51 protein-coding genes and 1 pseudogene (2 of these 52 cut by a window edge) are annotated in these 57,671 nt (G+C 47.5%); 34 read left to right on the top strand and 18 right to left on the bottom strand.

Annotated elements, in window-relative coordinates:
* The 4 genes in view from nikB to nikE are tightly spaced (at most 20 nt apart) and all read left to right on the top strand, a layout consistent with a single transcriptional unit that may run on beyond the window.
* Positions 1 to 90, top strand: the final stretch of a protein-coding gene (gene nikB, locus J2Z70_RS03250) for a nickel ABC transporter permease (RefSeq protein ID WP_209869233.1). 858 nt of this gene lie to the left of the window's left edge; 90 of the gene's 948 nt are visible here — the last part of the coding sequence; its start codon lies beyond the left edge, outside the window; the stop codon is at positions 88 to 90.
* Positions 87 to 917, top strand: a complete 831-nt coding sequence (gene nikC / locus J2Z70_RS03245) for a nickel ABC transporter permease subunit NikC (protein ID WP_209869228.1) — start codon at positions 87 to 89, stop codon at positions 915 to 917. Before nikB ends, nikC begins: the two co-directional genes overlap by 4 nt.
* A 19-nt stretch (positions 918 to 936) precedes the next feature.
* On the top strand, positions 937 to 1,761 hold the full coding sequence (locus J2Z70_RS03240) for an ABC transporter ATP-binding protein (RefSeq protein WP_209869226.1): 825 nt from the start codon (positions 937 to 939) through the stop codon (positions 1,759 to 1,761).
* Between the two features lie 20 nt (positions 1,762 to 1,781).
* Positions 1,782 to 2,618, top strand: coding sequence for a nickel import ATP-binding protein NikE (gene nikE, locus J2Z70_RS03235; protein ID WP_209869353.1), 837 nt, complete (start codon positions 1,782 to 1,784; stop codon positions 2,616 to 2,618).
* 531 nt (positions 2,619 to 3,149) lie between these two features.
* Here the strand turns inward: nikE and J2Z70_RS03230 are convergent.
* On the bottom strand, positions 3,150 to 4,766 hold the full coding sequence (locus tag J2Z70_RS03230; protein ID WP_209869223.1) for a type 2 periplasmic-binding domain-containing protein: 1,617 nt from the start codon (positions 4,764 to 4,766) through the stop codon (positions 3,150 to 3,152).
* Between the two features lie 12 nt (positions 4,767 to 4,778).
* Positions 4,779 to 7,139: an AraC family transcriptional regulator gene (locus J2Z70_RS03225; protein WP_209869220.1), complete on the bottom strand. Its 2,361-nt coding sequence runs from the start codon at positions 7,137 to 7,139 to the stop codon at positions 4,779 to 4,781.
* Positions 7,140 to 7,347: 208 nt separating this feature from the next.
* On the opposite strand from J2Z70_RS03225, the gene J2Z70_RS03220 reads away from it, so the two are divergent.
* From J2Z70_RS03220 to J2Z70_RS03175, 10 genes are all read left to right on the top strand, one after another.
* The gene (locus J2Z70_RS03220; RefSeq protein ID WP_245367921.1) at positions 7,348 to 9,927 is read left to right on the top strand and encodes an S-layer homology domain-containing protein; all 2,580 of its coding nucleotides are present in this window, start codon (positions 7,348 to 7,350) and stop codon (positions 9,925 to 9,927) included.
* 262 nt (positions 9,928 to 10,189) lie between these two features.
* Positions 10,190 to 10,597, top strand: coding sequence for a BlaI/MecI/CopY family transcriptional regulator (locus J2Z70_RS03215; protein WP_209869216.1), 408 nt, complete (start codon positions 10,190 to 10,192; stop codon positions 10,595 to 10,597).
* Positions 10,598 to 10,599: 2 nt separating this feature from the next.
* Positions 10,600 to 12,690, top strand: a complete 2,091-nt coding sequence (locus J2Z70_RS03210) for a M56 family metallopeptidase (RefSeq protein WP_209869213.1) — start codon at positions 10,600 to 10,602, stop codon at positions 12,688 to 12,690.
* A 42-nt stretch (positions 12,691 to 12,732) separates the two neighbouring features.
* The gene (locus J2Z70_RS03205) at positions 12,733 to 13,935 is read left to right on the top strand and encodes a DUF4179 domain-containing protein (RefSeq protein WP_209869210.1); all 1,203 of its coding nucleotides are present in this window, start codon (positions 12,733 to 12,735) and stop codon (positions 13,933 to 13,935) included.
* A 66-nt stretch (positions 13,936 to 14,001) separates the two neighbouring features.
* Positions 14,002 to 14,409, top strand: coding sequence for a BlaI/MecI/CopY family transcriptional regulator (locus tag J2Z70_RS03200; protein ID WP_209869208.1), 408 nt, complete (start codon positions 14,002 to 14,004; stop codon positions 14,407 to 14,409).
* Positions 14,410 to 14,411: 2 nt separating this feature from the next.
* Positions 14,412 to 16,499, top strand: coding sequence for a M56 family metallopeptidase (locus J2Z70_RS03195; RefSeq protein WP_209869205.1), 2,088 nt, complete (start codon positions 14,412 to 14,414; stop codon positions 16,497 to 16,499).
* A 42-nt stretch (positions 16,500 to 16,541) separates the two neighbouring features.
* Complete coding sequence (locus J2Z70_RS03190; protein ID WP_209869202.1) at positions 16,542 to 17,747, top strand: DUF4179 domain-containing protein; 1,206 nt, start codon at positions 16,542 to 16,544, stop codon at positions 17,745 to 17,747.
* 159 nt (positions 17,748 to 17,906) lie between these two features.
* Positions 17,907 to 18,386 (top strand): 23S rRNA (pseudouridine(1915)-N(3))-methyltransferase RlmH, encoded by a 480-nt coding sequence (gene rlmH / locus J2Z70_RS03185; RefSeq protein ID WP_209869199.1) that lies wholly within the window; start codon positions 17,907 to 17,909, stop codon positions 18,384 to 18,386.
* A gap of 262 nt (positions 18,387 to 18,648) precedes the next feature.
* The gene (locus J2Z70_RS03180; RefSeq protein ID WP_209869197.1) at positions 18,649 to 19,701 is read left to right on the top strand and encodes a hypothetical protein; all 1,053 of its coding nucleotides are present in this window, start codon (positions 18,649 to 18,651) and stop codon (positions 19,699 to 19,701) included.
* Positions 19,702 to 19,916: 215 nt separating this feature from the next.
* On the top strand, positions 19,917 to 21,191 hold the full coding sequence (locus J2Z70_RS03175; RefSeq protein ID WP_209869194.1) for a hypothetical protein: 1,275 nt from the start codon (positions 19,917 to 19,919) through the stop codon (positions 21,189 to 21,191).
* Positions 21,192 to 21,386: 195 nt separating this feature from the next.
* On the opposite strand, the gene J2Z70_RS03170 is transcribed toward J2Z70_RS03175, so the two are convergent.
* The 4 genes from J2Z70_RS03170 to J2Z70_RS03155 form a co-directional block, all read right to left on the bottom strand.
* On the bottom strand, positions 21,387 to 23,000 hold the full coding sequence (locus tag J2Z70_RS03170; protein WP_209869191.1) for a hypothetical protein: 1,614 nt from the start codon (positions 22,998 to 23,000) through the stop codon (positions 21,387 to 21,389).
* 254 nt (positions 23,001 to 23,254) lie between these two features.
* Complete coding sequence (locus J2Z70_RS03165) at positions 23,255 to 23,740, bottom strand: hypothetical protein (RefSeq protein ID WP_209869188.1); 486 nt, start codon at positions 23,738 to 23,740, stop codon at positions 23,255 to 23,257.
* The gene (locus tag J2Z70_RS03160) at positions 23,700 to 24,731 is read right to left on the bottom strand and encodes a recombinase family protein (RefSeq protein ID WP_281068111.1); all 1,032 of its coding nucleotides are present in this window, start codon (positions 24,729 to 24,731) and stop codon (positions 23,700 to 23,702) included. Before J2Z70_RS03160 ends, J2Z70_RS03165 begins: the two co-directional genes overlap by 41 nt.
* 78 nt (positions 24,732 to 24,809) lie before the next feature.
* A complete protein-coding gene (locus J2Z70_RS03155) occupies positions 24,810 to 24,998 on the bottom strand; it encodes a hypothetical protein (RefSeq protein WP_209869183.1) in 189 nt (62 codons plus the stop codon).
* Positions 24,999 to 25,305: 307 nt separating this feature from the next.
* On the opposite strand from J2Z70_RS03155, the gene J2Z70_RS03150 reads away from it, so the two are divergent.
* Positions 25,306 to 26,616, top strand: a complete 1,311-nt coding sequence (locus J2Z70_RS03150) for an amino acid permease (protein WP_245367920.1) — start codon at positions 25,306 to 25,308, stop codon at positions 26,614 to 26,616.
* Between the two features lie 4 nt (positions 26,617 to 26,620).
* Here J2Z70_RS03150 and J2Z70_RS03145 read toward each other — a convergent pair whose 3' ends face one another.
* From J2Z70_RS03145 to J2Z70_RS03135, 3 genes are all read right to left on the bottom strand, one after another.
* Positions 26,621 to 27,394, bottom strand: a complete 774-nt coding sequence (locus J2Z70_RS03145) for a YqcI/YcgG family protein (RefSeq protein WP_209869180.1) — start codon at positions 27,392 to 27,394, stop codon at positions 26,621 to 26,623.
* A 92-nt stretch (positions 27,395 to 27,486) separates the two neighbouring features.
* On the bottom strand, positions 27,487 to 28,113 hold the full coding sequence (locus J2Z70_RS03140) for a LysE family transporter (protein ID WP_209869177.1): 627 nt from the start codon (positions 28,111 to 28,113) through the stop codon (positions 27,487 to 27,489).
* Positions 28,114 to 28,198: 85 nt separating this feature from the next.
* Positions 28,199 to 28,789, bottom strand: a complete 591-nt coding sequence (locus tag J2Z70_RS03135) for a DUF1989 domain-containing protein (protein WP_209869174.1) — start codon at positions 28,787 to 28,789, stop codon at positions 28,199 to 28,201.
* A gap of 741 nt (positions 28,790 to 29,530) precedes the next feature.
* On the opposite strand from J2Z70_RS03135, the gene J2Z70_RS03130 reads away from it, so the two are divergent.
* Complete coding sequence (locus J2Z70_RS03130; protein WP_209869172.1) at positions 29,531 to 29,866, top strand: helix-turn-helix domain-containing protein; 336 nt, start codon at positions 29,531 to 29,533, stop codon at positions 29,864 to 29,866.
* Between the two features lie 14 nt (positions 29,867 to 29,880).
* On the opposite strand, the gene J2Z70_RS03125 is transcribed toward J2Z70_RS03130, so the two are convergent.
* Complete coding sequence (locus J2Z70_RS03125; RefSeq protein ID WP_209869169.1) at positions 29,881 to 30,723, bottom strand: sialate O-acetylesterase; 843 nt, start codon at positions 30,721 to 30,723, stop codon at positions 29,881 to 29,883.
* 202 nt (positions 30,724 to 30,925) lie between these two features.
* Between J2Z70_RS03125 and J2Z70_RS03120 the strand changes: the two genes are divergently transcribed.
* Positions 30,926 to 31,909 carry an effector binding domain-containing protein gene (locus tag J2Z70_RS03120; RefSeq protein ID WP_209869167.1) on the top strand — a complete coding sequence of 328 codons (984 nt, stop codon included), beginning with the start codon at positions 30,926 to 30,928 and terminating at the stop codon, positions 31,907 to 31,909.
* 61 nt (positions 31,910 to 31,970) lie between these two features.
* Here J2Z70_RS03120 and J2Z70_RS03115 read toward each other — a convergent pair whose 3' ends face one another.
* Positions 31,971 to 32,906, bottom strand: coding sequence for an AraC family transcriptional regulator (locus tag J2Z70_RS03115; protein WP_209869164.1), 936 nt, complete (start codon positions 32,904 to 32,906; stop codon positions 31,971 to 31,973).
* Between the two features lie 158 nt (positions 32,907 to 33,064).
* Between J2Z70_RS03115 and J2Z70_RS03110 the strand changes: the two genes are divergently transcribed.
* Positions 33,065 to 34,177 carry a serine hydrolase domain-containing protein gene (locus J2Z70_RS03110; RefSeq protein ID WP_209869161.1) on the top strand — a complete coding sequence of 371 codons (1,113 nt, stop codon included), beginning with the start codon at positions 33,065 to 33,067 and terminating at the stop codon, positions 34,175 to 34,177.
* Positions 34,178 to 34,336: 159 nt separating this feature from the next.
* On the opposite strand, the gene J2Z70_RS03105 is transcribed toward J2Z70_RS03110, so the two are convergent.
* Positions 34,337 to 34,870, bottom strand: a complete 534-nt coding sequence (locus J2Z70_RS03105; RefSeq protein ID WP_209869159.1) for a dihydrofolate reductase family protein — start codon at positions 34,868 to 34,870, stop codon at positions 34,337 to 34,339.
* 73 nt (positions 34,871 to 34,943) lie between these two features.
* Between J2Z70_RS03105 and J2Z70_RS03100 the strand changes: the two genes are divergently transcribed.
* The 4 genes from J2Z70_RS03100 to J2Z70_RS03085 all read left to right on the top strand — a co-directional run bounded on the left by J2Z70_RS03100 (position 34,944) and on the right by J2Z70_RS03085 (position 38,054).
* Positions 34,944 to 35,849 (top strand): helix-turn-helix transcriptional regulator, encoded by a 906-nt coding sequence (locus J2Z70_RS03100; RefSeq protein WP_209869157.1) that lies wholly within the window; start codon positions 34,944 to 34,946, stop codon positions 35,847 to 35,849.
* Positions 35,850 to 36,005: 156 nt separating this feature from the next.
* Complete coding sequence (locus J2Z70_RS03095; protein ID WP_209869155.1) at positions 36,006 to 36,551, top strand: MarR family winged helix-turn-helix transcriptional regulator; 546 nt, start codon at positions 36,006 to 36,008, stop codon at positions 36,549 to 36,551.
* Between the two features lie 130 nt (positions 36,552 to 36,681).
* On the top strand, positions 36,682 to 37,191 hold the full coding sequence (locus tag J2Z70_RS03090) for a hypothetical protein (protein ID WP_209869153.1): 510 nt from the start codon (positions 36,682 to 36,684) through the stop codon (positions 37,189 to 37,191).
* Positions 37,188 to 38,054, top strand: a complete 867-nt coding sequence (locus tag J2Z70_RS03085) for an SDR family oxidoreductase (protein ID WP_209869151.1) — start codon at positions 37,188 to 37,190, stop codon at positions 38,052 to 38,054. Before J2Z70_RS03090 ends, J2Z70_RS03085 begins: the two co-directional genes overlap by 4 nt.
* A gap of 140 nt (positions 38,055 to 38,194) precedes the next feature.
* On the opposite strand, the gene J2Z70_RS03080 is transcribed toward J2Z70_RS03085, so the two are convergent.
* A complete protein-coding gene (locus tag J2Z70_RS03080; RefSeq protein WP_209869147.1) occupies positions 38,195 to 39,196 on the bottom strand; it encodes a serine hydrolase domain-containing protein in 1,002 nt (333 codons plus the stop codon).
* Between the two features lie 180 nt (positions 39,197 to 39,376).
* Here J2Z70_RS03080 and J2Z70_RS03075 point away from each other — a divergent pair, with 180 nt between their 5' ends.
* The 7 genes from J2Z70_RS03075 (at position 39,377) to J2Z70_RS03045 (ending at position 50,448) form a co-directional block, all read left to right on the top strand.
* A complete protein-coding gene (locus tag J2Z70_RS03075; protein WP_209869144.1) occupies positions 39,377 to 41,620 on the top strand; it encodes a U32 family peptidase in 2,244 nt (747 codons plus the stop codon).
* 21 nt (positions 41,621 to 41,641) lie between these two features.
* Complete coding sequence (locus J2Z70_RS03070) at positions 41,642 to 42,325, top strand: response regulator transcription factor (RefSeq protein ID WP_209869142.1); 684 nt, start codon at positions 41,642 to 41,644, stop codon at positions 42,323 to 42,325.
* Positions 42,326 to 43,327: a sensor histidine kinase gene (locus tag J2Z70_RS03065; RefSeq protein WP_209869139.1), complete on the top strand. Its 1,002-nt coding sequence runs from the start codon at positions 42,326 to 42,328 to the stop codon at positions 43,325 to 43,327. It begins immediately after the preceding gene.
* A gap of 107 nt (positions 43,328 to 43,434) precedes the next feature.
* On the top strand, positions 43,435 to 44,373 hold the full coding sequence (locus J2Z70_RS03060) for a VanZ family protein (RefSeq protein WP_209869348.1): 939 nt from the start codon (positions 43,435 to 43,437) through the stop codon (positions 44,371 to 44,373).
* A 24-nt stretch (positions 44,374 to 44,397) separates the two neighbouring features.
* The gene (locus J2Z70_RS03055) at positions 44,398 to 45,081 is read left to right on the top strand and encodes an ABC transporter ATP-binding protein (protein WP_036723022.1); all 684 of its coding nucleotides are present in this window, start codon (positions 44,398 to 44,400) and stop codon (positions 45,079 to 45,081) included.
* Positions 45,078 to 47,669, top strand: a complete 2,592-nt coding sequence (locus tag J2Z70_RS03050) for an ABC transporter permease (RefSeq protein ID WP_209869136.1) — start codon at positions 45,078 to 45,080, stop codon at positions 47,667 to 47,669. The genes J2Z70_RS03055 and J2Z70_RS03050 overlap by 4 nt, the downstream gene beginning before the upstream one ends.
* 535 nt (positions 47,670 to 48,204) lie before the next feature.
* A complete protein-coding gene (locus J2Z70_RS03045; protein WP_209869132.1) occupies positions 48,205 to 50,448 on the top strand; it encodes a U32 family peptidase in 2,244 nt (747 codons plus the stop codon).
* 138 nt (positions 50,449 to 50,586) lie between these two features.
* Here J2Z70_RS03045 and J2Z70_RS03040 read toward each other — a convergent pair whose 3' ends face one another.
* On the bottom strand, positions 50,587 to 51,000 hold the full coding sequence (locus J2Z70_RS03040; protein WP_036723017.1) for a MerR family transcriptional regulator: 414 nt from the start codon (positions 50,998 to 51,000) through the stop codon (positions 50,587 to 50,589).
* A gap of 188 nt (positions 51,001 to 51,188) precedes the next feature.
* Here J2Z70_RS03040 and J2Z70_RS03035 point away from each other — a divergent pair, with 188 nt between their 5' ends.
* Positions 51,189 to 52,133, top strand: coding sequence for an MBL fold metallo-hydrolase (locus J2Z70_RS03035; protein ID WP_209869129.1), 945 nt, complete (start codon positions 51,189 to 51,191; stop codon positions 52,131 to 52,133).
* Positions 52,134 to 52,369: 236 nt separating this feature from the next.
* Here the strand turns inward: J2Z70_RS03035 and J2Z70_RS03030 are convergent, their stop codons facing one another.
* On the bottom strand, positions 52,370 to 52,918 hold the full coding sequence (locus J2Z70_RS03030; RefSeq protein WP_342592978.1) for an MBL fold metallo-hydrolase: 549 nt from the start codon (positions 52,916 to 52,918) through the stop codon (positions 52,370 to 52,372).
* A 240-nt stretch (positions 52,919 to 53,158) separates the two neighbouring features.
* Here J2Z70_RS03030 and J2Z70_RS03025 point away from each other — a divergent pair, with 240 nt between their 5' ends.
* From J2Z70_RS03025 to J2Z70_RS03015, 3 genes are read left to right on the top strand one after another with little or no spacing between them, the layout of a single operon-like run.
* Complete coding sequence (locus tag J2Z70_RS03025; protein WP_209869126.1) at positions 53,159 to 53,656, top strand: DinB family protein; 498 nt, start codon at positions 53,159 to 53,161, stop codon at positions 53,654 to 53,656.
* A gap of 44 nt (positions 53,657 to 53,700) precedes the next feature.
* The gene (locus tag J2Z70_RS03020; RefSeq protein ID WP_209869123.1) at positions 53,701 to 54,696 is read left to right on the top strand and encodes a helix-turn-helix transcriptional regulator; all 996 of its coding nucleotides are present in this window, start codon (positions 53,701 to 53,703) and stop codon (positions 54,694 to 54,696) included.
* Positions 54,697 to 54,705: 9 nt separating this feature from the next.
* Positions 54,706 to 55,014: a putative quinol monooxygenase gene (locus J2Z70_RS03015; RefSeq protein WP_209869121.1), complete on the top strand. Its 309-nt coding sequence runs from the start codon at positions 54,706 to 54,708 to the stop codon at positions 55,012 to 55,014.
* A gap of 282 nt (positions 55,015 to 55,296) precedes the next feature.
* Here the strand turns inward: J2Z70_RS03015 and J2Z70_RS03010 are convergent, their stop codons facing one another.
* Positions 55,297 to 55,677, bottom strand: a complete 381-nt coding sequence (locus J2Z70_RS03010) for a RidA family protein (RefSeq protein ID WP_339257670.1) — start codon at positions 55,675 to 55,677, stop codon at positions 55,297 to 55,299.
* Between J2Z70_RS03010 and J2Z70_RS33090 the strand changes: the two are divergent.
* Positions 55,601 to 55,771: pseudogene (locus J2Z70_RS33090) on the top strand (winged helix-turn-helix transcriptional regulator); the annotation flags it as partial. The gene J2Z70_RS03010 and the pseudogene J2Z70_RS33090 sit on opposite strands and share 77 nt — an antisense overlap.
* Positions 55,772 to 55,913: 142 nt before the next feature.
* Here J2Z70_RS33090 and J2Z70_RS03000 read toward each other — a convergent pair.
* On the bottom strand, positions 55,914 to 56,693 hold the full coding sequence (locus J2Z70_RS03000; RefSeq protein ID WP_209869118.1) for an isocitrate lyase/PEP mutase family protein: 780 nt from the start codon (positions 56,691 to 56,693) through the stop codon (positions 55,914 to 55,916).
* Positions 56,677 to 57,671 carry the 3' portion of a bifunctional transcriptional activator/DNA repair enzyme AdaA gene (locus J2Z70_RS02995; RefSeq protein ID WP_209869115.1) on the bottom strand. 76 nt of this gene lie beyond the right edge of the window, so only the last 995 of its 1,071 coding nucleotides appear in the window; the start codon falls outside the window, past its right edge — the gene reads right to left on this strand; its stop codon occupies positions 56,677 to 56,679. Before J2Z70_RS02995 ends, J2Z70_RS03000 begins: the two co-directional genes overlap by 17 nt.

Raw genomic sequence — 57,671 nt, 5'->3', positions numbered from 1 at the left:
GTGATTGCCGGGAGCAATCTGATAGCCGATCTGCTGCAGCTGTTCCTGGACCCGCGAATTGCGCGTAAAGGGAGGGCCAGCCAAGGATGAATAACTTAAGCAGCCGTTTCAAAGGCAAGAGAGTGATCATGATCTGCGGCAGCCTGCTGATCCTGTTTGGTCTTGCTGGCCTGTTGGCCCCGTGGATCTCACCGCATGACCCGATACGGGTGAACCTGGCAGCGAAGCTCAGTCCGCCCTCGTGGGAATATCTGCTGGGGACAGATCAGCTGGGCCGGGACAATCTATCCAGGCTGCTGTATGGAACACGGATCTCGCTGGGCTTTGCCTCGCTTATTTTTGCCGCTTCCTTAGGGGTGGGATTGCTCGCAGGAGTGGTTTCGGGGTACAGCGGCGGGTGGCTGGATGCTGCACTGATGCGGTTGTGCGATGGCATTATGTCTTTTCCCAGTATGATTCTGGTCTTCGGTCTGATCGGGATCCTGGGGCCGGGCCTGTCTCAATTGGTTATTGCTCTGATGCTGGTGCAGTGGGTGTACTTCGCCCGGATGTTCCGGAATATGATTGTCAGCCTGAAGGAGCGGAATTTCATTACGGCAGCGCGGATCAGCGGCTCTTCCCCCTGGCAGATCATGAGCAGGCACCTTATTCCCAATATTCTGCCGTCGATTGTGGTGATTGGGACGCTTGAGATGGGCTGGGCGATTATGGATATCTCGGCGATGTCCTTCCTGGGCCTGGGCGTCCAGGCGCCTACACCGGAATGGGGGGCGATGCTGAATGAAGGGAAATCCTTCATCCGCAATCATCCCGAGCTGATGCTCTATCCGGGCCTGATGATTATTATGGTTGTAGCTTCGTTTAATCTGCTGGGCGAGGCGCTGTCTGAACGGTACGGGATCAAACGAGGCTCCTGAAAGAAGGTATGAGCGAATCATGGAACAAGCGGAATATGTGCTGCAGGTGAAGGATCTGAAGGTATCTGTGGAGACAGCGGCAGGATATCTGACCCTCATAGAGGATGTTAACCTGGAGCTGAAGCCGGGGCGTGTGCTGGGTCTTGTGGGAGGCAGCGGCAGCGGAAAAACCGTAACATCGCTGGCGCTCCTCCAGATGCTGGACCGGCAGACGAGTGTGATCGAAGGCAGTATCCGGCTGCATACCCGTGAGCTGAACGGACTTCCGGAGAAGGACATGCGCAGGCTTCGCGGCAGTAGTCTTGCCCTGATTATGCAGAATCCGATGACAGCCTTCTCTCCGGTGTACACCATCGGCGTGCAATTCGTGGAGTCGATCCGTACACATGTGAAGCTGGGAAAAAAAGAAGCCAGAGCCTGCGCGATCCGCTCCCTGGCTGATGTGAATCTGCCCGATCCCGCAGCGCTGCTGGGAAAGTATCCGTATGAGCTGAGCGGCGGGATGCTCCAGCGGGTGATGCTGGCGCTCACCCTGTGCCTGAAGCCCTCCGTGATCATTGCCGATGAGCCTACTACGGCTCTGGATGTGACCAATCAGCTCCAGGTGCTGCGGCAGCTGGACCGGATGCGGCAGGAGCATGGGACTGCTATTCTGCTGATCTCCCATGATCTCGGCGTCATTGCGGAGCTGGCTGATGAAGTTGCGGTTATGCAGCACGGGCGGATTGTTGAGACCGCCGATGTATTCGAATTATTCGATCATCCCCGGCATGAATACACCCGGGAGCTGCTGGCAGCAAGGCCTCTGCTTCAGCTTAGTCCGCAGTTAGGGGGCCAGCTATGACTGGAATAGCGGCAGAATACATGCTTGAGGTCAGGGAAGTTACCCATACCTATGCTGCATCCCGCCGGTGGAGGCGTCCTGCGAAGCAGGATAATGTGTTGTCCGGCGTGTCTCTTCATATAGAGGAGGGAACCTGCCTGGGGCTGCTGGGATCAAGCGGAGCCGGTAAAAGCACACTGGGCCGGGTTATTCTCGGGCTGGAGCCGCCCCGCGCGGGCCAAGTTCTGATTCAGGGACAGGATCTGTATAAGCTGAGCCCGCAGGCGCGCAGGACCATCCGCCGCGATCTGCAGGTGGTCTTCCAGGATTGTTATTCTGCCGTGAACCCCCGGATGACAGCAGAGCAGATTATTGGTGAGCCGCTGTCCAATTACGAGTCCTTGAGCGTTCAGGAGCAGAAGCGGGCGGTAGGTGAGCTGCTGGAGTGTGTCGGACTAAGCGCGGAAGACATGCAGAAGCAGCCCTACCAGTTCAGCGGAGGACAGCTGCAGCGGATCAATATCGCCAGGGCGATTGCGCTGAAGCCGAAGCTCATCGTATTGGACGAGGCGGTTAGTAGTCTGGATATGATTAATGGGGCGAAAATTTTGCGGCTGCTGGGGGAGCTGCGGGCTGCGTTCGGCCTGTCTTATCTGTTCATCACCCATGATATTAAGGCCGCCTGTATGATCTCAGACGCACTGGCTGTCATGGATCAGGGCAAGATCGTGGAATATAACGACAGCAAGGAGCAGTTCCTGCAGTCCTCTCATCCTGCGGTTCGGGGCTTACTCGATTCCATGCTTGCGGAGCATCCGAGGAACCGGCACAGGGAGCTGCCCGGTCTGTCGGATCTGTCAGGAGACTCTGCACAATAAGAATCCAAATCCGGTGAGCAACAGAGGAGACTACGGTCTTGCCTTTTGCTCATTTTTTTGTTCAAATATAGAATTTATATGCTGCACGCTATACATTATCATTCTAATTAGAAGGATTCGTCCAATGACTTAGTTGCTGAATGTGGCTGAAGGATCCCCGGGAGCAGGAGTGTACCTTGATTTCACCAGTAAAGGCAGTATGCATGTGAGGAACAGTATACATCGTGCTGGCTTGGGTAGTGCATAGCCTGAATGTATATCAAAAACAGTATACATTCTGCTCACATGCGGGCGCATGGCCTGAATGTATATCAAAAACAGCATACATTGTGCAGGCTCGCAGTCGCATAGCCCGAATGTATGTCAAAAACAGCATACATTGTGCTGACTCGCAGTCGCATAGCCCGAATGTATATCAAAAACAGCATACATTGTGCTGACTCGCAGTCACATAGCCCGAATGTATATCAAAAACAGCATACATTGTGCTCGCGCGAAGGTAATTCTATTCATCCCGGTAGGAAGATTTTGTTATGGATCAAGCTTTTTATAGGACTCATTTGCTTCCGCCAGTACCTCCGCTCCGCCCGCCGCCAGGAACTCCTCGACGAACTCCCCGAATTCCTCAAGCGGACGCTCCCCGGTGATGAAGGCAATATACGCCTGGTCTCTTAGGTTAATTAGCCCAGCGCTGTTCCTGATCAGAGAGGGCGTAGCCACCTCCAAGGCATTATAGATGCCATCGTGATCCAGCCCCAGGGTTGCTGCCCACTGCTCGCTCCGGCCTGCAGGAAGGATGGGCAGGGTCATGCCGATCCCCGCGCCGATCGTATTCTGGTAGCTGAACTTATGGTTATACGGCGGCAGCAGGATGATATCCTTCTTGTCCGTTCCGGCCCAGTCCCAGTGTGTCCCCTGAATACCATACTGCAGAGATGCCGCCTCATCGGGGTCAGGATTTGCGCTGACGTAGTCCAGCAGCTGGAGGATCTTCTCCAGCTTGCCCGGCTCCTGGGTAGCATCCGCGCCAATGGCGGTGAAGCTCATCAGCATATCGTAGGCCTTGGAGCCGCGTCTGCCGTCCGGACCGCTAACCGGCCGCCCGAAAGCGATCTTGGCCTGCGGATGCTTCGCGGTTAACTCCTTGACGTTAAACATTGCTTCTACCGGAACCAGCCTGGCTGCCTTCTGGTCATCCAGTTTCCAGTCTGTATAATCCCCTGCCTGTGTCCAGTGATAATAATTGCCCATGGAGGTCATGCCGATCCGTCCGTTAATGAAGGCGTGCGACAGATGCTTGTAGCCTCCGCTATTCTCCCCGGTGATGAACTCGGGATCAATGACCCCGTCCCGGTACCATTTGCGGAGATAACGCAGCGCTTCCTGCATGTCCGGCTCCAGAGCGCCAATAACCAGTCCCTGATCCTTACGGCTGAAGTAGAGCTGATCCGTGAAGACCATCTGCCCGAACGCGCCGAAGACCACATTCATGCCCTCCTGCGACAAGCCGTAGGTGTCCCGGATACCGTTGCCGTCGGGGTCTTCGTTCGTAGCCGCATAGATGAATTTCTCGAAATCGGCCAAGGTATCCGGCACCTTAAGGCCGAGCTTGTCCAGCCAATCCTGCCGGTAGACCACTGGGACCCGATAGATGTTGGTAGGATTAATGACCGGAATGCCATAATAGGCCCCGTTAATGCGGCCATATTGCTGATAGGCGGGTGCATTCTCGCGGATGGCCTTAAGAATATTGGGAGCGTAGGTGTTCAGCAGTTCCTCAGGAATAGGGGCGAGCACGCCTTGCTGCTGATACTTCAGCAGATCCTGGGTCTGCCGGACCCGGAACAGGTCGGGAATGCTGCCTTGCACCAGCCTCTGGTCGAGCAGGGATTCATATTTGTTATTCGGCAGATTCCAGAATTCCAGATCTACTTTGAACTTCTGCTCCAGCTCCCGCACCATTACGGCATCCTCCGCAACCGGCAGATTCTGATGCATGGTCCAGGAGATTTTGAGCTTCGGGGCAGAGGAAACGGATGGATCCAGCAGCTCTTGTCCAGGCGCAGACGAGAGGGAAGCTGGCTGCCCGCTGCAGCCGCAGATCAGCCCCAGGAGGGGCAAGAGCATTAATCTTTTATACATATACATAAGGCACCCTCCTTATCCCAGGCTAATCTCCGCCTGCGGCGGCAGTGTATTCACGGTTCGCAGATAATTCCCCGGCGTACAGCCGTAGATCTCCTTGAAGCGCTTGATGAAGTAGGGAGTCGTTCCATAACCGACCGTACCGGCAATCTGTTCGATCGACATGTTGTTGTTCTCAATCAGCCGCCGGGCCTCTTCCATCCGTATGCCGGTAATATAGTCGGTGTAGGTGATCCCCAGCTCTTCCTTGAACAGCTTGCTTAGATACTTGGGACTGATGAAGACCTTGGCGGATACGGCATCCAGCGATAGATCCCCGGACAGATGCGCCCCGATATAGGCCTTGGCCGCTTCAATGGTCGAGAGTGCGCGGTCACTGTTCCGCTTCTGCGTCTCCATAATGAAGATGCCGATGGAAGCGGCGAACCACTCCTGCAAATGCCGGATATCCGGCAGGGCGATATATTCGTTATACAAATCCAGAGGCCCATGGGCGGAAGGGGTGTAGCGGATGCTTTTCAGATAATCCGAGTACATAAATACGGTGTTCGCCAGCACGAAGTGGCAATAATCCGCCGGGTAGCTGCCTTCCCGCATGACGGCTATCAGCTGCTCCAGCGCGGCCAGAGTCTCATCCAGCTGCCGGTTCTGCAGCTTGTCCTTGAATCTCATCAGCACAGGCTGCGGAATCTCGTCAAGACTCTGCTCCCTCTTCAGCAGCTCCCGGTCCTTTAAGACCCTGCTCTCCGGCAGAAAATAAGCATATTTCATTAAGGTCTGCGCTTCAGCGTAGCTGGTGTGAAGAAGGCTGATGGCATCCACCCAGCAGCCCTGCGAGAGCTGAATATTCAGCTGGAAATGCTGCTCTGCCGCTGCTGTAATCCGGTCCGAGAGCTGTTCGAGCAGCGTCCCGGAGGCTTCGCGCGCGCTGATAATGACAACCGTCTGCTTGTCCGGCAGCTCCTCGGCCAGAATGCGGATTCCGTGAAGCCGGATCGCCTCAAGCGTCCCGGTCATCCCGCTCATGGCTGCCTGCAAGCCGCTTAGACTCATGCGGGCGTAGGCTCCACGGGTGTTGAGGAGCAGGCAGCAGTAATGACGGTGCTCCGGAGAGAGTCCCAGGAATTGCGGATCTATGGTTACGCTGCCTTGGGCAGGGCTGTCCTGAAGGAGATTCAGGATCATGTTCTGCCGGATATGCGGACTGCTGGCCTCAAGCGTCCCCTCCAGTGTGGTCACTTTGTCGTTCAGACGGTTGAAGGCGGAATCGATAATTCCGAATTCGTTAAGGGCTTGTCCCCGCACTCCTGGCACCTCAGGCCCCGGGCCGTAGAGGTCCTTAATAGTGCGAAGCAGCCGCTTAAGCGGACTGTAATTCAATTTGGCCAGAATGCCGGACAGACAGATTCCTACCAATAGAGCAAGCAGACACAGGGAGAGGATGACCCTCTGGACAACGAGCCATTTCTCATAGAACAGGTTCGCCGGAGCCGCACTGAAGAGCTTCCACCCGGTGGTCGGCAGGTCCTGATAGGAGATGACGTAGGTGCTGCCCCCGATCTCCTGGCTCATGTTCCCGGATGTCTCAGGAGAGGCTAGTGCATTCGAGATACTGGCCGCATAGGTGTCAGCCTGAGCTGCAGCATCCGGATTCGATCCGGCGACAATCCCGCCAGAGGGTGTAGCAATGAAGCTGCTCTGATAGCGGGCAGGCATCATATTCTGCAGAATGGCACGCAGCGCACTCTCCTTCAGATCAATGGCAATCAGCAGCTCACTAGCTGCCCCGGGGGACTGGAACGGATAGCTGTGCACATAGGTGATCAGCTGGCTGCCGCTGCCGCCGGGGATGCTGGAGACGATATCGTCCGGCACGAACCGGGCCTCCGTCCAGAGGCTGTTACGGGAATTAAGGTTCATGCCGTTCACCCAATCCATCCAGTAGGCGGCACCCGCCTGCTGGTCCGCACGGAATTTCAGCCCATACAGCGAGGACAGCAGAAGATGCTGCCTGGGAGCATATAGATGTACGGCTTGTATCAGGTCCGAATGATTGGATACCTGCATGTTCAGCGACTCCTGGAGACTGCTCACCTTGCTGAGATTCGCTGGAAGTGAAGCATCTGGCAGCATACGGAGCGCAGCCCGCTGGTTCAGAGAGACTTCCAGATAGATCTGCTGGACCCGCTGAAGCACGGAGGCTTCAAGGGTACGGGCGGTATTGTCAAGGATGAGCCGGTTGCGGCCCTGAAGCTCTTCCTTATAATGATTCGAGAAATACAGATAGAAGGCAGAGCAGAGTAAGAGGACAATGACTAACACAACAGAGATGTATGAAGCGGCAAGGGCGGCAAAGGCAGAGTTCCATTTTCGCAAGATGTATTCTCCTCCCAGGCGGATTATACACTAGCCCCTCACCAATCTGTTCGGGATTCATGTTAAATCCATGTAAAATGGCCGGAAAAAAGCTGAATTGTTCCCAAAATCATAGAATTGCGAAATTGTGTTATTGAGCGGCGGTGGAGGCAGGTGCTATATTGAGTCCGATTCAGGCAATCAAAATAACAAGATAGGGGCTGACACATTGAACTTGAAGTCGAAAAGAAAGCTGTTGTCTGTTACGGCAGGTCTGGTACTCCTCACGAATTCTATCGCGCTACATCCTGCAGAGGCGGCCACGGGTAATTCATTAACTGAGCTGCCAGCTGCTCCGGCTTGGGGACATTTCGTAGATACTTATAAGAATAACACACCTGTGAATATGGCGGTGTATTCCAATCCCTCGATCGGTGTTCTCTCCGGCTTCCTGGATCTCTGGACACCGGGTGTCACTTGGGATACCGGGACGAAGCTGAATAGCAGTGTGTTGGATTACAACATTCAATATGTGGCGGATCTGTCTAAGACCCGTACTCCGGCAGAGGAGGAGGCAGCGTATTACGATGACCGGCGGAACCAGACTTATGGAGCGGCTGACGGCCTTGGACCTTTGTCTGAGGTGTACCGTTCGATGTCAGGAACTTACACGACCATTAACAGCATCCCAGATGATGCGACTTCCGTGAAATACAATGATGGCAATGACAGTAACAAGGCGGGTGATTCCAATTCCCAGCTTGGTAAAATGGTAGACCTGGTCGGAAAAGTCCGCGGCGATTATGCTTCTACTAGCCAGGCCAAGAAATTCTACAGCTACATGCGTCCATTCCGCTGGAAGGATACCTCCGTTATCGTGCCGACGCTGGTGCCGGCGAGAAGCAGTACGCCTGCCACAGACGGCGGCTTCCCGAGCGGACATACCAACGCTTCCTATCTGGCAGCCCTGGCTCTGGCGTATTCCGTACCTGAGCGCTTCCAGGAGCTGATGACCCGGGCCTCGGAGATGGGCAACAACCGTGTCGTCGCCGGGATGCACTCACCGCTGGATGTTATGGGCGGACGAGTGACGGCCATGGCCTTCGCAGCAGGTGCGCTGACAGACCCGGACAATGCGGCATTGAAGCAGGCGGCCTATACTCAGGCTCATGAAGTGCTGCTCACACAGACGGGTACCGCAGAAGACCGGTTCACGGATTATGCGAAGAATAAGGCCCAGTATACCCAGCGGCTGACCTACGGCTTCCCGCAGATTCACTCCACGACTGAGCCTGCTGTTGCTCCTAAGGGAGCAGAGGTCTTGCTGGAGACCCGCCTGCCTTACCTGAGTGCGGACCAGCGTAGAGAAGTTCTCGTAACAACTGCACTTCCATCCGGTTATCCACTGTTGGATGATCCCGAAGGCTGGGGACGATTGAACCTGTTCGCCGCTGCCGACGGGTACGGTGCATTTGCTGAGCATGTAACGGTAGCTATGGACGCTGCGAAGGGCGGCTTCCACGCCGCAGACCGCTGGCGCAATGATATCTCCGGGACGGGCGGACTGACCAAGGAGGGGACAGGCACGCTTAAGCTGGCAGGAAGCAACACGTATTCCGGTGGTACTGAAGTGAACGCGGGTGTTCTGGAAGGAGACTCGGCAACAGCCTTCGGCAGCGGGAATGTGACGAATACCGGCGGTTCTGTAGTTGAGAACGTCTACGGTAAAATGGTAATCGGCGGCAGCTTCACCCAGGCCTCCGAAGGTACGCTTGTACTGGGCCTTACTGGAGCAAACGATATCCTTGAGGTTAAGGGTGAGGTGAAGGCTGACGGGAAGCTAAAGGTGAACTTCGCGAACAGCTACGTTCCAGGCAGCGGCCTGATTCCGCTCATTACGCATGGCGTCAGCCAGCGCAGCGGGCAGTTTGCTTCCGTGCAGGTTGAAGGATTGCCAAGCAAATATAACGCCCAGGTCGTCTACCTGAGCGATCAGATTGCGCTTAGTATTACAGATACGACAAGCGGCGGAACTGGCGGCGGCAATCCGGGCGGAACGCCGGGTACTCCGGCTGGAAATACCGGAACGGTACCAGGGACCACCGGCACAACACCAGGGAACGGCAGCACTCCTACTGAGCCAGAGAAACAGCCACAGGGCGGAGTTAATCCGTTCCAATCCGGAGTGGTGAGCCGCGAGACAGTATACAAGACCGTGACTGAAGCTATTGCGGCTTCGAAGAATGAGAGCATCAGCTTCAAGGATACCGCAGGCCACTGGGGCAGCAGCACCATCTCTACAGCCGTGAAGCTGCAGATCATCAGCGGCTATGCGGACGGCACCTTCCGTCCGGATGCACCGGTGACCAGAGCTGAATTCTCAGCGATGATCGCCCGCTCCTTCGGGATAGGCACTACATCGGCGGCCTCTAAATTTGGGGATACTGCCTCCAATTGGGCGGCTGGCTATATCGGTGCATTGGCCGATAAAGGCATCGTAACCGGCTACGCAGACGGCAGCTTCAAGCCGGGTGCAACCATCACCCGTGCCGAGATGGTCACGATCATCGGCCGTGTGCTGAATCTCGGTGCGCTTCAGACTGGCACCCCGGCGAGCTTCACCGATGTCAGCAGCAGCTACTGGGCAGCTGACGCCATCCGCCAGGCCGCTTCGGCTAATCTGGTGAAGGGCATCTCTGCTTCAGCATTCGCGCCAAAGAATCAGGCTACCCGCGCCGAAGCGGTGGCCGTGATTATCCGCGCACTGGAGAGCGACAGCTCGGTTAAGGCTTTGATTGCGGGCTTGTAGGCAGCGGGGTTGTTAACTGCAAGTGAGTGAGAGGTAGGCTGTAAGTAAGAATTCTTATGGACAGAAAGCAGGAAGTACAAGCCGCTGGCTTGTGCTTTTTGCTATGTTTACGACCACTTAGCCACTTTGGGTGCCGTTTCGCGTTCAATCGTCACAATGTGGGCATATTTGACAAATTCAATCTACAAGTGTAATGTATAGAACAGAGCTTGTATTTACACTTGTAGATTGTAAGACGCCGCGATGGAATGGAGCTGTTATGATGAGTACAACGCCGAAGATTTCGGAAGCCGAATGGGAAATTATGAAGATTATCTGGGAGCATCATCCGCTCACCTCGGAACAAATCACCCGGCTCCTGCCTGCATCTGTGGAATGGAGCGAGCAGACGGTGCGCACCTTCGTCACCCGGCTGCTTAAGAAGAAGGCGATAGCGTATGAGAAATCCGGCCGGAGCTATCTCTATTATCCGCTGGTGTCAGAGAATGAGTGTGTCCGGGCCGAGAGCCGCTCCTTCCTGAAGCGCGTATTTGGCGGGGCTACGCAGTTAATGGTGACCAGCTTCCTGGAGGATGTGGAGCTGTCCAAGCAGGAGATTGAACAACTCGAACAGCTGCTCAAGGAGAAGAAGTCGCAGGGAATCGGCGGCAACTCAGGTAAGCAGGAATGAATATGGTCTACGGATGGTTTGCTGGTATCGCAGAACAGACACTGGCGGCAAGCATGGTGATTCTGGCTGTGTTGTTCATTCAATATGTTCTGCGGCGATTCATCAACGCCCGGGTGCGTTACCTCCTGTGGCTGCTTGTTATCGCCCGGCTGTTATTGCCTGCTGTACCGGACAGCCCTGTCAGCATGCTGCATATTCTGGGCAATAGTAAACATTTGTTAACAACTATCCTGGACAAGGGGCCGGACACCGGAGCTTCTCAGGGTGAGTATCAGGAGCTTCCGCCGGGAGGGGGAAATCGGGTTACATATCCGGCTAATAACACCGCTCTGAATGTACAGGGGCAGGCAGACACAGTCCGGCAGAAGGATGGTGCTGTAGCGGATAACCGCAGCTCTGCGGGGGCCGCAGGCTACCCGCTCTGGATGAAGATAGGCACCGTGATCTGGTTACTGGGCGCTGCGTTTATGCTGTTGAATGGACTCCTGTATATCCGGCGGATGCACCGTGAACGCAGACGGCTTAGACGGGTGAGTGCTCCAGAGATTCTTCAGGTGGTTCTTGCTACCAGACGCCAGTTTGGAATCAGGAGAGCGATACCTATCTATACCGGAGGTTCGGCTAACAACCCATATCTATCAGGATTAATGCGTCCATGGATCTTCGTCCCGGAGCAAGCTCTGCGGGAACTGGATGCTTCCCGGCTGCGGCACATCCTCGCGCATGAGCTTGCCCACTACAAGCGGAGGGATATGCTGTGGAACCTGCTAGGGAGCCTAGCCGCAACGATACACTGGTTCAATCCTCTAGTATGGCTGGCGATCCGGCGCATGAAGATTGACAGGGAGGTCGCCTGTGACACCTATGTGCTGGAGGTACTGGGAGAAGAGGAGGCCACCGATTACGGGCTGACTCTGGTGGAATTCCTGAAGCGCTTCTCACGAGTCCGGGAGCGGAGGGGACATCTCTATTTCTCTAACCCGCAGCAGCGGCAACAGATTCGAAGGAGGATCAGCATGATTCAATCTTTTCGCAAAGGCTCTTACCGCATCTCTGCATCAGCTGTAATTCTGGTCGCCCTGCTTAGCATCGTGACGCTTACTGGGGCATCCGGGAAGCCCGGGGACTCTGCTGCCACGAGTACTAAGGCCAATCCCGCTGGCACACTTACCGAAAGTGTTCGTGGAGAGGAACGTGCAGAGCCAGCAATGGAGCAAGGGGAGTCCAAGGAGTCACTAATGGACATGGATGTGCAACAGACGGAGTATGTGAGCCGCCATCATCTGCTTAAACCAATGAATGTAAAGGTTGCTAAAGACGGTTACCAGGTCACGGTGAAAGGCTTCATGGCGGACAGGAATCAATTGTTTATCTTCTATACTGCAAGCGTAGACGGCGGCAGGTCACTATTATTCGATAAATCTTCCCATTTTGTAGAATGGATCATTAGGGATGCTGTGACGGGCAAGGTGATTAATGGACAGACTGACCCGCGGAGCTCCGTTAGCCGCCCGGAGAAGAATATTGAATCTACGACTGCCAGAATTCAGTTCAATCCACCTTTGATGAACCCTTCCTCCAAGATCAAGGTTCAATTCCGGCTGCGCTCAGTGGCAGCAAGCGGAGCCAAGGTGCAGGATTCTCCGATACTTCAGGCCGCCTTCGATGTGGGGGCAAGCTACTGGAAGCAAGAGGAACATACGATCCAATCGAAGGAAACGCTTGATGTAGACGGACACAAGCTCAGAGTGAAATTACAATTGACACCGCTCACAACGATAGTCACTTTTTATTCCGATGAACCGGTTTTTAAAAACAATGAATTCAAAAAAGCTTTCAATGAGAAGTATGGTTCTCCAATGCTGTGGTGGAGCAAGACAGAAACGGGAGACTATACGCAGCAAACACGCAGTACATCTATTACGTATACAGATTATGAGATGAAGATGCTTGCAGAGACCTATTTCTTGATGGATAAACCGCAATCTCTGCGGCTGGATTTCATCAAGAAGCTACCGGTACTGAGGGGAACGACAGAGCCTGAGAGTTCATATCAAATGACTTTTGATACTACTGGGCTGAATCAAAGCTGAATTCGGATAAACCGCCAACTTATATTGAAGGAGAGTGTAACAATGAGTAGAATGAAGCGGAACGAAATGGAAAACTCACATGCGGCGCACACGCTGCCTAGACAGGAGCCGAAGCAAGGGTCAGCGCCAGATAAACGGCAGTCCTCCATGACCCGGCTATCTACCGCCATCGTCGCAGTCATGACAGCCGCAGCACTGGTGCTTAGCCCTTTTGCCGTGACAGGACAAGCGTTGGCTGCTCCGGCAGCAGCCGCGAAGCCGTCGACAGCATTGGCACCTTTTGTTAAGCTGGGAAATCTGAATAATAAGCAAATCGAATATGCCATCAAGCATAATTTGGTCCAGCCCTTGAATACAGTTGTCAAAAAAGACGGCTACCAGTTGACCGTGAACGGCTTTATCGCCGACAAATATGAGCTGATTGTTCTTTTTACCGCCCAGACTGACAGCAAGCGGGCATTCACGGCACAGGCGCCGCAAATGCATGAACTGCAGTTGACGGATGCTATTACGGGGAAGGCCATCAGCGACAAGAAAGTGAATGCTGCTATGGTTCATGGCGTAAGCCCGGCTAAGCAAAACCATATCATGCACGGCACGGCGCTTATTCGTCTAACTACCCCAATAACCACGGCTCCCCAAAAAGTAGCTGCTGAGTTTCGGCTAACATCGTTAACTGGAAATGAGCTGAAACAGTTAGAAGCGGTGGAAGCGCAGATGTTGGCAGAGGCCAAAAAAGCCCATGAGGCTAACCCCAAGAACAAAACCTTCAAAACCAGTCCTGAGCTGCTGAAGAAGTACAACGCGCTGAAGGCCAAGGTGAAGAAGAGTGCGCCGCTGAAGGCAGTCTTTGAGATCGATCCTAAGGTTTGGAAGCAGGAATCCCTGACTCTTACGCCGGATGAGACCCTGGAAATAGCCGGACATCAGATTAAAGTGAGCATGGAGATGACACCATTAACTACAATTACGATTCTATCCTCAGATGAGGCTTTGTTTAAAGATAAGGCCTTTATGGAAAAATTTAATAAGGATTACTACCCATCACTATTGGTCAAGAGCGCGAACGGAGAGTACAAACCGCAAGAGGGTGGTTCTGCTTATTCGTATTCAGATAATACACTGACCATCGTATCGGAGAACTACTTCCTGCTCGACAAACCGCAGTCGCTTCGCCTGGACTTCAAGAACCTGGGGGAGAATAAGGTTACGAAGCAATTCATTGTTGATTTGTCTAACCAATAATTGCAGGTTATCCTTGAATCTACATTTGTATATTGAATGCCGTCCCCACAGAATGGAGCTGTTATGATGAGTACAACGCCGAAGATTTCGGAAGCCGAATGGGAAATTATGAAGATTATCTGGGAGCATCATCCGCTGACCTCGGAACAAATCACCCGGCTCCTGCCTGCATCTGTGGAATGGAGCGAGCAGACGGTGCGCACCTTCGTCACGCGGCTGCTTAAGAAGAACGCGATAGCGTATGAGAAATCCGGCCGGAGCTATCTCTATTATCCGCTGGTGCCAGAGAATGAGTGTGTCCGGGCCGAGAGCCGCTCTTTCCTGAAGCGCGTATTTGGCGGGGCTACCCAGTTAATGGTAACCAGCTTCCTGGAGGATGTTGAGCTGTCCAAGCAGGAGATTGAACAACTCGAACAGCTGCTCAAGGAGAAGAAGGCACAGGGAATCGGCGGCAACTCGGGTAAGCAGGAATGAATATGGTCTACGGATGGTTTGCCGGTATCGCAGAACAGACATTGGCGGCAAGCATGGTGATTCTGGCCGTGTTGGTCATTCAATATGTTCTGCGGAGATTCATCAACGCCCGGGTGCGTTACCTCCTGTGGCTGCTTGTTATCGCCCGGCTGTTATTGCCTGCTGTACCGGACAGCCCTGTCAGCATGTTGCATATTCTCGGCAATAGTAAGCATTTGTTAACAACTATCCTGGACAAGGGGCCGGACATCGGGGCTTCTCAGGGTGAGTATCAGGAGCTTCCGCCGGGAGAGGGAGCTAAGACTACGTATCCGGCAAATAGCACCGTCTTGAATGAAGTGGCACAGACAGGCCCAATCGAACAGAACGATGAATCGGCAGCCGTTAACCGCAGCTCTGCGGGGGCCGCAGGCTACCCGCTCTGGATGAAGATAGGCACTGTGATCTGGCTGCTGGGCGTCATGCTTATGTTGCTGAATGGACTCCTGTACATCCGGCGGATGCACCGCGAACGCAGACGGCTTAGACGGGTGAGTGCCCCAGAGATTCTTAAGGTGGTTCTTACCACCAGACGTCAGTTTGGAATCAGGAGAGCGATACCTGTCTATACCGGAGGTTCGGCTAACAACCCATATCTGTCAGGATTAATGCGTCCATGGATCTTTGTCCCGGAGCAAGCTCTGCGGGAGCTGGATGCTTCCCGGCTGAGGCATATCCTCGCGCATGAGCTTGCCCACTGCAAGCGGCGGGATATGCTATGGAACTTGCTAGGGAGCCTAGCCGCAACGATACATTGGTTCAATCCCCTGATGTGGCTGGCGATCCGGCGGATGAAGATCGATAGGGAGGTTGCGTGCGACGCCTATGTGCTGGAGGTATTGGGAGAAGAGGAGGCAATTGATTACGGGCTTACTCTGGTAGAGTTCCTGAAGCGCTTCTCACGAGTCCGGGAGCGGAGGGGGCATCTTTATTTCTCTAACCCGCAGCAGCGGCAACAGATTAGAAGAAGAATCAGTATGATTCAATCCTTCAAAAAAGGCTCCTACCGCGTCTCCGCAGCAGCTGTAATTCTGGTCGCTCTGCTCAGCGTCGTGACGCTTACGGGTGCCTCTAGGGAGCCTGTTAAATCTGCTGCCACGGGTACTAAGGCCAATCCCGCTGGCACGCTTGCTGAAAGTGTCCCGGGAGAGGAACGTGCAGAACCGGGAATGGAGCAAGGGGAGACACTGGTGCCGTTAACGAGCATAGATGCACAACAGACGGAGTATGCCATCAGGCATAATCTTCTGGTGCCGATGAATGTGGAGATTGAGCAAGACGGTTACCAGGTCACAGTGACAGGCTTCATGGCAGACAAGAACCAATTCCTTATCTTCTATACTGCGAGAGTGGACGGCGGTAGGTCACTATTCTCCGGTGATCCTCGTTTTGTAGAATGCATCATTACGGATGGTATTACCGGCAAGGTGATTAACGGCCGGACCCACGCGCTGGTCAGCAGCAGCAGCCCGGAGCCGCATATTAAAGATGCGGTAGCCAGACTTCCATTCGATACTAATTTGACGGACGTGCCCTCAAAGATCAAGGTTGAATTCCGGCTGCGCTCAGTGGTAGCAGGCGGAACCAAGATACAGGAGTCCCCGACACTTCAGACCACCTTCGATGTGAGCGCAGACTACTGGAAGCAAGAGAAATATACGATCCAATCAAAGGAGACACTTGATGTAGGCGGACACAAGATCAGAGTGAAATTACAATTGACACCCTTAACAACCATAGCTACTTTTTATTCAGATGAGCCTTTGTTTAAGAATAAGGAATTTATGAAATCATTCCATGAGAAGTACGGTTCTCCATTCCTGTGGTGGAGCAAGACTGGCACGGGAGACTATAGGCAGCAGCCAGGCACTTCACCAATTACGTTTACAGACTATGAAATGAAGATGGTTACAGAAAGCTATTATTTGTTGGATAAGCTGCAATCTCTGCGGCTGGATTTCATGAAGAGTCCGGCGAAACCTACTGGAATGAAGGATCTTGAGCATACATACCAGATGACCTTTGATGTCCCCGGACAGGATCAGAGCTGATCCGGATGAAACAACCAACTTGTATTGAAGGAGAGTGCAACAATGATTAGTATGAAGCGGAATGAACTGGAGATCTCACATACGGCGCAGATGCAGCCTATACAGGAGCAAAAGCAAGGGTCAGCGCCAAATAAACGGCGGTCCTCCAGGAACCGGCTATCTACCGCCATCGTCGCAGTCATGACAACCGCAGCGCTGGTGCTTAGCCCTTTTGCCGTGACAGGTCAAGCTTTGGCCGCCTCGGCAACCGCCGCGAAACCATCGGCAGCGCTTGCCCCCTTTGTAAATCCCGAGCTTCAGGGTTATCGACAGGTTGAGTATGCCATCAAACACAATCTGGTGCAGCCGCTGAACACAGTCGTCAAAAAAGACGGTTACCAGTTGACGGTAAACGGTTTTATCGCAGACAAATATGAGCTGATCATCCTTTTTACAGCCCAAGCCGACAGTAAGAGAGCATTCGTGTTCATGCCGCCAAAGGGTCATAGTCTCCAATTGTCCGATGCGGTTACTGGCAAGGTCATCAGTGGCAAGAAATTCAATGATGCTCTAGTCATAGGCGCAAGTCCGGCAAAGAAAGATCATATTCTATATGGAATTGCTAAAATCCCGTTAAGCAGTCCATTGACCACGCCTCCCAAAAAAGTAGCCGCACAATTTCAGTTAGGCACATTAACCGCCATTGAGCTGAACCAGCTAAAGGCACTGGATGCTGAAATGCTCGCTGCCACCGAAAAGGCCCATGCGGACAACCCGGACCAGACCTCATCGTTCAGCTACAGTCCTGAACTGCTGAAGAAGTATGATGCAATCAAGTCCAACGTGAAGTATAGCCCTGTGCTGAAGGTGTTCTTTGATATCAATCCCAAGGTCTGGAAGCAGGAGACCCGTACACTGACGCCGGAGGAAACGATTGATGTGGCAGGGCACAAGATTAAAGTAAAGCTGGAATTGACACCGTTCACGACGATAACCACACTATCCTCAGACGAAGCATTGTTTAAAAACAGAGAGTTTATGGAGACCTTCTATATGGAATATAATCCATCGCTATTGGTCAAGAACGGAACCGGTGATTATAAATCGCAAGAGGGAGCTTCTGTCTATACCTATGCAGACCATGAGATGAAAATCGTGTCAGAGAGCTATTTCTTCTTGAATAAACCGCAGTCGCTTCGCCTGGATTTCACCAATATGAAAGACCGTAAGATTACACAGCAGCTGATTGTTGATATGTCTAAGCAGTAAATTACAGGCTATTTGAAGTATCTTAGGGCCATCCGTGAAGGGTGGCTCTTCTTTTGTTGGGTACAGGGTGTGCGGGGAATGTCTTCTAAGCAGGGCATGTTATGGGCAGGGATGTGATAAAATACAGGGACATGACAAGATCAGACCGATGGAGGAATTATGTTAATTCAACTGATAAGCGTAGGCAAATTGAAGGAAAAGTATCTGACGCTCGGCATCGCGGAATATGCCAAACGGCTAACGCCCTACCTCAAGTTCCAGATGATTGAGGTGGCGGATGAGAAGGCCCCTGATAACCTCAGCGAAGCAGAGGTTATTCAGGTGAAGGTGCGCGAGGGTGAGCGCATCCTCGCGCAGATTAAGAGCGAGGCGCATGTCATTGCGCTCGCGATCGACGGCAAGCTCTGGAGCTCCGAGGAGCTTGCCGCCGAGATCGACCGGCTCGGCACCTACGGGACGAGCCATGTCGTCTTCGTCATCGGAGGCAGCCACGGCCTCTCCGATGACGTCATGCGCCGCGCCCAGCAGCGCATGAGCTTCGGCCGCATGACGCTGCCCCACCAACTCATGCGGCTGGTGCTGGTGGAGCAGGTGTACCGGGCGGTGAAGATAAATCGGGGGGAACCGTATCACAAGTAGGGGCAAGTTTTTTGAAGAAAAACTCGCAGGGGTCTGTATTTGCAACATGCCGATCATGGCGTAGGCTTTATCAATATTTATGAGGAAGTTTGAGTAACATGTTTCTGCGAGTTTATTTTGCCACAGATAGATGTTGAGCATGGAGCGATGTGGATTAATCCAATATTGATGGTTTTAGGAAAAATCGCTTCTAAATAAAGGAATTTAGTAACTGGTGTCTAATATTCTCAAATATAATAGTTTAATTATAATGGAGGATAGAATGGATTATCTAATTTCAAATAAAGAATGGATATTTTCTGGAGTTGGCGTTTTTATAATCGGAGCAATTTTTAATTTATATAGGAGTAAGAATATTCCGAAGAGTCAAACTAGCGGATATTCGAATGGAAGTAATAATATTCATTTAGAAGGAAATGTTGTGTTGGATAACAACAATACTACAACGATTGTTTACAAGGACGTAGAAGCTGAACCCCCAAAAAAACCTTTAAGCGAATTGATATATAAATTTTATTTTATTTTTGAAAAACATGGAGTAAGTAGAGGACAAATACCTTCCTTTATTGATAAAAAATTTAATATAAATTATGCAGATGTTGCTAGCGAGGAATCAATTATACCTAAACTTAATGATGAATTGTTAGAATGGGTTTCTTCTAAGTTTGGTATTAGAAGATGTTGGTTTGATGCAACCGACGAGGATTATTATAGTAAATATATGTACGATACGATAGATTGTTATAAGTGGGTAGGAGTATTTATTAATCTATTTAGTAAGCTTATTGATGAGTTTAACGTCTATGGTTACAAAGATTCAATTCATGTTTATTTTTTAAAAACCTTTGGTAAATTCAAGGGTGATAAATCAGGAGAAGAAGGAACGGCCGATGTTATAGTAGTGGTAAGTGTAAAAATTGGTGAAACAACTACTAATATTATTGAAAAATACATATTAGTTACTCGTAATTTAAGATGGGATTATTGGAAATCTAGGCAGGATATAAAAAGAATGATTCGAACCGTTGATAAGTTAGGTATTAGAATGTGTGGTTATGATATATCAATGGATGAGTACAAAGAAATTGTGTCTGCTCAAGTGGTGCCTAGGGCTATATTGAATAAGAAAAAAAGTGCAACTTGGCATCCTTATGACTACGATGGCACTCGTAACAAAAAAATAGATGAAGTTGAGTATGAACCTGACAAACAGTTTTATGAATCCCTAAAAGAAATAGATGACATTATCTCGAAAATGATTGACGAGAAAAGGGAACAGTACAGTAACAGAATATGGAGTGACAAAGAAGAATAATGTAGACAGCTTTAGGATAGTTGTTGATGTTTCTACACTTTATTGTTTGAATTTGTATATTTACCATCCTAAGGTTGTTCTCGATTTAAGAAGCAAGGCAAACTTATCGTCTAAAGAAAAATACCAGTACAGAGGCAGATAGCGACTTAGTGAAAGTAAGCAAAAATTCAGTCGGTTTGAGTCTATGTAACAACTTGTGTTGGGGGACGGGTGAATTGGGTGATTCCAAAAGTATAGTAGCTGATCCACAATTTCTAAAAATAGGAGGAAATGCAGAAAATATAATTATTATTCAAGGTAATATAAATGACTTGGCTAACGAGTTTTTCATCTATAGTCTTAATTTCAAAAAATCCGCACATATTATTACGGAGCACTTATTTAGTTCACGTCCAGATATAAGTAAACTTGATACTTATTTCTTCTCTTTAGCATTCTTATACAGACATAGTCTCGAATTAATTTTAAAGGCTATTGGATTTCAGTATATTAAAGAGCAAAGCGAAAGAAAGAAATTCATAAAGGAAACATTTCATAACATGGCAGAGATTCTTCGAGAGGTATCACCTTTTATACAAGACCAAATTGAAAATAATAGAGGTGGATACAACTGGCTTGTTTCATTATTTGACGATATGTCTCTAAAAGATAAGGAATCCGATTCATTTAGATATCCGTTTGGCATAACTGTTATAAAGGACCAAGATCCGTTTTTAGAGATGCCAAAAAAATACGGCATAAAATCGTTTTTTGATAAACAGACTCATATTGATTTAATTGCCTTTGTATGCAAAATGGAAGTTGCTTTTAACATTCTTAGTAACTATTATTCTAATACTTTAAAAATTATTGAGGACTACAAAAAGTATAAACCTCTTTTCTTAGAGGAAGGGGGAGGTTACTATGGGCAAAGTGTTGTGGGATACTCTTATAGCAGAAATCGATTCTATCCATATGTGAAAGCGTATACTGAGTCAGCAGATATATTACATCAATATATGAATAAAAAAACGGAAATAAAAGGAAGCCTATTTATTCCGATGTGTTATTTATATAGGAATGGAATTGAGTTGGCTATAAAAGAAATTTTATTTGAGGAATGTTCGTTGGATCATCAATCTGCTGTCAAAAAAATAAAAGAGAAAAAACATAGTATTTCAGCGCTATGGAATTCAATTAGAAGCGAAGTGATGAGACATGTAGGTGTATCTGATGAAGGTCACCTTCTTAATGTTGAGAAATACATAAAGCAGTTACACGATTTTGATGGTGCTTCCGATAAATTTAGATATCCGACAAATAAAGATTTGCAAGTGCATTATAATAAACCAAAGAAATTTGATGTTGATAATGTGGCAGGATTTTTCGGACAATTATCATATTTTTTTCATGGTGTTTGTCTAATGATGTCCGCACAAAATGAAATGCAGGCCGATATGGAAGCAGAATATAGAGCACAAATGCCTGATGAGTATGATTATTCCAATTAATAAATAAATCAAAAGGATATACAAATAAGGAACAGGCTCACTAATACGAGCCTGTTCCTTATTTGTATCCTGGATTCCCGGATAAATTATAACGAGGAGTGAAAAAGCCTTGATATTACTGGGTTTTTGAACATCAGCGAGCTCTCCGCGTTATAATTCTTACGGGAATGCGGGATATATGGAATTCTAAGCATCCTATTGTTCTTTCAGATAAAACTTTTCTAAAATATCTATAAAGGCGGTTGATTTACGTAAACTACTTAGGTTCTCATGTGTTTTTATTAATTTTAATAGTCTTTTTCTATCGTAGAAACAGTCGAGGGTTTCAGGTTTTAGTTTGCTTTTATTAATCTCTTCAAGCCAGTGCAGAGCTTCTTCTGAAAAATTTGCAGAAGTTATATAACAGGCTTTGATTTTGGTCTTGTTATATTCAAACGGCGAGCTTGGTATGGTATATGCGCGCTTCGCATGTGGAAGTGTGTTACCGAAGAACCACTTTACGGTAGCGTTTGTTTTATAATCACCTAAGTTAATAATAGTTGAATTTTTAAGTCCTTTTAATTCAATTATAATTACTTCTTCGTCTCGTTGGACTATCACATCATATTCATAAGGCTTAATCATTTTCGAGTGATTAAGTCTGCTGTTGTGAGGAAATATATTTGAAATAACGACATACATCAAAGACTCAAAAAGAGCACCCTTTATATTCTGTAAATTATCAATTTGTCCAGACTCATCCATTAATTTAAGTGTTTTTTCTATATCCTCTATAATATCTGAGGATTGATCCTCAGTATGAAATGTTCCAGCAGATGCCTTTCGAATATCAGTTAATCTCTGAATTAGTTCACTTACTTTCATTCCGAAGACACTTGGTAAGGAAAAATTCAATATTTGGAGCCTCCTAATTTCCTTTTTAACTTCTTGCGGTATTTCATTAAAAATAATAATAGGAAGAACTTTCCTAGCTTCAGAATGAGTGCTATGTCTAACAGATTGTATTCTATTGTAAAAGCCATCCAAGTCTTCTTTAGAGTAAGGACGATGTACTAGTACATCCATAACCAACAGGGTTTGTTTGTCCTTCTTTCCGGTATTTATTGAGAATCCTGTAGTGTTCGTATAGGAGTAAAAATCCCATAGAAAGTCATTGTGTTTAGCACCGATGGAAGGATTATCTGTTCTTCTATACAACAACATATCCGAGTCAATCAAGTTGTGTTCTTTTAACCAACGAATAATGTCCGGGATAAACATACTATCAAGACGCATTTTTTCATAGTGATTTTTCATCATAGTGGACAATAAAGGGCTATCTTCCATTTCTTTAGTGGTAATATAAATTATATTTTTTTCAGAATCTTTTACAGTGCAGATGTAATCATGATGTATTAATTCTTTAATTTCATCGTCTAAGCGTGTGAGTTTGTAGCGATCAATATTCTCCACTGGTGTAGCGGCAGCTTTTCGTGCTTCATAGAAAGATAATAATTTATCTTCTTTAAATAAAAGAGTCAAAACACGATACATTGAGGGTTTGTAAAGCTTAGAAATGTTGATTAAAGTCTTCAAGTCCAGAGTATCGGTTACTCCCATGTACACATACTGACCATTTTTGAATTTAAATGGGTGACTGTTTTTAATAAATTTTTTATTAACAGCTCTTTTAATAATCTGCCTAGAGTATTCTCTTGATATTTCTAACTTTTCAGATAGTACGTTGATTAGTTCACTTGCAGTAAAAAAAGTATTTTTCGTTGAAAACAGTTCCTTAATAACATTTTCCCATTTAGTAGATGTGCTCATGAATAGCCCCTCCATCACATTTCAGGTATCTGTTGAAGTCAATATAACAGCTGACAAACTTTTTGTCACGCTGCCCTTATAAAAATATTATTCTTTTTAAAATATGTGCCAAAGAAATTTTTCAATAAGTTGAGCTGTATCAATTGATTTTTAATTTTGAGCTTTGGTTTTTTTGTCACAGGACATAAAATTCTGTAGAGAGCGACTTTCTGAGAATATACAATCTCAGGAAGTCGCTATGCTAAATTCAATTATCATATAACCAAATTGAACTGAGTTAAAGACTTATGCCGATTCACAGCAAAAGCCCCTTCCGCCGTTTCGGCAGAAGGGGCCAGTTCAAAAAAATGCTGTTGCACCTGCGGGTTAAACTCCAGTTCAATGCTTCGCATGTCCTTCGGGACGCCGAAGTGAATCTGCCTGATGACGCTCTGGAAGAGGGTCTTCTGCGTTTCCGGAGGAGAGGAGTGCAGCAGCGAGTGCAATTGGTGCAGCAGTTGCTGCACCTGTTTCACCGGAATCGGGTCGGAGGCGCATTCCATGAGCCGCTGCTCTACGTCGGTTTTACGCTCGAGGAGGCGTTCGTTCTGTTCCTTGAACTCGCTTAACTGCTCAATTAACAGGCCCTCGTCCACACCGTCCCTTTCGAAAAGTTTGAAGTATTTCTTGCGCTGAGCATCAATGGCGGCGATTTCCTTGTCAATTGCTTCCTGTTCCTTTTGTAAAGGAACCACGTTCATGGTCCGATCTTTGTTCAGCTTCCGTACAACGTCCTCCACAATTTTCGGCCTCTGGACGACCTCGGCCAGGCGATCGAACACGTACTGCTAAAAGTCGTCTGCCTTGACGGAGTTGGAACTGCATACCCGACGGCCTCCGTTTCGGAAGGCGGTGCAGACGTAATAGCGTCTCACCACCTTTCTCCCATCCTTCAGAGTGTCGCATACGCGATGTGCGCCTAGCGTGGGCCCCGCACTGGGGACAGCGCATGAGGCCAACCAGTGGGTACGTACCGTCAAAGGTGCGGGGAGGGGAAAAGGAATTTTTCTGGAAAAGTGCCTGCACCACATCCCACAGTTTCATAGAAATGATTGGTTCATGGATACCATCCTCGATCATCGGGTTGGGGTTAATGCCCTTGCGCCGCTTCTCGCTCCAGTCCTCCCGCACGTTATAGCGAATTTTCCCGACGTAGACCGGATTGTTGATGATGGTCTTAATCGCTACGCTGCTAAAGAAATTCCCCGGCTTGGTCCGGTGCCCCTCACGGTTCATTTGGTTGGCAATGCTCCTCAGGCCCTGGCCCTCCGCGTATAGTTGAAAGATTTTGCGCACAACTTCGGCTTCCATGGAGTTTGGTTTGAGTACGATTTCTGCCTGTTTGCTGGAGGCAATCTCCACACCATCGTAGCCCAGCACCTGTCCGCCATTCCACTTGCCTTCCCGCGCTCGCTGCTTCATTCCCATCTTGACGTTCTCAACGATGATGCTCCGCTGGTACTCGGCAATGGAACCCATCATATGCATCGTCATTCTGCCGGAAGCGGTTGACATGTCGAATTCTTTTTCGGTCACGCTGCGGAATATTACGTCATGGCGATTAAAGATTTTGTGAGGAAAGTGATATCGGCAAGCTTGCGGGAAAGTCGGTCTAAGCGCCTTCGCAGCGTTCTGTAAGCCAGTACAGTGAGTGCTCGTCGAGCAAAGCTGCTGGGATGATGTACTAAGCAAGCCAGTCGTTGTCCAACAGAACCCCGGCTCTAAAGGCAATAGGGCCTTTGAGATTAATGCGTTCCACGTACTCTACACTCATGGATGCCTGTTCAACAGCGATAGCAGGAAAATGAGCGGGTGGGAGAGCAGATGCTCCAGCTCCTCACCCGGCTCAGCCTCAGCCTGCAGCTCCTCCAAAAGGTCAGACACAAAGCGTTTCAGCATTTGAGGAAACGATTGGTGTTTGAACTTAGCCAGGTCTTCCTGCGATTGAATGATGATCATGATCTTGCCCCTCTCTAGTGATAGATATGGATTCAAGATCATGATATGTTTTTGAAAATCTTAGCAATGCAGTTAGACAGGGGTATAGGGTCGAGAGGAGAAGCAGGACCTGGTTTCTACTATTCTATTTGCCCTGTTTGTTACGCTCACGCATTCCGAGCTGTACGTTCTGAGAGATTTGTGCCCTTTCAAGTTGGGCTGTCGCACCCATCATTTGCGAGACAAACTATCCCATCGTTATATTGCGGAATAGAATAACACTGCGGAGCACATAGTAACAGCAGAAGCAGAGGGAGGGATTATAGAATTGGGTACTCCAACAGGTAAATTAGCCTGGTGGCAGTTAACTTTATTTGGTGTTGGCTGCACGATTGGCACCGGTTTCTTTCTTGGTTCCAGCATCGCTATCCGAAAAAGCGGATTATTGGTGTTGGTTATTTTTGTGTTAGCCGCTATAGCAGCTTTATTCGTTTATGAAGCCCTGGGTCAAATGACGATGCAGAATCCTCAAAAGGGATCTTTCCGCAGTTATGCCAAAGATGCTTTTGGTAGCTGGGCCGGCTTCAGTATGGGCTGGATCTATTGGTGTTCAGAGATTCTAATAATCGGGAGTTCATTGACTGCCTTGGGACTGTTCTCGCGGTTATGGTTTCCCAGTTGGCCACTTTGGATTTTCACCGTATTCTATGCAGTGCTGGGGCTGCTGGTTATTCTTCTAGGTAGCGGAGGGATTAATAAAGCGGAAAATTTATTTGCCATGATCAAAATCGCGGCTGTGTTGACGTTCATAGGGGTCGCCGTGGTCGCACTTGTGAGGGGGAAGGGAAACTGGGTTACGATTTACAGCCCGGAAGCATGGCTGAATAAAGGATGGATAGGGGCCTGGAAAGGGCTACTCTATGCGTTCTATGCTTTTGGAGGCATTGAGGTGATGGGTTTTATGGCGGCGGATCTACGTAATCCGAAGGAAGCTCCAAAAGCAGGAAAATTTATGCTGTTAGGGGTGACCATACTATATGTATTGTCGATAGGGCTTGCGCTGCTATTCGTCAGTCCTGAGAAAGTAACTCCTGCCCAAAGCTCAATAATTGCTGCATTTGTAGCGATGGGAATACCCATCCTTGTGTATGTGCTAAATGGAGTAATGATAGTGGCCGGATTCTCAATCCTCGTTGCATCATTGTACGCGGTCTCAACTATGCTGGTAGCCTTGGCTGAGGATAAAGATGCTCCTTCCTGGCTGGCGGTGACTAAGGGGAAAAGAAAACTGCCGCTCTACGCACTTGGCATTAATACGCTGGGCCTGTGCGTGACGATTGTTCTAGGCGTGCTGCTGCCGAAGCAAATATTCGAGCATATCACCACAGCGGCAGGATTAGTTATTTTGTACACTTGGCTATTCATTTTAGCTTCGTACCTTAAGTTATTGAAGCCGAAGATGGGGGGATGGATCAGATCAAGTATCGCTATGGTGCTGATTATTGCTGCCGTGGCAGGTGTACTCTTAGAGAAAAGCGGTCGTCCCGGCTTCTGGTCTAGCCTTCTGCTCGTCGGTATTATTATGTTGATCACTTGGTTTAAGCAGCATCACGGGAAGAAGCACGGACAGCTTTTTTAGATTTTCAAGAGTGGAATTTGGTTCCTAGTCCTTTGAACTTGTTCTTCATATACGTAAAGGGACATTTAGAGGGTGCACTTTCGTTATCGCGTAGAAAATATTGCTTCCATTCCAAATTGTTCTCCTGCCCATACCATTTAAGGGAAGGATGCGCGGGAATACTATCGTAGTCGGCGAGCTTCTTTCGGATTAGCTTCTTCATATTGCGGCCAAATGCAGTAGAATCATTAATATCTTCGAATACCCATCGAGGCTGAAAGGCAATTACAAAATAAGGAGTATGGCGGCTTCTCCGCAACTGATGTGCCGGTGTTGCACAAAAGGCGAAATATGGTTGCCCATCAAAGCAAAACTCCCAGGAAGGGTTCGAGGGGTCTGTAGAAATCTGATCCGGCCAAGGTACTGTATCTACCGCGCTGACGCGGCTCAGGACGGACCAGAATAAAGCTTCATAGTCCTCAATGGAGCGGCCCTCTGCTAAATCTTCCGGAGTTTCGAAAAAGAGAACAAGTGAAGCATATTTGCCGGTATCCCGCGAGCACTCGCCATATTGGCGGAGGAAATCGGCGACTTCCAAAGTTGACGCTTCGTTTCGTGGATCAGTTGCGAATCCAAAACGTAAATGATTAGACAAAAACCCCTGCCTTCCCGGAATACAGGGATATTTCCCTTCGGGATCTGCAATCATAGCTGTAAATTGGCGAAAAGCATCCTGTTGCCAGTCCGGTATCTCGGACATATGTTCATCCAGCCATTGCTTTGTGTTCAAATAGACCATCCTAAAACACCCTCCTCGTTAAGCACAAAACATCCTATGCGCTAGAAGGGGGATGGGTGAAAGCACAGAAACACTCTTGCCAGGTGAACTTATTAGGCGAACAACTGTATAATTGCCTGATATCCGAAATACAGACCAAAGCTAAGCAAGCAAATGCCAGCCGCAAGGGAAATGAATCGAAGTATAGCAGGGCTGGTAAACTGATGGAATAAGCTGGATATCATTGCCATTACCAGATCCCAGAATAAGATGCCAACAAAAATACCAATGCTATTCCACAGCACTTGATCGAACTGTTGATTCTCCATGCTTTTGGCCAGAATTGAGCCGTAAATACCTAACCAGAACAAAATGCTGAGGGGGTTCATCAGTGCCATCAGAAATCCAGAATGAAAGGCGCTGATGCTTGTCTGTTCACCGCGCGAGGCGGTTTGGGAAGCGGTATTCGTGTTTTTTAAGGTGTCAATTCCGGTATATAGAAGAACAAAGCTGCCGAAAGTCCACAGAAAGGTTTTCATGAATGGGGTATTAAGGAAGTGAGCTAGCCCAAAGTAGATGAGCAGCATGTATACTAAATCTGCACACATGGCGCCCAATCCGATCATCCAGGATTGCAAGAATCCCATCCGTGCTCCCCGGTCGAGCTGGGCTACATTGATGGGGCCCATAGGTGCAGATAAAGAAATCCCTAGCACTATATAGGTTAAAAAGCTATTCATGGACATCGCTCCTTGAATGAGAAGTATCTTGTACAAGTCATTCTATTCAAAAAGTGGGCCAGATAGAAGACGAGCTTAATGGATTCTAAAGGATCTTCACCGCAATGGGTGTACATTTGTAACCGTTGCAAGCACTTTCGGAGCAGGGGCAAGCAGATATAGCAATAATAAGATTCATCTCAGCCCGCAACTCAATGTAATCACCTGCTTTAGATAGCGGACGCTCCACGCTGACTTTTCCAGAAGGCTCAATGACGGTATTCATAAAAAGATTAAATGGATAATGCTGATCGGGAGCGGGCAGACCAAACTCTTCCAGGGCTTCATTTAGGTTGTTGTAGCAGCTGGCGTGATCTTTTTTGTTATATAACACCTCATACATCTCGGGACGGCAGGCAGAATTAATGAAATCATGGCGGCCCACGGAGTCCTTCATAATTGTAAGTAAGGGTCTATATTGATTGGAATAGAGTATGTCTCCTGGCAGTACATTTATCTTACCGAGAGCATCTATCGTTACGCCGGGATCTATCCGCTCATTGGGGCGAGAGGCATTATAGGCAGTAAAATCAGCAACCTGCTCTCCCTCCACATCGGTCACTCGGACGATCTGCCCTTTGTTCAACTTGAAGCCCAATCTCTGCGTTGCTGGTATCAGCCATTGTTGTTCAGTCATCAGTAATCTCCTCTTGGATATTCATAGTCTATACAGGTTAGTATGGCTGTTTGTCAAAAAAGTCATGCATGGTAAGAGCCATTATAGCTATGAGAAAGGAGATCTATCTTATTAGGGCCGGGGGAACCAACGCTTTAATAGCGACTAGTGGATAAGGTCAATCAATTAGGTGCCCTTAAAATTTCGCTATATAAATGTTACGGTGAACCGTATCATAAGTAGTACTAAACGGAAAGTTAGAGTCAGATATATAACGGGTCTGACTCTTCTTGATTATGGAAAGTAATTCACACCAGCGCCAAAAAGTAATTTCCTCGCTCCCAAGCGCATCAAATTGATGCTTTTCTCTACATCCCCATCCTCCAACACAACTCCTCCAAAACCTCACCCGCACGTCTCATCACTCTCTTCATATCCTCGTCCGTTATCATCTCTAACTCCTTCCCCTCCCCATTAACGAGATAATTCAATTCACCCACAAACACCACAATCTCAAGCCCAGGGTGATAGTCGGTATGTATCAGGAGTAATAGATCATTTAATGATATCTCCTAGTTGAAATCTGTCTTATGCTCATAGATGTACAACGCACGAATCATCGATATTAGGGCTGAATGGCAAAGAAAGAACGCTGTCTTGTATTGCTTGTGATTTCTCATAATATGAGCTAATTTCATGTGATAACGGGCTAGACCTGTATAAGAAACTTGTCAACACTTTGGACATGGAGAGGTGAATACTGTGATGGATAAGGAAATATTGAAGCAGGTGGGAGCGCGGATTCGTGCTCTGCGGAAAGAGCGGGGCCTGTCGCAGGAGGCGCTCGGGGAGATAGGCAGGTTTCATTTTTCATACATAGGGCAGATTGAACGTGGGGAGAAGAACGTTTCTTTATTGAATTTACATAAGATTGCAGAATCGCTCAAGGTGAATGTCATTCAGTTGTTTGCATACCAGGGTGAAGAGTTCATGGTTACCGCAGCAGAGCGTGATATTCAGGATATGGTAGGCATGCTCCGTGAGGCCAATGAGGAGAAGGTACGTGTGGCTAAAAATGTACTGAAAGAATTATTATAAAGAATCATTATGAATCAAGGCTGCATAACCTTCACCATCTGCGCCTCGAATTCGGCGTAAGTGATTTTACCCAAAGCCAAATCCATGCTATGAAGGTAGATCTGTTCTGTTTTCGAATAGCTTCGCTCCACCTTCAGCGATTGCTCCTCCCCCGGGAGGGGCTTCAGGACATGACACTTGTTCGCAAAAGCTTCGAAATAGCGGTAGCCGAATTTGCGTTGCGAAATCGCGTCTATATGAATGCCATCAGGATTCGCGGTCAACTCTGCTGCCGTTACGAAGTAACAGTTATGCTGTTCCTTAGCGAAGCGCTGCAATTGTTCATTGACCTGCAAATACTCTGTTGCTTGCTGTCCAAAACCAGTCTTCCCAAGGAAATCACCAAGTCCGCCAATGATCAACGGCACCTCATCAAGCTTCAATTCGTTTCTTAGGGTCCCGATGATCAGGCTTAATTTCTCGTAATACGTTTCATGCAGCGATTGATAACTGTCGCTCTCACCCTGGTGCCACAGAATTCCGCAGATTTGACTGGACCGCAAGGCGAAGCGGGCCTCAGACAAAGCATGCTGAAAAAGGATGCCCTCCGGATGCCAATCATTCAAAGAACTGCCGCCTTCTGCACAAGGAATCAAACCAATTTCTTCATTAGGATTGGCGTTCGACCAGGCAGCGGCGAAAGACGCTGCTAGGCTTACACCGGAAACCGGACGGTCATAATTAATCGGCTCTGTCATCATCTGCCACTGTCCATTACGCAGCATTTTTATTTTTTCATTATATATAGGGGCCACTTCATCCAAAAATCCACGGCCTGCCATATTAGATTGACCCAGCATTAAAAATGATTTTATCATTTAATTTTCATTCCTTTACATAACTAATATAGACTAATTGAGTCATTATATAGTCTGATTAGACTAAAATCAATTAATGATCATTATGCCTGGAATTAGAGCATCAAGGTCCACAGGATTTCTACACTATTTTTTTCATAGGGATGTTGACTTTGACGCCGTGTCGTACTTTATGCTTTTGATGGAAAGGAGGGCTCACGGAATGCAAACCATTAGCGAGGTTACCAAAAACTATCCGGTTTCCACAAGAATGCTTCGATACTATGAGCAGATCGGGCTGCTTAAAAGTGTGAAGAAGGAGGGATATGCTTACCGCACGTATGAGGAGAGTTCATTGGTAAGATTAGAACAGATTTTAGTTCTAAGAAAGCTGAGAATTCCGTTGAAGGAAATTCAAAGGATTCTGCAGAGTGATGAGTCCAGGATCGCACTTGCTGTGTTCCAAGAAAAGATCTATGAACTATCCAGCGAAATGACGGCATTGTCTGTCATTCACAATGTACTGCAAAACTTGGTAGATCAACTCAAGCTCCATGCCGAAGTGAAGCTGAACCCGGGAGTCTGGATGGATAAAACTCTGCTACAGATCGTTGAAGCCCTTCCGTTATCCAAAAGTAATCTCAAGGAGGACCTATCCATGAACGATTTGATCAAAGCAGATCAACATTTATCCACGCTTAAGGATGTACGGATTGTTTACCTTCCGCCTTCACCAGTGGCTTCGATCCAAGTAATTGGAAAATCACCGGAGTATGAAACGGGGATGGAGTTGCAAAAGTTTATGATGGACACGAAGCTGGCCCAACTCAAGCCTGATCTGCGGCATTATGGATTTAATCATCCGAATGGAGTACAACCGGATGGATCGGACCATGGGTACGAGAGATGGGTAACGATACCTGATGATCTAGAGGTACGTGAACCGTTCGTGAAGAAGCATTTTACCGGTGGCTTATACGCAGCTCACATGATTCCCATGGGCAACTTCGAGGAATGGGGATGGTTGACCGAGTGGGTCGAGCACCATGAGGAGTATGAACCGAACTGGGGAGATCCCGATTGTATGTATGGTTCAAAGGAAGAGCATTTGAATTACATCAACCAGTATCATTTAAGCAATGAGGAAATCGACAAGGTGGTACAATTGGATTTACTACTTCCGATAAAGTCAAAGTTGAACCGGTAAATGATATAAGGCCATCCCGTAAAGGATGGCCTTAAAACTTTTGAAGAGAGAGGGCGTTCAGCTACCAGAAGCTTGCTTCATTTAGTTTGATCGGGATGCCGAATTCCATTTCGCACTGTCCATCCGGATGGTGAAGGGAGTTCGGGAAGTGAATCTCCAGGGCCGGACGTGAAACGTCCCATATATACGGGCTTAGGGGAAGCCACTCGATGGAGACCAGGTGCAGCAAATCTTTCGCTATATCCTGTCTGTCTGTTAAAATCCGCACCATGGCGTACTTGCCTCCGGGAATCGTCCGGATGCCCAGATCGCCAGTCGGCGTCATCTGTTGCTCCGTTGTAATGCAGGCATCATACCTGTGTCTGCCATCCGGCGTGATGAAAGGGTCGTCGAGGATGAGTCCGACCGTCAAACATCCTTTTTTCAGTGCTTCTCTCGCGTCCAACCACGAGGCTAACCGCTCAAAGAGCTCTTTAATGTCCGAATTGATTTCTCCTTCATTGATGGTTCCCCTATACCGGGCGTAGATAGCATTCATTGGAGTAAGGTTGCGAATCTCAATCGGGAGATCCGCCAGCTTGTGGGACAGTTCGGTGGACTTTTCAAAGGTTAATCGGGCCCTGAACCGTTCCGCAATCGTCTGGAGAGGAAACCTGTCCCGGCATTCGGAAGCGCTCAGCCCGGTATGCTCACGGAACACTCTGCAAAAGTGGGCCGGGGTTTGCAGACCACAATCCAAGGCGATATCAGTTATGCTCCGGTTTGGGTGGAACAACAGTAGCTTGATTGCCTTCTCGATGCGGATCCGCCGGGTAAACCCGTGCACGTTCTCGCCCATCACCACTTTGAACACCCTATGGAAGTGAAAGGGGGAGAAGGCGGCCACGTCCGACACTTCTTTAAGGGTTAAAGGCTCCGTAAGATGCTCCTCCATGTAGTTGACGACATGGTTGACCCGGTATCGGTATTCCAATTCCAACGCTTTGGCTACCACCATCCGTTTCACCGTCCCCCCTTATTTTCATTATTGATTCAATCCTATCTCTATTATAGCAAGAATTGTTAATCGGGTAGCAAGAAATTGGAAGATGATACTCACCCATTACACTACCATAAGGGAAGCAAGAATAATAACCTTAAAGGGTGTGTTAATGTATGACCGAATTATTCCGTTATGCCAAGCTGGCCATGTTGGCAGGGGCAGCTAGCCTGATCCTTACCATGTCCGCTTGCTCTTCCGAAAAGTCCTTAGCCCCTGTGATGTCCCCCGGCAACTCCAAGGTGATCAGCTTGCCCAACGGGGAGTGGCCGATCGGCACTCCAGAGCAGGTTGAGATGAATCCCAAGGAAGTCGAAGCAGTGATGCAATATGCCAAGGAATCGCCGGTTCTCTCTATGCTAGTTGTTAAGGACGGCACAATTGTCTCCGAGTATTACAAGGATGGCATGTCGGATTCCAAGCTGGCTATAAACTCGATCACCAAGAGCGTGACATCGCTCTTGATCGGGATAGCTATCGACAAAGGTTATCTGAAAGGAATAAATGAGCCGATAGAGTCATTTTTCCCCGAATATAAGGAGTTGTTCGATTCACCCGATAAGAGATCCATTACATTAGAGCACTTGCTCAGCATGACAAGTGGCTTGCATTTCCCGGAATGGACTGATTGGAATTATATGATCCAGCCTATGACGGAGACCAAGGACTGGAACCAATTTGTACTCAGCCAACCGATGGGTTCTAGGCCAGGTGAAATATGGAACTACAATACAGGCGGTTCCCAATTAATGGCGGCGATTCTCAGGAAAACGACTGGGCAATCCGAACTCGATTTTGCCAAGGAGCATCTGTTGGGTCCTCTCGGAATTGATAGCGTGAAGTGGCCCCGTTCACCGGACGATTCGAATTCAGGGGGCTTCGGCCTGAAGATGAAGCCAAGGGATCTGGCCAAGATTGGCCAATTGGTGCTTAACCGTGGCGTATGGGATGGCAAGCGCATCGTCTCGGAAGCATGGATCCGGGAATCGACCTCTCGGCATTCGGAGGGGAATGTGTCTTTCGGCGAATATGGCCACCATTGGTGGATGAATCAGTACGGCGGGCACAAGGCAGTTTTCGGTATGGGTTATGCCGGCCAATATCTGACCATCGTACCCGACCTGAATCTAGTGATCGTCGTGAACTCGGCTGCTACCGGGAATCCCCAGGATACCCTCCTTCCTATCCAGTTTATCGAGAGCTTGGTTAAAGCGGTGAAGAACAAATAGAGGACATAGTCCTAGCCTGCCGCTGTTTTATTGAACTCCAACCAACGTTGAAATTCGAATTTATACGACAAATTAAAGGGCACCCACACGAATGCTCTTTAATTTCGCTGTTAGAGTGTTACGGTGAACCATATCATAACTACCCCTCGATCATGGAGATTATGACCGAAGTGTTTGATAATGAAGCATCACGATCTGACCCATTCGCTCGGAATGGGTTAAAGTTAGATTCTCTGGCGCTGTTCCGGCAGGGAATAAGGGGATGCCTTCTCCCAGAAGGGTGGGAATAAGCGCAATTTGGAGCTCATCCAGCAATTGCAGCTTCAGGACGCTCTGGACAAGCAATCCACCGCCTACAATCCAGACCTTGCCTTCTGAGGTTTGCTGTAACCGGGGGATAAGCCGGTCAATGGATTCGCCTGTAAAAACTACATGTGGCGCAGGCGGTTGCTCGGAATGCGTAAGGACAAAAGCCGGTTTATCTGCATAGGGGAATTCATCGGCTAGCTTCAGCACCTCTTCATAAGTATTTCGCCCCATCACTACGCTTCCCACAGTTCCATAGAATTCACTATACCCGTTATCCCCTCCATTTCCTTCGATCTCATACAGCCAATCGACAGAGCCATCGGATCTTGCAATGTAACCATCCAGACTCATAGCGATGTACAGCACAACTTTATGTTTTGACATTGTTAATCGCTCCTTTCTAGATTTAATGATACACTAGAACTATGACAAAATATGACGTAGTTAGGTGGGGCCATTGATTAATCGAAGACTGGAAATTATGCGGACATTGGATTCAAGGACCAAATTTACGGCCCGCCAGCTGGCAGAACGATTCGGAGTATCGCTAAGGACGATCCAACGCGATCTGGATTATCTGCAGCAGATGGGGCTTCCTCTGTATTCGGAGGTAGGCATACACGGGGGGTACCGGGTGCTGCCGAACCGGATTTTGCCGCCCCTTCAATTAACACAGCACGAGGCGTTGGGATTGTTCCTGATGATTGAATATTTGGAGCATATTCCTGACTTTCCCTATGGAATCATCCGGGCTCAACTGGCAGATCAGTATTATTCCGGATTGCCGGATGATGTGCGGGATCTGATTAGTCGTTCGAAGCAGCATCTTGCTGTTCTTCAGCACTCTTCGATACGCCCAGCTCCGTTAACGACCCAGGTGTTAGGTGCAGCCGTGGAGAAGAGAGAGATTACATTTGCTTATCATTCCCGCAGCGGCAAGAAGAATGTGCAGGTCTATCCGCTCGGGATTTATTATGAACAAGGGTATTGGTATATGCCCGCCAGCAAGCAGGGTGAGATTCGCCTGTATCGGGTTGATCGGATGGAGCAGCTGGAGGAAGGGCCTCACCGAATAGAGGATTCACTTCCGACGCTCGCAGCATGGATGAAGGCCGGGGAGACCAGGGATAGCACCGAAGTCATATTACATTTTACGGATATGGGCGTAAGGCTAGCGGAGTCGGACCGGTTATTCGCTTCAGTTCTGGACAGGGAATGGCGCGGCTATATTCCTGTGGAAGAGTTCCCGTTCACGGCGCAGAAGCTGCTTGCATACGGACCGGAAGTAAAGGTGGTCTCTCCAAGGGAATTGCAGGAATCCGTCAGAGAGTTACTAGAGAAGACTATAAGTCAGTATTCATAAAATACTCAATATCCATTTTCCAGGGGTGTTGACAGTGATGCTGATGCGATCATTCCTGTCGAGATCAGTGGTCAAAAAGCGCATGAGCGGATTGCAGACGACATGAATTAAAGATAGCCGGTTGACACGAAAGTAATTAGGTGCCATACTATATCTATGAACAACAATAGAAAAATAAATGACATGGAGGCTATTCCCTCCCTTGTACAATCCCAGCGCCAGATTAATCGCTATAACCTAGACATGGACGCACAGGCTATACTCGTCGCATCTAGGCTAATGGCAGCGGGAGCCCAGCTTGGTCAGGCCTCGGAGATTCATTTCTCCAGATTCGGCTTATCAACAGGTCGATATCGTGTATTGGCAGATCTTGAGGATAACGAAGGAGAAGAGTTGCCTTCGCAATTAGCAGAGCATCTAGGCGTTACACGTGCTACAGTGACTGGTCTGATCGACATTCTTGAACGAGATGGCCTAGTATCTAGGCGGTTAAGCTCAAAGGATGGCCGCCAGAGATCGGTTATTTTGACGGAAGAAGGAGCGAAGAAGCTACGTGAAATGGCTCCGGAGCATTTCGCTTGGCTGGAGGCCACGGTGGGCTTACTCAGTATAGACGAGCGCAGCGTATTCCTCGACTTGCTGGGCCGGGTTACACAAGGCATCTCTGCACTTACGGAGGAACCAGGCTCGAAACCAAAGTGAAGCATCAGTAATGAGTAGAATGGGCTAGTCATGCTAGCCTATTTTTACTCCTATATAGTTAGGTTCCTAATTATATCTCGCTGAAAGCACTCAAATGGATTGATCTCGAAGAAAGAAGGGGGCAAACGAAATGAACCAGATGAAATACCCGAATCCAACAGATGATGCTTACGGTATCAAGACTGTGGGTTCCAGGAAAAAGCCCTTTGCACTATGGCGTGAAGTTGTAATGGCCTATGCTGCTCCTGCCATCATGGCAGGTATTGGGGGATTGGTTACTGCTGATAGGGGGCTTAAAATCGGAGCATTAACCACAATCGGCGGTGCATCGGCCTTGATGGCCTTGATGATTAGCCTTTTGTTGCACAGCCGAGTGGGCCATATGCGATGGGTCACAGGTGCACCTCGCTTGGTTGTGGTAGGAGGGTTCGCAATAGCCGGGTCCTTGTTTGGCCTATGCGCGGCATGGGTGACATCTGGTGTACTAGAACTTATGATGCCGGACCATCACTTGGCCTGGGTTGATCGCGCCTGGATCGATTTCCCGTTGTCTGGATTCATAGCAAGCACGATAGTGACATGGCGGTGGCGTCTTGCCGCCACAACCCATTTGACATCCAAAAGGAGAAGAAAAAAATGATAGTTATTATGGGAGCAACAGGTACGATAGGCAGTGCGCTGGTGGAACGTTTGGCTGATCTTGGCGTGCCCGTCAGGGCTCTGAGCAGAGAGCCAGAGAAGTTGCGTAAGCAGATCGGAGAAAAGGGGTCGTGGGCTATCGAGGTCGTATGGGCAGATGCTGCTGACCCCGAATCGCTGCGCCGCGCCTTTACAGGTGCCAGCCATCTCTTCCTCGCTATGTCCAACAGTCCAAGACAAATCGAATTGGAAACTTCAATCATTCAGATTGCAGGCGAATCTGGAATCGAGCACATCGTGAAAATATCCAGCCCTGCCTTTGAGCAGAGCTCCCCAGTAGCAGTGGCGGGCTGGCATCAAGAAATTGAGAAAGTGCTAAGGGAATCAGGTCTTACCTCCACCGTGTTGCGCCCATATGCATTCATGCAAAATCTAATGCGCTTTGCACCAACGATTACAACTCAAAATGTTTTCTTCGGCTCCATGGGCCATTCACCGTGTAACTTCATTGACTGCCGTGATATCGCAGATGTTGCCGCAGAAGCTCTAACTAACCCTGAGGTCACAGGCCAAATATATACGCTTACGGGTGCAGAGCTTTTCAGCTATCCTCAGATCGCGGAACGACTATCCGCCTTGCTCAATCGGCCAATAAGTTACATCAATATGGAACCCGAAGAACTACTCCGTAATCTTATTGAACACGGGCATATGCCTCCTTGGCTTGCGAACCATGTTGTGGAGATTCAATCCATGTCTATGGTGGTTCCAGAACGTCCAAATGACACGGTGAGTCGCCTGCTCGGCAGAGAGCCGCGTAAGCTGGAAGCCTTTCTGCATGAGAGTGTAGACAATTTCCGGTAGAGGTATCTTAGTTTAAGGAACATTCCGGTGAACTATCATAGCTTAATAAACTGCCCGACGGTTTAGGCCGTCACTTCATCTGTAGTTACGCAGGAGAAACCGTATCATAAGTACTGCCAAAGCAACAAAGGAATTAATAATTAGTTCAAAGTACACGATAAAACTTTGTCTCCAAAAGCTTTAATATCCTCCAAGTAGTCGTACCCTGGTGGATTTGGACCTGCTTGATTGTACATTCTAACCGCAACTAGCCGATGTTCAGGAATAACCAAACAGGCACAGCCAGTTAGTCCCAGCATTTGATAGGACCCAGGTGGAATTGTGTTTCCTATTTCAGAAATAGCTCTAGGCTTATCCTGAATCCACCAAGCGAAGCCATTCCTAGGCAATGTATCTTCAAAATTTGCCGGGCTCTGATTGGTTGTAGCTTGTTCTATAACCTCTTTTGGAACAAGCTGTTGTCCATTAACGAGTCCACGGTTCAGGTGAAGATAGCCCCAAAAAGCCAATTCACGGGCACTTACAAAAAGATTGGCTTCCCCCCCTTGGTCATCAGCATACTCTTCATTTAACCATACTAAATTGTCATCTCTATTCTTACACCAACCTGTCTCAATGAAATTGCAGGGTTTGAAAACATATTGTTGCATGACCTCTGACAGAGGCACTTCAAATAACTTCCGTATTAATCTAATAAGCATATTGATCCCTATATTGTTATAATTCCAATTCGTTCCCGGCGGGAATAGTTTTTCATGATTATTTTTGAGTCCATGAGTATGTGTTAATAAATGTCTTATTCTAACTCCTTGGACAGCAGCTGGGTTTAAATCATCTAAGCAATCTGAAATATAATCATCAAGACTTGCAAGTTTATTTTGGTATAAGGCCAAGCTAATAGCAAAGCCAATGTACGACTTTCTTACTGAAGCAACATTAAACCGGGTGGAGGGCATTACAGATTGTATCTTTGAATTAGACTCATATGAGCCAAAGTAGCTTTCATTAACAATGGTGTCATTATGGATGATAAATGTAGCGGCTGCGGAACAGGAAATTTGGTTCTTAGCTTTAATTACATGGTCAGTAAGCGCCAAATATTTATCGTTTTTAGTATATACTACTTCTTTTTGTACGATCATAATCTCGTTTCACCTCTGTTTATAATAAACCTGCCAGCCAGTATGGAATATAAAAATCTAGAGAAACAAAATGCAAGCCATTGGTTTGTGCTTTTTGCCGTAGCTTAAGTGAAGCTCTTATTTTATGATTAATGATGCTGAATTTGGGCGGTTACTTGAAGTAGGAGGTAAGGATCATTTATGACTGAATTATTAGCTCCAGCAGGGAATATGGAGGCTTTAAAAGCTGCAATATCTAATGGGTGTGATGCAATATACTTGGGCATGCAGAAATTTGGTGCACGCGCCTACTCCTCTAATTTTGATGTAGAATCGTTACAAGAGGCTGTTACGTATGCGCATCTGAGGGACGTTAAAATCTATGTTGCCATGAATACCATCGTGTTCGAAAACGAAGTGGAAGAGATGAAAGAGCAGATACACGAATTAAATGAAATCGGTGTGGATGGCATTATCGTCCAGGACCTGACTGCTTTCGATTATATCGTTAAAAATTTTCATGATATGGAAGCACATTGTTCCACTCAGATGGGAATAGACGATGTAGACGGAACTTTATTATTTAAAGAACTGGGTGCAAAAAGAGTAGTTCTGTCCCGTGAGGTTAAGATTGAAACAGTCAAAGAGATCAAAAGAGTAGCTGACATCCCTTTAGAAATTTTCGTTCACGGTGCTTTATGTGTATCTTATTCGGGAAACTGTCTAATGTCAGGATTAACCGGCTTCAGGTGCGCAAATCGCGGAAGATGTGTGGGTTCATGCCGTAAGGAGTACGAACTCATCGATCAGACAACAGATACATCTTTAGGCAAAAGCTATATTCTATCGACTAAGGACTTGAACACCATTGATTATATCGATGATCTGAAAGAAATTGATTCTTTAAAAATAGAAGGCCGTATGAAAGTGCCTACGTATGTGGCTAATGTGGTATCCAAATATCGCATGGCCTTAGATCATAAAATCACCGAAGCAGACAAAGAAAATCTGAAAAAAACATTTAATCGGACATTTACTAAAGGATATCTGTTTCACGAGGACCGGAGGAATATTACAAACATCGCAAGACCTAATCACTTTGGTTATGAGATTGGAACCATCAGCAGGGTTGAGAAGGACAGGTATGAAATCACACTTACACGTCCTTTAAATCAGAACGATACCATCCGAATCAGTCACGACAATGAAGATGTTAATCTGACGGTTGCCAAGCTGTACAATAAAGAGGGCGACTTAATCAACACAGCAGATGTTGTCTGCTATATCAAAGTCAAAGAAAAGATGTCTACGGGAGATGTAGTCTATAAAACGAAGGATTATTTCTACCATAAAGAATTAGAAGCATCACTGGAAAAAGAATTTAAACGGTTCAGCCTAGATATTACAGTATATGCATATCCAGATTCAAAGCTAGTCATAGAGGCGGAGGGCTTAGGCTTTAATTATTCCTATGAAAGCGAGGAAATACTAGGCGAAGCCATTAATAATCCAACCACCAAAGACCAGGTCATCAAGCAATTCTCCAGATTAAATGATACGATCTTCGAGCTTCATCAGGTCGATTATGAGGAAGGCAATGCGTTTATTCCAGCTAAACTGTTAAATGCCGCAAGAAGAGATATTGTCCTGGGCTTATATGACCTAAAGCTTAACAGCCAGCAGAAGAGAACCAAGACTGCGAAAGCAAAAGAAAAAATAAGCTTTGCCCCTGTTACACCATACCTTACAGCTTCTGTAACGACTAAGGAACAGTATGATGCTTGCGTGAGCTGTGGAATTAAGGAAATCTATTTTGACAATGTGGTTAGAAGAAACCAAAATGATTATAAGGAAAAAGAAGGGCAGCTGCTGATCGGAGGATATGGCGGAATTCATCACTACAGAGAAACCAATCCATTTGTTACGGACTATTCTCTAAATGTTATTAATGCTACTAGCTGCTATGAACTATATAAATTAGGTGCCAAACGGGTTACTTTATCTTATGAAATGAATAAGAGCCAAATTGAAGATGTAATAAATGCCTATGTTGAACAAAATGACGGCTATCCTGCGCTGGAAATGATTGTGTATGGCAAGGCTCCGTTGATGTTCACCAAATATTGTCCGATGAGAAAAATGAATCAATGCAGAGTATGCAGAACGAAGAGCTATGAGTTAAAAGATGAGCAAGGAACGTTCCCGATCCTTTCCCATGAGGATTGTACAGCGACTATTCTTAACGGGAAGACGCTTAATCTGTTAGATGAGCTGCCGGACATCACAGGGATCGGGGCGCTCCGGTTAAACTTCACCGTTGAATCTACAGAGCAGGTTATGCAAGTCATTCATATGGCCGCAGGCAAATTAAATGGTTCAATGAATCATGCTGTCTTTAATCAGGACACTGACACAAGAGGGCATTATAATAAAGAGATTGTGTAGTTGTGGAAGGATGGCCTTCAGATGAAAATATTATTAGTTGAAGATGATAAGACGATCGCGTCGGGACTGGAATATTCACTGCAGCAAGAGGGTTATTCGACTGTTCTCTGCCATAATGTCGCTTCAGCCCGAAAGGTGCTCGCCGAAGACATCGATCAGTTCACCTTGTGCCTGTTCGATTTACAGCTTCCAGACGGAACTGGCTATGAATTATGCAAGATGGTGAAGGAACGGCGGGATATTCCGGTCATTTTCTTAACGGTGATTGATGATGAGGTCAATGTCGTGATGGGGCTCGATATGGGAGCCGATGATTACATTACCAAGCCTTTTCGGGTTCGCGAGCTTCTCTCCAGGATCAAATCCGTCTTGCGGAGATATCAGAAGCTGTCCCACGCCGGAGCGGTTATCGACATTGACAATGTGCGCATCCATACACTGGAAGGCAAAGTATATAAAAACGGTGCCGAAATTTCGCTAACCGCCCTGGAATACCGCTTATTGTTGATCTTTGGCAACCACGTTGGACAGGTCCTCACCAGGAATCAGCTCTTGGAGCAAATCTGGGACGTGGCGGGCGACTTCGTGAATGATAACACGTTAACGGTCTATATCAAAAGGCTAAGGGAAAAGCTGGAGGATAATCCGGAGCAGCCGGCTTTGATCAAAACGGTACGCGGTTTAGGCTATAAGGTTGGTGATTAGATGCTGCGCAATCGGGAAAATCTTATATTATTGCTCGTCATGGGCTCGATCAGCGTATCGGCGATCGTCATTGCTGCTTTCATTTCGTCTGCCGCGGCAGTCCTGGTTATTATTGTATCCGTGCTGCTTACCGGCACAGCTGTATTATTCACAAAACGGAGATATTATGAGCTAGAGAAGCTGTCCGTCTATTTGCGGGAGATTAGCAGCGGCCAGGCCTCCCTTGACCCTCGCGATAATCAAGAAGGGGAGCTTAGCATCTTAAAGAATGATATTTACAAGGTGACACGCATGCTCTCCGAGCATCGTTCGCTATTGCAGCAGGATAAGCTTCAACTGACCGATGCCATCTCCGATATTTCACATCAACTCAAAACACCGATCACCTCTATGACAGTCATGGCAGATCTGTTAAGCGCCCCTGATCTGCCTCCACTCAAAAGAACGGAGTTCACCCATCATATTCGCATTCAGCTTGAACGGATTGATTGGCTGGTTTCATCCTTATTAAAGCTAGCGAAAATGGATGCGGGAACGATCCCGTTCAAAAAAGATCGAATACACATGAAAACCCTAATCCAAAAGGCACTGGAGCCGGTTATGATTCCGATGGATATTAAGGGCCAGACCGTTTCCATCATAGGGGATGATAACGTCTCTTTTGACGGCGATTTCCACTGGACTGCTGAAGCGGTTATCAATATTTTGAAGAATGGAGTGGAGCATACACCTGAGGGCGGTGCGATTACCATCACATTTTCCGACAACGTGCTATTTACGGAAATCGTTATTGCTGACAACGGAGGGGGCATTCCGAAAGAGGATTTGCCTTATATATTCAAACGTTTTTATAAAGGAAAGAATGCTAATGAAGGAAGCATCGGTATAGGGCTTGCGATGGCCCACAGCATCATTGCAAGCCAGAACGGCGTGATTGATGTAACGAGCGACAGCGGGACTGGTACAGAGTTTCGGATTAAATTTTATAAGCATGTCATTTAACAGTACTCTGTAAGTGACTGAACTGTCACCTCCAAAGTCACTGTAAAGTCATTTTAGACAGATAAAATGATATACATCAGATGAACGATGGAGGTACAACCATGCAAATGCAAATGAAGCAGCAGCGCAAGATTACTTTTTTTATCACGATAGGCTACACCCTGATTATTCTTTATTTTATGTTTTTTGCTTTCGGCAGAGCGGATACTGTAGATCAAACCAGTCAGTACACCTTTATTTTTTTGCCGGACGACTTTTTTAGGGTGCCGGGTCTTTCCGATCTCCTGCATCCGACACTGATGGACTTGGTGGGTATTGGAAATATTGCAGCCTTCATACCTTTTGGCATACTGTTTCCGTTGTTATACCGCACCAGCTTTGTTCGCTTCATGACAGGGTTTATCCTGTCCATTCTTGTGGTGGAGACCATCCAGGCCCTAACATTCCTCGGCAGCTTTGACATGAACGACGTCATAACGAACTCAGTGGGCGCTGCTATTGGATTCGGGGGCTACAAGATTGGCTTCCGTACAAAAAACTACTGGAGAAATATCACTGCTACGGGAATTTCCAGTGCTGTATTAATGCTCGGCGTGTGGGGGGTCTTCGGAGTAGTTGATCAAGTGTTCACCAAAGAGTTGGCCCCTTTTGTAGCGATAAACGAATGGAAAGATAGCACCGGAAATCGATTAACGGGAATCAAACAGGACAGTCTTAAAATTGGCGGTCAAGACGTGACACCTAAGTATAATGTGTATGGCACCGAAGGTAAAAAGAAGGAAACCTATACGTATTCGCTAGGCAATAAGGGAGAGCTGTATCTTAGCTTGAATTATGGAATTCCTGATCATAAGGATTTTCAGGGCAGCCTAAAGGTTACCGTTGACGGGCAGGAGCTCCTGTCTGTATCTGCAAAAGATCAGCTCCATGAGCCGGATAATAGGATCCTTCATCTTACCGGGGCTAATGAGCTTAAGATAACCATTGAGGGGAATGAAACCCTGTGGGATGTTGGATATAGAGAGATGGTATATTCCTGGAATTGAGCATCTGGGGAAGGAGGGATAGGAATGGAGATTTTAACCATTGAAAATTTGTCCAAAATATACGGCACGGGCGAATCGGCGGTGAAGGCACTTGATGATGTTTCCTTTTCGGTCCAAAAAGGTGAATTCGTCGCAATTATCGGACCTTCCGGATCGGGGAAATCGACACTCCTTCATATGCTGGGCGGTGTGGATCGACCGACTGGCGGGAAAGTGTATGTTCAGGATACGGATATGTATACCTTGGACGAAACGCAGCTGGCCATCTTCAGACGCAGGCAAATCGGGCTGATCTACCAGTTTTTCAATCTGATTCCCGTCCTGACGGTGGAAGAGAATATTACGCTGCCGCTCTTGCTGGATCAACAAAAGGTAGATCAAAAGCAATTGGCTGATCTTGTGAATACGCTGAATTTGCAGCATCGATTAAACCATCTGCCGAATCAGCTATCCGGCGGACAGCAGCAGCGTGTCTCAATTGGCAGGGCGATCATCGGCAATCCTGCGATCATGCTGGCCGACGAACCCACCGGGAATCTGGACAGCAGGAATAGCAGCGAGATCATCGTTTTATTAAAAATGCTGAATAAGACGTATCATCAGACACTGATCGTAATCACGCATGACGAACGGATTGCCCTGCAAGCCGACCGAATCATTTCGATTGAAGATGGGAGGATTGCCAAAAACGAGGTGATCAGGCGATGAATATTGTCAATACATTAACCATCCGCCATCTGAAGCAGAACAAGAGACGAACACTTGTGACTATTTTTGGCGTAATTATTTCGGTATCCATGATGACCGCTGTCATTACGCTTATTTTTTCCTTTGCGGATTTAATGATCAGACAAACAATCTCAGATACAGGGGAGTGGCATATTCAGTATCAGGATATAACCAAGAAACAGCTTGCAGCGATACAGGACGATGATGCAACCAAAACGGTTGCCATCACAAGAGACCTTGGGTATGCCCCATTAGAAGGGGGACAAAATTCCAATAAGCCGTACTTGTTCATCCAGGAATATGATAAGCAAGGGTTCACACAATTTCAGATTGAAATAAGCAAGGGACGTCTTCCGCACACGGACAAGGAGGTTGTGATCTCCGAGTCTGTTGCAACAAATGGCAAAGTGAAGTACGAAATCGGCGACCGTCTAACGCTTCGCGTCGGCGACCGATTCGAACAAGGGGGCGATCATCCCCTGGATCAGACGGCACCGCTGCGCAGGAAAGACGGCACATTGACGGAGACATTACAGCATAGCGTAATTAGGGATTATACGGTGGTAGGTTTCATTAAACGTCCGGTGTCGGAAACGGCTTGGGCCCCGGCTTATACGATCATTAGCTATGTCGATGATCAAATCATCGGGGGAGAGGATCGGGTCGATGCGTCGGTGGTCTTGAAGCAGGTCAATCCGTTCTTGTTCGCACATGCGGAGAAGCTGGCTGAGACAAACCAAATTCACACTGTCCAATATAATAATGATTTGCTTCATTATTATGGCTTGTCCAGCAGCGGAGCCTCATCCAGCATGATGTTCTCATTATCGGCAATCCTTATGGGGACCATTATCATTGGCTCGGTTGGACTCATCTATAACGCCTTTGCGATATCCGTCTCGGAACGTTCCCGCTATTTAGGGATGCTCGCGAGCGTGGGGGCAACGAAAAGGCAGAAGCGAAATTCCGTATTTTTTGAAGGGATCATCATTGGTTTGATCAGCATTCCCATTGGCATCTTATGCGGTCTTGCCGGCATCGGAATCACCTTTTCGTTCATGAACACAATGATTGAAGGGGTATTAGGGACCAGTGAAAAGCTGAGGCTTATCGTCACGCCGTTAATGCTCTTGATGACTTGTCTTGTTTCGATGCTGACGATTTTCGTTTCGGCGTATCTCCCGGCGGTTAAAGCCTCCAGGGTATCCCCCATGGACGCGATTCGCCAAACCACTGACGTAAAGCTTACGGGCAAAGCAGTGAAGACGCCCGAGATCATTCGTAAGCTCTTCGGAATCGAAGCCGAAATCGGGCTGAAAAACTTAAAAAGGAACAAACGAAGACATCATGTTATTCTTTTTTCGCTTGTCATCAGCATCGTTTTGTTTTTGACGATATCGTTTTTCACGGCTGGCCTGACACAATCTCTGGCATTGTCGCTGCAAGGCATCGATTACGATATTGAAGTGTCGTCCAGTAATGGCGAAAGACTAGATGACCGGTTGATGCAATCGCTTGTATCTCTGGATGGCGTCACGGAATACAACGTGAGTCATGAGTTAGTCAGGAACGCTTGGGTCGATGCAGCAAGCATCGCCGACGAATTGCAGGAGAAGGTTAAGCAGGATAGGAGTATGCTGCAAGACGGCAAATACCCTTATGAAATTAAGCTCTATGCACTGAATGATTCGAGCCTGCAAGCCTATGCCAGAGAGATTGGGGCAGATTACGAGCAGCTTACGGATCTGGATCATCCCGCCGCAATCGTGATGGATACGATTCGTTACAAAGATATAGATACGGGGAAATATATTCAGACGAAGTCCATATATGCGAATATCGGACAACCTATCGAGCTAACGAGTTTTTTTAAAGCGAGCGGGGAAGAAACGAAGACAAATCAAGTGATAATTGCCGCATTGACGGATAAGGCACCGATGGGGATGAGCCCGGTAGGCTTAGGCGGGTTAAATATGATCGTGTCGGAACGCGTCATGAAGCGGCTGGCAGACGGCGAGGAGCTGGCTAACGCTCCGATGTATCTCCATTTGAAAAGCACGGAACCGGTGAAAACGCAGCAGGAAATTGAAGCGATGAACGAGACCCATCTGAATGTCTACAATGTATATCAATCCAGAATAAGAGAAGAACAAAAGATTCTGCTGATGAACGTCTTTTCTTACGGTTTTATCGTATTAATCTCTGTGATTTCCGTTGCGAACATCTTTAATACGATCTCAACAGGGCTGGCTCTTCGCAAACGGGAATTTGCGATGCTGAAATCCGTAGGCGCGACGCCAAAGGGGTTTGCAAAAATACTGAACTATGAGAGTGTTTATTATGGGGTCAAGTCGCTCTTGTATGGGCTTCCTGTCAGTTTCGCCGTGATGGTTCTGATCTATAGAGCCTTTGCGAACAAATTCAGCTATGGGTTCACCCTGCCCTGGATGAGCATTCTGTCTGTCATTGTGTGTGTATTTGTCATTGTCAGCTCTGCGGTTGTTTATTCCGGAGCTAAAATAAAAAAGGAGAATATTATTGATGCATTAAAGCAAGAGAATATATGATTTACTTGGGATACAGCAACCATCTTTAAAACACCCTGCAATGCTTGCCTAAGTTTGCAGGACTATGCGTGAGGACAATGATCGTTATCATCGCGTTGGTGATGTTACTGCGCACTATTGGTGTTGACGTATGCGTCCTTATATCCCAATCAAGTGGCAGGGGTGGTCACGGTGGCGGGCGGGATGTATAAGGAAGGGTATCCGGCTGAAAAGGGAGATCCCCTCTCCCGGTTGGTGATGATGCCTGTTGTGGGACATGGGATGATGAACATTTTGTTCCCCTTGGTGGGCAAAATCATGGTGCGGAGCATAATGAAGGCCACCTTTGCGCCGGAGCCCGTCTTACTGAGATTTATCCTACACCGTAACTATTGTAGAGAGCGATCATATGGCCATCCCGATTCCGCTCCATATATCCGTAACAAGCTGCAAACCATTGGCTTGTGCTTTTTGCCGCAGCTTAAGTGCAGTTCTTATTCTATGATCAATGGTGCTAAGTTTGAGCAGTTATTGAAGCAGGAGGTAAGGATCATTTATGACTGAATTATTAGCGCCGGCAGGGAATATGGAAGCTTTGAAGGCTGCGATATCTAATGGTTGTGATGCAGTATACTTAGGCATGCAAAAATTTGGTGCACGCGCCTACTCCTCTAATTTTGATGTAGAATCGTTACAAGAGGCTGTGACGTATGCGCATCTGAGGGACGTTAAAATCTATGTTACGATGAATACCATCGTGTACGAAAACGAAGTTGAAGAGATGAAACAGCAGATCCGCAAATTAAATGAAATCGGTGTGGATGGCATTATCGTGCAGGACCTGACGGCTTTCAATTATATCGTTAACAACTTTCATGATATGGAAGCACATTGTTCCACTCAGATGGGAATCGACGATGTAGACGGAACTTTATTATTTAAAGAGCTTGGCGCGAAAAGAGTGGTTCTGTCCCGTGAGGTTGAGATTGAAAAAGTCAAAGAGATCAAAAGGGTGGCTGACATTCCTTTAGAAATTTTCGTGCACGGTGCTTTATGTGTATCTTATTCGGGAAACTGTCTGATGTCAGGATTAACCGGGTACCGGTGCGCAAATCGCGGAAGATGTGTGGGTTCATGCCGTAAGGCTTACGAGCTCATCGATAAGACAACAGGCACCTCTTTAGGGACAAGCTATATTTTATCGACTAAGGACTTGAACACGATCGATTATACCCATGATTTACAAGAAATTGATTCTCTGAAAATAGAAGGCCGGATGAAAGTGCCTACGTATGTGGCTAATGTGGTATCCAAATACCGCATGGCCTTAGATCATAAAATCACCGCAGAAGATAAAGAACATCTGAAAAAAACCTTCAATAGGACCTTTACCAAAGGCTATTTGTTTCACGAAGACCGGAGAAATATTACAAACATCTCAAGACCTAATAACTTTGGTTATGAGATTGGAACCATCAGCAAGATGATTAAAGATACCTATGAAATAACACTTACCCGCCCTTTGAATCAGAACGATACCATCCGAATCAGTCACAACAATGAAGATGTTAATCTAATGGTTGCCAAGCTGTACGATAAAGCTGGCGAATTAATCAACAAAGCGGATGATGTCTGCTATATCAAAATCAAAGAAAAGATGTCTGTGGGAGATGTAGTCTATAAAACGAAGGATTATTTCTATAACAAAGAATTAGAAGCCTCACTGGAAAAAGAATTTAAGCGGTTCAACCTGGATATTAGAGTATATGCATATCCAGGTTCAAAGCTTGTCATAGAGGCGGAGGGCTTAGGCTGTAATTATTCCTATGAAAGCGAGGAAACACTAGGCGAAGCCATTAATAATCCAACAACCAAAGACCAGGTCATCAAGCAATTCTCCAGATTAAATGATACGATATTCGAGCTCAATCAGGTCGATTATGAGGAATGCAATGCGTTTATTCCAGCTAAACTGTTAAACGCCGCAAGAAGAGATATTGTACTGGGCTTATATGATTTGAAGCTTAACAGCCAGCAGAGAAGAACCAAGACTGCGAACGCAAAAGAGAAAATAAGCTTTGCCCCTGTAACGCCGTACCTTACGGCCACTGTAACGAATCAGGAACAGTATGATGCCTGCGTGAGCTGTGGAATTCAGGAGATCTATTTTGAGAATGTGGTTAGACGAAATCAGAATGATTATGAGGAAAAAGAAGGGCAGCTGCTGATCGGCGGATATGGCGGAATTTATCACTATAGAGACACCAATCCGTTTGTTACGGACTATTCTCTAAATGTTATTAATGCGACTAGCTGCTATGAATTATATAAATTAGGTGCCAAGCGGGTCACTTTATCGTATGAACTGAATAAGAGCCAAATTGAAGATTTAATGAATGCCTATGTTGAAGAAAATGACGGCTATCCCGCGCTGGAAATGATCGTATATGGCAAGACCCCTTTGATGTTCACCAAATATTGTCCGATGAGAAAGATGAATCAATGCAGAGTCTGCAGAACGAAGAGCTATGAGTTAAAAGATGAGCAAGGAACGTTCCCGATCCTTTCTCATGAGGATTGCACAGCGACTCTTCTTAACGGGAAGACGCTTAATCTGTTAGATGAGCTGCCGAACATCCAAGGAATCGAGGCGCTGAGATTAAACTTCACCGTTGAATCTAAGGAGCAGGTTGTGGACGTCATTCATATGGCCGCAGGCAAATTAAACGGCTCCATGAATCATGCTGTCTTTAATCAGGAAACAGACACAAGAGGACATTTTAATAAAGAGATTGTGTAGGTAGGTTGAAAGAAGGTCATTCGAAGAAAAGCTCGCAGTTGCTTACATTTACAGCATATCGACGATAGGAGCAGGGCAGTCCCACTCCGGTCGGAACGATGCGTAAACGTGCTTCTGCGGGTTTATTTGTACTGGCGATTATCTAGTATTTACTATGTCTTCTTTCGTAAGTTCCTGGTATAGGGTGAGTTTCTCTTCGGCTAGAGAAATCATGTAATCAATTTCTTGTCGCTTGGATTCCAGTTCCATCAGATGCTGCTCAAGGATTTCAATCCGCTTTTTTAAAGTAGGACTATAAGTAGAAGGTTTCTCCCCTTGTTGAATTTTATCCATGACACAGCCCTCACGAGTAAATTCCGTAATCTCCTCAAGCGATAAGCCCAATTTTTTTAGTTTATTTAGACATTGAATGTAGGAAACCTCGCTTTCTTGGTAGACACGTGCCCCTCCATTGCTACGCATGGGTTCATGTAGTACGCCGATTTTTTCATAATAACGAATGGTATACGGAGTTAGTCCTGTTTGTTCTGACACTTGACTGATGGTGAGCATCGGATTTCTGTTCCTCCTTTTTGAAAGCTGATATTGAAAGATATTATACAGCCTTTAGTTAGCTCAAAGCCAATGTGTACATTCGCCCCAACCTTATACTGAATAAACTCTTGACTTCCAGTTGACTCTAACTTGTAAGTTAACGTTACTCATTCGAATGCAGGAACAAACACTAAAGGGGTGTAACAATGAACAACGAATATTTCACGATTCAGCAAGCATCGGAGGGTATCTGGGGGGCTATTTCGGTTCCCGGCAGCGGCTCTCTGGGGAATGCAGCCATTATTGATCTTGGGGATTTAACCGTGGTAGTGGATACAACCAACCTGCCGCACTCTGCTGCTTTGTTACGTCATACTGCCGAACAATTAACGAACAAACCGGTCAAATATGTAGTGAATACACATTTCCATGGAGATCATGTCAACGGCAATCAGGAATTTATGAGCAGCGAATTGATATCTACCGTGTGGACAAGAGATTTGCTTGCTGATATGGGTGAAGTGAATATTGATGTCATGCAACAAAACATTCGCAGGTTAATAACTAGTCTAGATCACATGCGTTCACAGGAAAGAGATCCTCATATGCTCACTGGAATCGGCTATGATCTTTCCGTGCAGCGTGCGCTGTATGATACGATCCCTTCCCTGCGCAGGGTGATCCCCAAGATAACCTTTGATGATAAACTCGTGATTCGGGGAACAAAGCGAACCATCGAAGTGTTGTCTTATGGAGGCGGTCATTCTTTAAGTGATGCTGTGGTGTACGTTCCAGAGGAGCGGACTTTGATTACAGGTGATTTGGTATCGACTAAGACCATTCCGGTCATCCCCTACGGTAATCCGTACGCCTGGATACGCATCCTTAAACGCATGCAGCAAGATCTCAAGATCGACACTGTCGTTCCGGGACATGGAGATATATCTAATTCAGATCGTATCACAGATGTCATACACTTTTTGGAGAAAATGATCGCTTATGTTGCTGGAGCTGTAACAAGCGGGCAATCAGAGTCTTACTGGCTGGAGCAAGGTGTATTAAAAGGGTATGAGGATTGGCATCTGCCCCAGTATTTCAGATGGAACTTTCGCTGGCTCTTTAACAGTATGCTTGTTCAAAACAACAGATGAGACAGCCGGCAATCTTACAATAAGATTCTACCAAGTTGTAGAACATCAGGTTTGGTCCTGATCAACAAGGTTATTCTCTATTTATATAGTATATAAATGAATGAACACAGGGGGATACTAGGATGAAGATGCCAAGCGACAGCGAACTGACATTAACATACAAGCGTTCTGGCTGAATCCAATGAAGGAAGCGGGAAATATCAATTTGCTTGGTCAAGGACAAGGAATCAATTTCGTCATTGTAATGCTTGTTGAACTCGCTGATCACCCGAAGTCGATTCCAGAGAATCCTTACCTCTTCTGATGACGTTGTCCATCCAGCTGATATTCTCGGTGAGACGCTCTCTGGAGGCTTCCTTGTGCATAATAATGCAAGCATCTTCAAACACTTTGTTTCCCCAGGCATGATCACTGTTATAGTGCGAGTTCACCACATATGCGGGAGAGCCGCCGTTGCTTACTTCCTTATAAGCCTCCCGCATTTCCCGTGCATGGAACAAATCGAAAAACGTGTCATACACCAGCCCTTCACCCTTGTTGATGAACCCGGCATTAGCCCAACTGATACCGCGATACGGCGAAATACCGGCAAAGACGCCAGCTGCGACTTCAAAAAATTTGACGCTGGGTTTTTGGATGATCCGCCAGTGAAGCTGCACTCCTTGCTGGTTGAATATTTTGAACGCTTGCAGAAGAAAAAAGTGATCGCTAGACAGGATGAGCGCCTTACCGCTATGTCTTTTCTCTCGATGTGTTACGGATTTCAGATGAGCGAGCTGATTCACCGGCAATATCAGTCCCATCTCATCACTGAGGAAGAGTTCTACAAGCACAGTGTCTCATTGTTTGTTAAAGGAATATTGTCTCAGTCATAAGCTTTGTGAGTACCATTTACTAAGGTTTCATGCTGTATATCAGTTACTTCAAAAAAATTTCAGGGTGAGTCAAAAACACTGACCGTAACTGTCAGTGTTTTTTTTGTATGCTTGTCGAGTGTTAGTCAATAATGGAATGGAGGAACAAAAATGTTTACGAAAATTGAAGACTTTACTGCGGAATGGACTAGCGAGGCGGAATTAACCGCTTCCGTACTGGATGCACTTACGGATGATTCTCTTGGACAGGAGGTTATCGAAGGCCGACGAACGCTGGGACAAATCTCCTGGCATCTGGTTCGATCGCTGCACTACATGACATCTTTGGGGCTCGCGTTCGAAGCTCCCTCCAGAGGCGAAGAAGCTCCGGATTCTGCTGCATTTATAGCTTTGGAGTATCGGCGGATCAGCAATAATCTGCTGAACGCGGTTCGAACGCAGTGGAATGACGAATCCTTGCGCGAGTCGGTCATGATTGAGAAGGAAGCCTGGCTGAACGGAAGCTCCCTTCGTTATACGATTATGCACCAAGTGCATCATCGCGGACAGATGACCGTTCTCATGCGCCAGGCCGGACTTCGAACGCCTAATGTTTACGGTCCGACTTACGATACTTGGGTCGAGAAAGGGATAGCGCCTCTGATCTAAGTTCCTTTACAATGAAATAAATGGTCTAGGGAGTGAAGAACGGTTTGTCAAAAGCGGATAATATGCTGTCCATACTATGGTTGCTTCGTTCGGGAAAGCGGGTGACGGCGCAGCAGCTTGCGGACGATTTGGAGATTCATGTTCGCACTGTATACCGGTGCATTGATTCATTGTGCGCGAGCGGAGCCCCTATTATTGCCGATGCCGGTCCGAACGGCGGTTACCGGCTTCTCGGTGAATTCGTTGATTCTCCGCTGCTCTTCGATTCCGAAGAGCAGAAGGCGCTCGTACATGCATCCGTCTTCGCACGGGAAGCGGGCTATCCGTTCACGGATGCGCTTTCCCGAGCGGTCGATAAGCTGAAGCGATACACGAATGAAGAGCAGCTTGAGCGGATTAATAGACATAGCAGCGGGCTTGCCGTCATCCAAACACCCACGGACGCGAGAGAAATTGAATTGCTCAGAGGGTTAGAGGAGGCCATAGCCCGGGGAGAGTCGCTGAACATGGACTATGCCAAAGGACCGGAGCTTACTCCAAGCCATCGAGTCCTCGACCCCTACGGCATCGTGCATTGGAAGGGACTATGGTACGTTGCAGGGTTTTGCCGGTTGCGGCAAGAGATCCGAAGCTTCCGGGTGGATCGCATTATCCGTTTGGAGGCGGCGGATACCCGCTTCGAACGTCCAGCTGCCTTTTCCGCGAGGGATTTCCTCTTGCATTCTTTACTTCCGGATTCGCTCGAAGCTGAGACGCTAGTCACCGTAAGGCTTCAGGGACACGAACATGCGCTTAACGAGCTATGCAAGCATTGGCTGTTCGGTCATGCGCTGATCGAACGCAGGCGGCCCGGCGAAGCTCTTTTTAAGCTGGGGGAACTGTCGCTAAAAACATATGTTCCGTACTTTCTTCTTCCGTATGGGAAGTCACTCAAGATACTTGAGCCGCAAATACTAATTGATCGAATGGCTGAGGTCAGCCTCGAAATGTTTAAACACTACGAAGCGATGCAAATAAAATCAGAGGATCAGAAGGGATGAAGAGTGGGTATGAGCAAATTTGCGATGTACGGAAAATTGACGGCCAGCCCCGGGAAACGGGATGAACTCGTTCTAATATTGCTGGAAGCTTCGCGTAGCTTGAAGGATATGGCGGGCTGTGAGCTCTATATTATCAATGAATCCGTAGATGATCCCGATACGATCTGGGTCACGGAGCTGTGGAGCGATGGAGAGGCTCATGCCGGCTCTCTCAAGAACGAAGAAGTGCTGGCCGTTATTCAACGCGCACGTCCTTTAATCGCAGGCGCAGAACAGGTTAGACTCCGTCCCGTTGGCGGGAAGGGGATAGACGTATAAAGAGGCCGAATTCAAAGTACACAATAAGACTTTGTCTCCAAATGCCTTAATATCCTCTAAGTAGTCGTACCCGGTGGATTTGGACCTGTTTGATTGTACATTCTAACCGCGACTATCCGATGTTCAGGAATAACCAAACAGGCACAGCCAGTTAGTCCTAGTATTTGATAGGACCCGGGCGGGAGTGTGTTTCCTATTTCAGAAATAGCTCTAAGGCTTATCCTGAATTCACCAAGCGAAGCCATATTTGCGATCAAAGGTTAGGAGGTCCCCTCTTTTTTCTTAACCTACATGCGCCACAGCCCGAACCTCTACCCACTGTTCTGGAAATGCCAGGTAAGTCACCCCGATCATGCTCCCCGCGGGCCGATGCTCTCCGACATACTTTTTGAACAGTTCGATCGCGGTTTCCCCGTGCTCCTGCGCATTCGTCAGATACAGCTCCACGTAAGCCAGATTATCCTTTGTCGCTCCGAACTCTTGTAGCACGGTATCCAAATTCTTCAGCGTCTGCGTCATCTGTGCCTGAATATCGCCTGCTCCGACGAAGTTGCCCTCCGCATCATGGGAGAACTGTCCCGAGATATACAGCGTGTTGTCGACAAGGTACCTTAAGGAATTGGAGGCTGATGGGCTGGTGAAGCGCGTGGAGTATCCGCAGATTCCGCCCAAAGTGGAGTATTCGCTGACACCGAAAGGGCAGACCCTGCTACCTGTGTTGGAGCAGCTGTGCGAGTGGGGAGTACAGAATCGGTGAGGTTCCTACATTCACATTAGCGCCAAAATCATACCCATGGGCACGGGCTACCAGCTAGGGCTGGGGATTTCATAGACAACATAGGAGTTCCAATTTATAAAAGTGTATGGAAAGGGTACCAGATTAATTAGTCCTGCCTCATTCACAATTCCTGTAATGCTAGGGCTCTTACAGCAGCTTGTTTTAATGCATCCATCAAGATCAAGTACGGATGCGGGCCGTAGCTGATGCGAGCGACGCCTAATAATGCCAGCTTCTGGAGTGGGGGTGAGTCCGAGGAAATCATAACATTAACAGGGATTGAAGACTGCTGGCATAATTTCTCGATCAGCCTCTCGTTACACAAACCCGGCACAAAAATTCCGTGAGCTCCGGCCTCTGTATAGGCATGTACCCTTTGAAGGACAGCATCCAAGTGAGCCTCGTCATGCTCATCTGTTGGTGTCTCTAAGAAGACATCAGTTCGAGCATTAATAAAAAGGGGAATCGAAGTATGCTCAGCGGCTTCCCGCACAGCTGCGATACGCAAGGCTTGCTCATCTATGGCGTATAATCCCGGCTCATGGATCTTTTGATCTTCAAGATTGACTCCTACGGCTCCACACCCGATGATCTTTAGCACATTGTTCTTGATCATTTCGGGAGAAGATCCATAACCGCCTTCTATATCAATTGTAATGGGCAGATCTACGCTATTGCTTATCCGCTGAAGATTGGATAGAACGAGGTCGAAAGGAAGCTTCTCTCCATCCTCGTATCCATGTGCAGCAGCTACAGACCAGCTGCCGGTGGCAATGACTTGGCCCCCTGCTCCTTGAATAATTTGCGCGCTTCCTGCGTCCCAGGCATTGACAAGGACTAGCGGATTGCCGCTTCTGTGCAGATCGTGTAACTTCTGTGCCTGTTCAAGTTGATTTTTCATTTTTTTGACCCCCAATTTTCTCATGATTTAGCAGCCATTCTTTGCGTGCGACTCCGCCGCCATACCCGCCCAGTTCACCACTGACGTTAATTACACGATGACAGGGAATGACGATCGCCAGTTGATTGGCCCCATTCGCTTGTGCTACCGCACGATATGCGGTGGGCTTGCCAAGCGCCAGTGCGATATCAGCGTAAGAGCGGGTTTCGCCCGGTGGAATCTTCATTAACTGTTCCCACACGCTCTTCTGAAATGGAGATCCCATTAGATGGAGAGGCGTCTTAAATTCGGTTAACGTTCCTTCAAAAAACTGACTCAGTTCATTCTCAATTGACTGAATAGGGGTGGTCTCCCCAGGTATAATTGCCGCTTGTAGTCTTGTCCTTAACCGTTCGACCTCGCGTTCTAAACCCCGGCGATCTACGAATTCCAGGAGATATAGCTCATTGTCGTCCGCTATTGCCATCATAGGGCCGAGTTGCGTGTCCAGCCACGATGCTCTAAGAATAAGGCTATCATCTAACCGCGTAGGCGTTGCGCCCATAATGCGGGAGAAGGCGTCCCGGAATCCGCTGCTGGAATCATAGCCAGAAGCTAATTGTGTATCAATTAGCTTTCCCCCCGATCGGATGCTCTTCAAAGCCAATCCCATTCGACGGGACCTGGCATATTCAACGAATGTCATGCCAAAGCGCTTTTTAAATTGACGGCGGGCGGTCGATTCATCAATGGATAGTGCCTTGAAGTCTTGTCCCTTCCACCGCTTCTCCGGGTTTTGCTCAACGGCCTCGACAAGTAGCCGGACGATATCGGAGACTTGATTCGGATGGGACAAGGGCCGACAGCGCTGGCATGGGCGGAAGGAAGCTAGAAGTGCCTGCTGTGCTGTCTCGTAGAACTCGCAGTTATCGTACTTTGGTTTCCTGGCTGGACAAGTAGGCCGGCAAAATACGCCGGTGGAGGTGACCCCCACATAGA

It is taken from the genome of Paenibacillus silagei (assembly GCF_017874735.1).
GTDB lineage: Bacteria > Bacillota > Bacilli > Paenibacillales > Paenibacillaceae > Paenibacillus_AQ > Paenibacillus_AQ silagei.
The sequence above is the reverse complement of the archived record's forward strand: the minus strand, read 5'-3'. Positions and strand labels throughout refer to the sequence as shown.

Coding starts and splice junctions, on each gene's coding strand:
- nikC (WP_209869228.1), top strand. CDS start 87: ATGAATAACTTAAGCAGCCGTTTCAAAGGCAAGAGAGTGATCATGATC.
- J2Z70_RS03240 (WP_209869226.1), top strand. CDS start 937: ATGGAACAAGCGGAATATGTGCTGCAGGTGAAGGATCTGAAGGTATCT.
- nikE (WP_209869353.1), top strand. CDS start 1,782: ATGCTTGAGGTCAGGGAAGTTACCCATACCTATGCTGCATCCCGCCGG.
- J2Z70_RS03230 (WP_209869223.1), bottom strand. CDS start 4,766: ATGTATATGTATAAAAGATTAATGCTCTTGCCCCTCCTGGGGCTGATC.
- J2Z70_RS03215 (WP_209869216.1), top strand. CDS start 10,190: ATGAGTACAACGCCGAAGATTTCGGAAGCCGAATGGGAAATTATGAAG.
- J2Z70_RS03210 (WP_209869213.1), top strand. CDS start 10,600: ATGGTCTACGGATGGTTTGCTGGTATCGCAGAACAGACACTGGCGGCA.
- J2Z70_RS03205 (WP_209869210.1), top strand. CDS start 12,733: ATGAGTAGAATGAAGCGGAACGAAATGGAAAACTCACATGCGGCGCAC.
- J2Z70_RS03200 (WP_209869208.1), top strand. CDS start 14,002: ATGAGTACAACGCCGAAGATTTCGGAAGCCGAATGGGAAATTATGAAG.
- J2Z70_RS03195 (WP_209869205.1), top strand. CDS start 14,412: ATGGTCTACGGATGGTTTGCCGGTATCGCAGAACAGACATTGGCGGCA.
- J2Z70_RS03190 (WP_209869202.1), top strand. CDS start 16,542: ATGATTAGTATGAAGCGGAATGAACTGGAGATCTCACATACGGCGCAG.
- rlmH (WP_209869199.1), top strand. CDS start 17,907: ATGTTAATTCAACTGATAAGCGTAGGCAAATTGAAGGAAAAGTATCTG.
- J2Z70_RS03180 (WP_209869197.1), top strand. CDS start 18,649: ATGGATTATCTAATTTCAAATAAAGAATGGATATTTTCTGGAGTTGGC.
- J2Z70_RS03170 (WP_209869191.1), bottom strand. CDS start 23,000: ATGAGCACATCTACTAAATGGGAAAATGTTATTAAGGAACTGTTTTCA.
- J2Z70_RS03165 (WP_209869188.1), bottom strand. CDS start 23,740: ATGAACGTGGTTCCTTTACAAAAGGAACAGGAAGCAATTGACAAGGAA.
- J2Z70_RS03155 (WP_209869183.1), bottom strand. CDS start 24,998: ATGATCATCATTCAATCGCAGGAAGACCTGGCTAAGTTCAAACACCAA.
- J2Z70_RS03145 (WP_209869180.1), bottom strand. CDS start 27,394: ATGGTCTATTTGAACACAAAGCAATGGCTGGATGAACATATGTCCGAG.
- J2Z70_RS03140 (WP_209869177.1), bottom strand. CDS start 28,113: ATGAATAGCTTTTTAACCTATATAGTGCTAGGGATTTCTTTATCTGCA.
- J2Z70_RS03135 (WP_209869174.1), bottom strand. CDS start 28,789: ATGACTGAACAACAATGGCTGATACCAGCAACGCAGAGATTGGGCTTC.
- J2Z70_RS03125 (WP_209869169.1), bottom strand. CDS start 30,723: ATGATAAAATCATTTTTAATGCTGGGTCAATCTAATATGGCAGGCCGT.
- J2Z70_RS03120 (WP_209869167.1), top strand. CDS start 30,926: ATGCAAACCATTAGCGAGGTTACCAAAAACTATCCGGTTTCCACAAGA.
- J2Z70_RS03115 (WP_209869164.1), bottom strand. CDS start 32,906: ATGGTGGTAGCCAAAGCGTTGGAATTGGAATACCGATACCGGGTCAAC.
- J2Z70_RS03110 (WP_209869161.1), top strand. CDS start 33,065: ATGACCGAATTATTCCGTTATGCCAAGCTGGCCATGTTGGCAGGGGCA.
- J2Z70_RS03105 (WP_209869159.1), bottom strand. CDS start 34,870: ATGTCAAAACATAAAGTTGTGCTGTACATCGCTATGAGTCTGGATGGT.
- J2Z70_RS03095 (WP_209869155.1), top strand. CDS start 36,006: ATGAACAACAATAGAAAAATAAATGACATGGAGGCTATTCCCTCCCTT.
- J2Z70_RS03090 (WP_209869153.1), top strand. CDS start 36,682: ATGAACCAGATGAAATACCCGAATCCAACAGATGATGCTTACGGTATC.
- J2Z70_RS03085 (WP_209869151.1), top strand. CDS start 37,188: ATGATAGTTATTATGGGAGCAACAGGTACGATAGGCAGTGCGCTGGTG.
- J2Z70_RS03080 (WP_209869147.1), bottom strand. CDS start 39,196: ATGATCGTACAAAAAGAAGTAGTATATACTAAAAACGATAAATATTTG.
- J2Z70_RS03075 (WP_209869144.1), top strand. CDS start 39,377: ATGACTGAATTATTAGCTCCAGCAGGGAATATGGAGGCTTTAAAAGCT.
- J2Z70_RS03070 (WP_209869142.1), top strand. CDS start 41,642: ATGAAAATATTATTAGTTGAAGATGATAAGACGATCGCGTCGGGACTG.
- J2Z70_RS03065 (WP_209869139.1), top strand. CDS start 42,326: ATGCTGCGCAATCGGGAAAATCTTATATTATTGCTCGTCATGGGCTCG.
- J2Z70_RS03060 (WP_209869348.1), top strand. CDS start 43,435: ATGCAAATGAAGCAGCAGCGCAAGATTACTTTTTTTATCACGATAGGC.
- J2Z70_RS03055 (WP_036723022.1), top strand. CDS start 44,398: ATGGAGATTTTAACCATTGAAAATTTGTCCAAAATATACGGCACGGGC.
- J2Z70_RS03050 (WP_209869136.1), top strand. CDS start 45,078: ATGAATATTGTCAATACATTAACCATCCGCCATCTGAAGCAGAACAAG.
- J2Z70_RS03045 (WP_209869132.1), top strand. CDS start 48,205: ATGACTGAATTATTAGCGCCGGCAGGGAATATGGAAGCTTTGAAGGCT.
- J2Z70_RS03040 (WP_036723017.1), bottom strand. CDS start 51,000: ATGCTCACCATCAGTCAAGTGTCAGAACAAACAGGACTAACTCCGTAT.
- J2Z70_RS03035 (WP_209869129.1), top strand. CDS start 51,189: ATGAACAACGAATATTTCACGATTCAGCAAGCATCGGAGGGTATCTGG.
- J2Z70_RS03025 (WP_209869126.1), top strand. CDS start 53,159: ATGTTTACGAAAATTGAAGACTTTACTGCGGAATGGACTAGCGAGGCG.
- J2Z70_RS03015 (WP_209869121.1), top strand. CDS start 54,706: ATGAGCAAATTTGCGATGTACGGAAAATTGACGGCCAGCCCCGGGAAA.
- J2Z70_RS03000 (WP_209869118.1), bottom strand. CDS start 56,693: ATGAAAAATCAACTTGAACAGGCACAGAAGTTACACGATCTGCACAGA.